This is a genomic window from Clostridium sp. DJ247, from assembly GCF_014231265.1.
In genome coordinates, this window is record NZ_JABAIW010000001.1 from 1 (window position 1) to 57,671 (window position 57,671).

The 57,671-nt window shown below is 31.6% G+C and carries 54 protein-coding genes, 1 other RNA gene and 3 pseudogenes (1 of these 58 running past the window's edge); 46 read left to right on the forward strand and 12 right to left on the reverse strand.

Annotation, left to right across the window (positions count from 1 at the left end):
• Positions 1-169 precede the first annotated feature (169 nt).
• The 3 genes from HGI79_RS00005 to nuoE are packed head-to-tail and all read right to left on the reverse strand — an operon-like array spanning position 170 to position 4,298.
• Positions 170-1,894, reverse strand: coding sequence for an NADH-dependent [FeFe] hydrogenase, group A6 (locus HGI79_RS00005; RefSeq protein ID WP_185648677.1), 1,725 nt, complete (start codon positions 1,892-1,894; stop codon positions 170-172).
• Between the two features lie 17 nt (positions 1,895-1,911).
• Positions 1,912-3,807 carry an NADH-quinone oxidoreductase subunit NuoF gene (locus HGI79_RS00010; RefSeq protein WP_185648678.1) on the reverse strand — a complete coding sequence of 632 codons (1,896 nt, stop codon included), beginning with the start codon at positions 3,805-3,807 and terminating at the stop codon, positions 1,912-1,914.
• Between the two features lie 11 nt (positions 3,808-3,818).
• Positions 3,819-4,298 (reverse strand): NADH-quinone oxidoreductase subunit NuoE, encoded by a 480-nt coding sequence (gene nuoE / locus HGI79_RS00015; RefSeq protein ID WP_185648679.1) that lies wholly within the window; start codon positions 4,296-4,298, stop codon positions 3,819-3,821.
• Between the two features lie 295 nt (positions 4,299-4,593).
• Between nuoE and HGI79_RS00020 the strand changes: the two genes are divergently transcribed.
• Positions 4,594-5,784 carry a hypothetical protein gene (locus HGI79_RS00020; protein WP_185648680.1) on the forward strand — a complete coding sequence of 397 codons (1,191 nt, stop codon included), beginning with the start codon at positions 4,594-4,596 and terminating at the stop codon, positions 5,782-5,784.
• Between the two features lie 96 nt (positions 5,785-5,880).
• On the opposite strand, the gene HGI79_RS00025 is transcribed toward HGI79_RS00020, so the two are convergent.
• A complete protein-coding gene (locus HGI79_RS00025) occupies positions 5,881-8,214 on the reverse strand; it encodes a YcdB/YcdC domain-containing protein (RefSeq protein WP_185648681.1) in 2,334 nt (777 codons plus the stop codon).
• Between the two features lie 329 nt (positions 8,215-8,543).
• On the opposite strand from HGI79_RS00025, the gene HGI79_RS00030 reads away from it, so the two are divergent.
• Positions 8,544-8,870 carry a HesB-like protein gene (locus tag HGI79_RS00030; RefSeq protein WP_185648682.1) on the forward strand — a complete coding sequence of 109 codons (327 nt, stop codon included), beginning with the start codon at positions 8,544-8,546 and terminating at the stop codon, positions 8,868-8,870.
• Positions 8,871-9,227: 357 nt separating this feature from the next.
• Here HGI79_RS00030 and HGI79_RS00035 read toward each other — a convergent pair whose 3' ends face one another.
• Positions 9,228-9,803 (reverse strand): TIGR00730 family Rossman fold protein, encoded by a 576-nt coding sequence (locus HGI79_RS00035; RefSeq protein WP_185648683.1) that lies wholly within the window; start codon positions 9,801-9,803, stop codon positions 9,228-9,230.
• 443 nt (positions 9,804-10,246) lie between these two features.
• On the opposite strand from HGI79_RS00035, the gene HGI79_RS00040 reads away from it, so the two are divergent.
• Entirely contained in the window at positions 10,247-10,660 is a 414-nt protein-coding gene (locus tag HGI79_RS00040) for a hypothetical protein (protein WP_185648684.1), read from the forward strand.
• 153 nt (positions 10,661-10,813) lie between these two features.
• Here HGI79_RS00040 and ssrS read toward each other — a convergent pair.
• Positions 10,814-11,005, reverse strand: a non-coding RNA gene (gene ssrS / locus HGI79_RS00045) — 6S RNA.
• A gap of 214 nt (positions 11,006-11,219) precedes the next feature.
• On the reverse strand, positions 11,220-12,191 hold the full coding sequence (locus HGI79_RS00050) for a 3D domain-containing protein (protein WP_185648685.1): 972 nt from the start codon (positions 12,189-12,191) through the stop codon (positions 11,220-11,222).
• Positions 12,192-12,570: 379 nt separating this feature from the next.
• Between HGI79_RS00050 and glgB the strand changes: the two genes are divergently transcribed.
• The 13 genes from glgB to nuoB all read left to right on the forward strand — a co-directional run bounded on the left by glgB (position 12,571) and on the right by nuoB (position 32,693).
• Positions 12,571-14,697: a 1,4-alpha-glucan branching protein GlgB gene (gene glgB, locus HGI79_RS00055; protein ID WP_241428091.1), complete on the forward strand. Its 2,127-nt coding sequence runs from the start codon at positions 12,571-12,573 to the stop codon at positions 14,695-14,697.
• Positions 14,697-16,124, forward strand: coding sequence for a glycogen synthase GlgA (gene glgA, locus HGI79_RS00060; protein ID WP_185648686.1), 1,428 nt, complete (start codon positions 14,697-14,699; stop codon positions 16,122-16,124). The genes glgB and glgA overlap by 1 nt, the downstream gene beginning before the upstream one ends.
• A gap of 35 nt (positions 16,125-16,159) precedes the next feature.
• A complete protein-coding gene (locus HGI79_RS00065; protein WP_185648687.1) occupies positions 16,160-18,595 on the forward strand; it encodes a glycogen/starch/alpha-glucan phosphorylase in 2,436 nt (811 codons plus the stop codon).
• Between the two features lie 203 nt (positions 18,596-18,798).
• Entirely contained in the window at positions 18,799-19,950 is a 1,152-nt protein-coding gene (locus tag HGI79_RS00070) for a glucose-1-phosphate adenylyltransferase (RefSeq protein ID WP_185648688.1), read from the forward strand.
• 30 nt (positions 19,951-19,980) lie between these two features.
• Positions 19,981-21,120, forward strand: coding sequence for a glucose-1-phosphate adenylyltransferase subunit GlgD (gene glgD, locus HGI79_RS00075; RefSeq protein WP_185648689.1), 1,140 nt, complete (start codon positions 19,981-19,983; stop codon positions 21,118-21,120).
• 223 nt (positions 21,121-21,343) lie between these two features.
• Positions 21,344-23,272, forward strand: coding sequence for a translation factor GTPase family protein (locus HGI79_RS00080; RefSeq protein WP_185648690.1), 1,929 nt, complete (start codon positions 21,344-21,346; stop codon positions 23,270-23,272).
• Positions 23,273-23,990: 718 nt separating this feature from the next.
• Positions 23,991-24,461: a ribose 5-phosphate isomerase B gene (rpiB, locus tag HGI79_RS00085; protein ID WP_185648691.1), complete on the forward strand. Its 471-nt coding sequence runs from the start codon at positions 23,991-23,993 to the stop codon at positions 24,459-24,461.
• Between the two features lie 462 nt (positions 24,462-24,923).
• Positions 24,924-26,696 carry a proton-conducting transporter membrane subunit gene (locus HGI79_RS00090; RefSeq protein WP_185648692.1) on the forward strand — a complete coding sequence of 591 codons (1,773 nt, stop codon included), beginning with the start codon at positions 24,924-24,926 and terminating at the stop codon, positions 26,694-26,696.
• 12 nt (positions 26,697-26,708) lie between these two features.
• Positions 26,709-27,629 carry a respiratory chain complex I subunit 1 family protein gene (locus tag HGI79_RS00095; protein ID WP_185648693.1) on the forward strand — a complete coding sequence of 307 codons (921 nt, stop codon included), beginning with the start codon at positions 26,709-26,711 and terminating at the stop codon, positions 27,627-27,629.
• A gap of 152 nt (positions 27,630-27,781) precedes the next feature.
• Entirely contained in the window at positions 27,782-28,393 is a 612-nt protein-coding gene (locus HGI79_RS00100; protein ID WP_185648694.1) for a hydrogenase, read from the forward strand.
• A gap of 11 nt (positions 28,394-28,404) precedes the next feature.
• Positions 28,405-29,868 (forward strand): proton-conducting transporter membrane subunit, encoded by a 1,464-nt coding sequence (locus HGI79_RS00105; protein ID WP_185648695.1) that lies wholly within the window; start codon positions 28,405-28,407, stop codon positions 29,866-29,868.
• 546 nt (positions 29,869-30,414) lie between these two features.
• Positions 30,415-31,980: an NADH-quinone oxidoreductase subunit C gene (locus HGI79_RS00110; protein ID WP_185648696.1), complete on the forward strand. Its 1,566-nt coding sequence runs from the start codon at positions 30,415-30,417 to the stop codon at positions 31,978-31,980.
• Between the two features lie 8 nt (positions 31,981-31,988).
• Positions 31,989-32,693, forward strand: a complete 705-nt coding sequence (gene nuoB, locus HGI79_RS00115; RefSeq protein ID WP_185648697.1) for an NADH-quinone oxidoreductase subunit NuoB — start codon at positions 31,989-31,991, stop codon at positions 32,691-32,693.
• A gap of 555 nt (positions 32,694-33,248) precedes the next feature.
• On the opposite strand, the gene HGI79_RS00120 is transcribed toward nuoB, so the two are convergent.
• On the reverse strand, positions 33,249-33,554 hold the full coding sequence (locus HGI79_RS00120; RefSeq protein ID WP_185648698.1) for a hypothetical protein: 306 nt from the start codon (positions 33,552-33,554) through the stop codon (positions 33,249-33,251).
• A 144-nt stretch (positions 33,555-33,698) separates the two neighbouring features.
• Here HGI79_RS00120 and HGI79_RS00125 point away from each other — a divergent pair, with 144 nt between their 5' ends.
• The 18 genes from HGI79_RS00125 (at position 33,699) to HGI79_RS00200 (ending at position 44,742) form a co-directional block, all read left to right on the forward strand.
• Positions 33,699-34,472, forward strand: coding sequence for a sugar phosphate isomerase/epimerase (locus tag HGI79_RS00125; protein ID WP_185648699.1), 774 nt, complete (start codon positions 33,699-33,701; stop codon positions 34,470-34,472).
• Between the two features lie 28 nt (positions 34,473-34,500).
• Positions 34,501-35,535, forward strand: coding sequence for an ABC transporter substrate-binding protein (locus tag HGI79_RS00130; RefSeq protein ID WP_185648700.1), 1,035 nt, complete (start codon positions 34,501-34,503; stop codon positions 35,533-35,535).
• 66 nt (positions 35,536-35,601) lie between these two features.
• On the forward strand, positions 35,602-37,269 hold the full coding sequence (locus tag HGI79_RS00135) for an iron ABC transporter permease (RefSeq protein WP_185648701.1): 1,668 nt from the start codon (positions 35,602-35,604) through the stop codon (positions 37,267-37,269).
• A complete protein-coding gene (locus tag HGI79_RS00140) occupies positions 37,266-38,318 on the forward strand; it encodes an ABC transporter ATP-binding protein (RefSeq protein ID WP_185648702.1) in 1,053 nt (350 codons plus the stop codon). Before HGI79_RS00135 ends, HGI79_RS00140 begins: the two co-directional genes overlap by 4 nt.
• Before the next feature lie 74 nt (positions 38,319-38,392).
• Positions 38,393-38,557, forward strand: coding sequence for a hypothetical protein (locus HGI79_RS00145; protein WP_241428093.1), 165 nt, complete (start codon positions 38,393-38,395; stop codon positions 38,555-38,557).
• A gap of 232 nt (positions 38,558-38,789) precedes the next feature.
• A complete protein-coding gene (locus HGI79_RS00150) occupies positions 38,790-39,200 on the forward strand; it encodes a hypothetical protein (RefSeq protein WP_185648703.1) in 411 nt (136 codons plus the stop codon).
• Positions 39,201-39,371: 171 nt separating this feature from the next.
• Positions 39,372-39,944 carry a hypothetical protein gene (locus tag HGI79_RS00155; protein WP_185648704.1) on the forward strand — a complete coding sequence of 191 codons (573 nt, stop codon included), beginning with the start codon at positions 39,372-39,374 and terminating at the stop codon, positions 39,942-39,944.
• A 93-nt stretch (positions 39,945-40,037) separates the two neighbouring features.
• Positions 40,038-40,169, forward strand: coding sequence for a hypothetical protein (locus tag HGI79_RS23070; RefSeq protein WP_278046667.1), 132 nt, complete (start codon positions 40,038-40,040; stop codon positions 40,167-40,169).
• A 158-nt stretch (positions 40,170-40,327) separates the two neighbouring features.
• Positions 40,328-40,552, forward strand: a complete 225-nt coding sequence (locus tag HGI79_RS00160) for a hypothetical protein (protein WP_241428095.1) — start codon at positions 40,328-40,330, stop codon at positions 40,550-40,552.
• A 437-nt stretch (positions 40,553-40,989) separates the two neighbouring features.
• Positions 40,990-41,121 carry a hypothetical protein gene (locus HGI79_RS23075; RefSeq protein WP_278046668.1) on the forward strand — a complete coding sequence of 44 codons (132 nt, stop codon included), beginning with the start codon at positions 40,990-40,992 and terminating at the stop codon, positions 41,119-41,121.
• A 16-nt stretch (positions 41,122-41,137) separates the two neighbouring features.
• The gene (locus tag HGI79_RS00165; RefSeq protein ID WP_185648705.1) at positions 41,138-41,356 is read left to right on the forward strand and encodes a hypothetical protein; all 219 of its coding nucleotides are present in this window, start codon (positions 41,138-41,140) and stop codon (positions 41,354-41,356) included.
• 23 nt (positions 41,357-41,379) lie between these two features.
• Positions 41,380-41,565: a hypothetical protein gene (locus HGI79_RS00170; RefSeq protein ID WP_185648706.1), complete on the forward strand. Its 186-nt coding sequence runs from the start codon at positions 41,380-41,382 to the stop codon at positions 41,563-41,565.
• A gap of 3 nt (positions 41,566-41,568) precedes the next feature.
• On the forward strand, positions 41,569-42,252 hold the full coding sequence (locus tag HGI79_RS00175) for a distal tail protein Dit (RefSeq protein WP_185648707.1): 684 nt from the start codon (positions 41,569-41,571) through the stop codon (positions 42,250-42,252).
• 97 nt (positions 42,253-42,349) lie between these two features.
• Entirely contained in the window at positions 42,350-42,595 is a 246-nt protein-coding gene (locus HGI79_RS00180) for a hypothetical protein (RefSeq protein ID WP_207725658.1), read from the forward strand.
• Positions 42,596-42,846: 251 nt separating this feature from the next.
• Positions 42,847-43,590 (forward strand): GNAT family N-acetyltransferase, encoded by a 744-nt coding sequence (locus HGI79_RS22585; protein ID WP_395939486.1) that lies wholly within the window; start codon positions 42,847-42,849, stop codon positions 43,588-43,590.
• Positions 43,591-43,794: 204 nt separating this feature from the next.
• A complete protein-coding gene (locus HGI79_RS00190) occupies positions 43,795-44,082 on the forward strand; it encodes a transposase (protein ID WP_185648708.1) in 288 nt (95 codons plus the stop codon).
• A 134-nt stretch (positions 44,083-44,216) separates the two neighbouring features.
• Positions 44,217-44,483: an IS3 family transposase gene (locus tag HGI79_RS23595; RefSeq protein ID WP_395939487.1), complete on the forward strand. Its 267-nt coding sequence runs from the start codon at positions 44,217-44,219 to the stop codon at positions 44,481-44,483.
• A gap of 40 nt (positions 44,484-44,523) precedes the next feature.
• A complete protein-coding gene (locus HGI79_RS00200; protein ID WP_313885163.1) occupies positions 44,524-44,742 on the forward strand; it encodes an integrase core domain-containing protein in 219 nt (72 codons plus the stop codon).
• A 112-nt stretch (positions 44,743-44,854) separates the two neighbouring features.
• Here HGI79_RS00200 and HGI79_RS00205 read toward each other — a convergent pair whose 3' ends face one another.
• Complete coding sequence (locus tag HGI79_RS00205; RefSeq protein ID WP_185648710.1) at positions 44,855-46,261, reverse strand: DUF2252 family protein; 1,407 nt, start codon at positions 46,259-46,261, stop codon at positions 44,855-44,857.
• 319 nt (positions 46,262-46,580) lie between these two features.
• On the opposite strand from HGI79_RS00205, the gene HGI79_RS00210 reads away from it, so the two are divergent.
• From HGI79_RS00210 to HGI79_RS00235, 6 genes and pseudogenes are all read left to right on the forward strand, one after another.
• A complete protein-coding gene (locus HGI79_RS00210; protein WP_185648711.1) occupies positions 46,581-47,615 on the forward strand; it encodes a DUF362 domain-containing protein in 1,035 nt (344 codons plus the stop codon).
• A 184-nt stretch (positions 47,616-47,799) separates the two neighbouring features.
• Positions 47,800-47,943 (forward strand): annotated as a pseudogene (locus HGI79_RS00215) (DUF255 domain-containing protein); the annotation flags it as partial.
• 233 nt (positions 47,944-48,176) lie between these two features.
• Positions 48,177-48,998, forward strand: a complete 822-nt coding sequence (locus HGI79_RS00220) for a nucleotide disphospho-sugar-binding domain-containing protein (protein ID WP_207725659.1) — start codon at positions 48,177-48,179, stop codon at positions 48,996-48,998.
• Between the two features lie 46 nt (positions 48,999-49,044).
• On the forward strand, positions 49,045-49,248 hold the full coding sequence (locus HGI79_RS00225) for an MATE family efflux transporter (RefSeq protein ID WP_185648713.1): 204 nt from the start codon (positions 49,045-49,047) through the stop codon (positions 49,246-49,248).
• 247 nt (positions 49,249-49,495) lie between these two features.
• Entirely contained in the window at positions 49,496-49,789 is a 294-nt protein-coding gene (locus tag HGI79_RS00230; RefSeq protein ID WP_185648714.1) for a hypothetical protein, read from the forward strand.
• Positions 49,790-50,027: 238 nt separating this feature from the next.
• Entirely contained in the window at positions 50,028-50,291 is a 264-nt protein-coding gene (locus tag HGI79_RS00235) for a GNAT family N-acetyltransferase (RefSeq protein WP_185648715.1), read from the forward strand.
• Positions 50,292-50,467: 176 nt separating this feature from the next.
• Here HGI79_RS00235 and HGI79_RS00240 read toward each other — a convergent pair.
• Together HGI79_RS00240 and HGI79_RS00245 are read right to left on the reverse strand one after the other, a co-directional pair.
• A pseudogene (locus HGI79_RS00240) lies at positions 50,468-50,981 on the reverse strand (glyceraldehyde 3-phosphate dehydrogenase NAD-binding domain-containing protein).
• 40 nt (positions 50,982-51,021) lie between these two features.
• Entirely contained in the window at positions 51,022-52,083 is a 1,062-nt protein-coding gene (locus HGI79_RS00245; protein WP_185648716.1) for an AbrB family transcriptional regulator, read from the reverse strand.
• Between the two features lie 191 nt (positions 52,084-52,274).
• Here HGI79_RS00245 and HGI79_RS00250 point away from each other — a divergent pair, with 191 nt between their 5' ends.
• Entirely contained in the window at positions 52,275-53,216 is a 942-nt protein-coding gene (locus HGI79_RS00250) for a helix-turn-helix transcriptional regulator (RefSeq protein WP_185648717.1), read from the forward strand.
• 320 nt (positions 53,217-53,536) lie between these two features.
• Positions 53,537-53,656, forward strand: a pseudogene (locus tag HGI79_RS22590) (L,D-transpeptidase family protein); the annotation flags it as partial.
• A gap of 15 nt (positions 53,657-53,671) precedes the next feature.
• Here the strand turns inward: HGI79_RS22590 and cwlD are convergent.
• A complete protein-coding gene (gene cwlD, locus HGI79_RS00260) occupies positions 53,672-54,412 on the reverse strand; it encodes an N-acetylmuramoyl-L-alanine amidase CwlD (protein WP_185648719.1) in 741 nt (246 codons plus the stop codon).
• Between the two features lie 532 nt (positions 54,413-54,944).
• Here cwlD and HGI79_RS00265 point away from each other — a divergent pair.
• The 4 genes from HGI79_RS00265 to HGI79_RS22595 all read left to right on the forward strand — a co-directional run.
• The gene (locus tag HGI79_RS00265; protein ID WP_185648720.1) at positions 54,945-55,820 is read left to right on the forward strand and encodes a hydrogenase small subunit; all 876 of its coding nucleotides are present in this window, start codon (positions 54,945-54,947) and stop codon (positions 55,818-55,820) included.
• 18 nt (positions 55,821-55,838) lie between these two features.
• The gene (locus HGI79_RS00270) at positions 55,839-57,245 is read left to right on the forward strand and encodes a nickel-dependent hydrogenase large subunit (protein WP_185648721.1); all 1,407 of its coding nucleotides are present in this window, start codon (positions 55,839-55,841) and stop codon (positions 57,243-57,245) included.
• Positions 57,246-57,367: 122 nt separating this feature from the next.
• Positions 57,368-57,553, forward strand: coding sequence for a hypothetical protein (locus tag HGI79_RS00275; protein WP_207725670.1), 186 nt, complete (start codon positions 57,368-57,370; stop codon positions 57,551-57,553).
• Positions 57,554-57,626: 73 nt separating this feature from the next.
• Positions 57,627-57,671 carry the 5' portion of an Rpn family recombination-promoting nuclease/putative transposase gene (locus HGI79_RS22595; RefSeq protein ID WP_241428097.1) on the forward strand. It continues 207 nt past the right edge of the window, so 45 of the gene's 252 nt are visible here — the first part of the coding sequence; the start codon lies at positions 57,627-57,629; its stop codon lies beyond the right edge, outside the window.

A 57,671-nucleotide genomic window follows, 5' to 3' on the forward strand; every position in this document is an offset into this window, starting at 1 on the left:
TTGAGAAAAAATCTTAGAACTTTAGATATGTTTGAGGTACGAGTTTATCAAAGTTCTTAGATTTTTCTCAAATTTAAACTTTAGACTAATTAAAAATATTTAACGTGACGAAACATGGTAATATGTCCCGGAGTATAAGTTAAATTTCGGGCATGTTTATCTATAATATTTACAATTCACGTTTAAAATATTTAGTATGAAGCAGCTCATGGGCTTTTTCACTGTTAGGTTCCCCTAAAAATTCATTATAAAGCTTAATTATTTCTGGATTTTTATGAGATTTTCTTAAAGGTTTGTTTCTATCTTCTTCATATAATGCATTAGCTCTTTTACTTAATATATCATAGTTTCCGTGGACATATGGCTGACCACCACCATGGATGCATCCACCAGGACAGGCCATAATTTCTATAATCTGATAGTCTGCTTTTCCTTCTCTTATTTTATTTAATAATTTACGAGCATTTCCAAGTCCACTGGCAATAGCAGCTTTTACTTCCATGTCTTCAATCTTTATTGTAGCTTCTCTTATTCCATCAAAGCCCCGCACTACACTGAACTCAACCTGATTTAATTCTTTACCAGTTATCCACTCATATGCTGTACGAAGTGCTGCTTCCATAACTCCGCCGGTTACACCAAATATAACTCCTGCACCAGTGGATTCTCCGAGTACGCTGTCGAATTCTTCATCTTTAAGAGATGTAAAATCAATACCAGCCTCTTTTATCATTTTTGCTAATTCTCTAGTACTTATAACTATATCTATGTCATTATTCATTTCTGGTCTTGCTGCCTCATATTTTTTGGCTAGGCAAGGCATAACTGAAACAACTACTATATCCTTTGGAGCTATATTCATTTTTTCAGCAAAATAGGTTTTAGCTATTGCTCCAAACATCTGCTGGGGAGACTTACAGCTAGAAGGAATATCGAGAAGGTCAGTAAACTCATGTTCAAAGAAGTTTATCCAACCTGGGCAACAGCTTGTAAGCATAGGAAGTCTGCCGCCATGATTAATTCTATGCATAAGCTCGCTAGCTTCCTCCATTATAGTTAAGTCAGCAGCAAAGTCTGTATCAAAGACCTTATGAAATCCTAAGGAACGAAGAGCAGCTGCCATCTTTCCTGTAACAGCTGTACCAACTTCCATACCAAATTCTTCTCCTAAAGCAGCTCTTACAGCAGGTGCTGTTTGCACTATAACAAATTTATCTTTATTATTTAGAGCATCCCAAACCTTTGAGGTATTGTTAACTTCCGTCAAAGCACCAGTAGGGCAAACAGATACACACTGACCACAGAAGGTACAATTTGTTTCAGTCATTGGCTCTCCAAAGGCTGGGGATATAACAGTATTAAAACCTCTATTCACAGCTGATAATACAGAAACCGTTTGGATTTCTGTACATACAGTTTCGCATCTTCTGCATAGTATACATTTATCTAAGTTTCTGACAATGGAGTAGCTGGATGTATCCTTTGGATAGGTAGACATTTCTCCTTTAAATTTAATCTCACATATTCCCATATCAGCTGCAAGTTTTTGAAGTTCACAGTTAGTGTTTTTTTCACATAGCAGACAGTCTTGTGGATGATCTGAAAGTAGAAGTTCTACCACTGTTCTACGAGCTTTAATTGCTCTAATAGAATTTGTTTTTATTACCATCCCTTCAGCTACTGGTGTAGTACAAGAGGGTGCAAGATTTCTTCTTCCCTGAATCTCTACCATACAAACTCTGCAAGAGCCAGGCTTATTTTCTACTTCATTGTGAAGTTTTAAATGACATAATGTGGGTATATTTATATTCAGCAGTTTTGCAGCTTCTAAAATGGTAGTTCCGCTTTCTACTTGTACTTGTCTATTATTTATAGTAAGAGTAATCAAACTCAAAACCTCCACCTCTTTCTTTAAATTTTAACTATTGCGTCAATTGGACATCCACTAAGGCATGCTCCGCACTTAATACATTTATTTTGATCTATGGAATGCAGTTCTTTAACCTTACCACTTATACAAGATACAGGGCAATTTCTTGCACATTTAGTACATCCTATACATTTACTTGAAATTTCATAACGAACTAGATTTTTGCACATACCAGCAGGACATCTTTTTTCCTTTACGTGGGCTTCGTACTCCTGCCAAAAATATTTCATTGTACTTAATACAGGATTAGGAGCAGTTTGTCCAAGACCACAAAGTGAGGTGTCTTTAATTGTTTCAGATAGTTCCTTTAACTTATCTAAATCCTGTTCAGTGCCTTGGCCATTTGAGATTTTTGTTAAAATCTCAAGTAAGCGTTTGTTGCCCACTCTGCATGGAGTACATTTTCCACAGGATTCATCTACAGTAAATTCAAGATAGAATTTAGCTATATCAACCATACAGTTATCTTCATCCATAACTATCATTCCACCTGAACCCATCATGGAACCTATGCCTGTTAAGGATTCATAATCAATTTGAATATCTAAGTTATCAGCGGGTATGCATCCACCAGAAGGGCCGCCAGTTTGAACTGCCTTAAATTTACGTCCATTTTTAATACCGCCGCCTACATCAAATATTATTTCTCTTAAAGTAGTACCCATAGGAACTTCTACAAGGCCAACATTATTAATTTTTCCTGCCAGAGCAAAGACCTTTGTTCCTTTGGAGGTTTCAGTACCAATTGAGCTGTACCAATTAGCTCCGTTGTTTATTATAGCTGGTATATTAGCTAAGGTTTCCACATTATTTACACAGGTTGGCTTATTCCAAAGTCCGCTTTCTGCTGGAAAAGGTGGTTTGTTAGTAGGTTCTCCACGACAGCCTTCAACGGAATGTATTAAAGCTGTTTCTTCTCCACAGACAAAGGCACCAGCACCGTATTTTATATCTATATCAAAACTAAATTCTGTTCCAAGAATGTTATCTCCAAGCAGTCCAAGTTCTCTGGCTTGTTCTATAGCTATTCTAAGCCTGTTAACCGCAAGGGGATACTCAGCTCTTATATAAATAACACCTTTGGACGCTCCAATAGCGTAACCAGCAATAGCCATAGCCTCTAGAACACTGCTTGGGTCTCCTTCAAGTATAGAACGATCCATGAAAGCACCTGGATCTCCTTCGTCAGCATTACAAATAATATATTTTTGGTCAGCAGCATAAGCTTTAGCAAAACTCCATTTTTTCCCTGTAGGGAAACCACCGCCGCCTCTGCCTCTTAAGCCAGAATCTATAATTAATTTGATTACCTCATCAGGAGTCATTTCAGAAAGAACTTTTCCCAAGGCTAAGTAGCCCTGAGCAGCTATACTTTCAGTTATATCCTCTGGATTTATTAGACCACAATTTCTAAGAGCAATTCTATTTTGCTTTTTGTAAAAGCACATTTCATCCTGTCTTTTAACTTTTTCTTTTAAAGAAGGCTCCTCATATAAGAGCCTATGGACTATTTTGCCCTCTAACAAATGCTCTCTTACTATTTCTTCAGTATCTTCAGGGGTAACATGAACATAAAACGCATTATCAGGGCTTATTTTAACAATAGGACCTTTTTCGCAAAAACCGAAGCAGCCCGTTATAGCCACTGTAACTTCATCTGAAAGTCCAGCTTTTTCTATGTTGGCTTTTAATTCTTCAACTATTTTATCACTTTCCGAAGACTTGCAGCCTGTTCCTCCACAAACCGATACGTAACGTTTGCATCTCTTGTTTTCAACTGCTAATTCATCTTCATGACTACTTTTTCTCATTTTTAGTGTTTGTGAATATTGTTTAAATACCTTTTGAAGTTCTGTATAAGAATTTATTTTATTCAAGCTGATCCCTCCTATTCTTTGTATTCATCTAAGACTCTATCTACTGAATGCTTATTAAAATGACCATAAACCTTGTCATTTACAGTGACCACAGGAGCAAGACCACAAGCACCTACACATCTTAAAACTTGTAAAGTAAATTTTCCATCTGGAGTAGTTTGACCAACTTTTATATTTAGCTTCTTTTCAAACTCCGCTAGTACATCGCCTGAGCCTTTAACAAAGCAGGCTGTGCCCATACATACATTAATAACATGTTTGCCTGTTGGTTCTTCAGTAAAATAAGAATAGAAGGTAACTACACCATTTACTTTAGATACGGGTATATTTAACTTTTTAGCAATAAATTTTTGAACATCTTCTGGTAGATATCCAAATATGTTTTGTGCTTTATGAAGAACAGAAATTAAGGATCCATTTTTATCTGGAATGCCATCTATAAAGTCACTAAGTTCTTTGTAGAATTGTTCCTTTAAATTATTTGAACACACTTTAGTATACCCCCTACAAATTTTCATATTATTTTCTTGTGAATTGGTTCAGCTATACAATTATATGAAATTTATTCAAATGTAATACTATTGTTTTATTATTAAGAAAATATTTTTATAATAAAATTAAAGAACTTTAACTATATGTTTCAGTTAAAGTAATTTTCATCGAATATATAATTAAAGTAGTAGTATAGTTGAATTATGGCATGAAATTATTACGTTGAAGAATTGTTTATCTCTTAATGTTATTTTTAAGGCTATGCTAAAAATTTAGTTAAAACGAGGTGGTTTTGTGAAAAAAATTAAAATTTTAACTCTAGCAATTGTAACAGTATTTGCATTGTCTTCAGGTAATGTATTTGCAGCTTCTACGAAAAGTAAAGCTGATACCGGAAAAAGCACAATTTCTACTAAAGCCAATTCTCATGGTAAAGCTGAAGCAAATGATAAAGCTAAAGCAAATGATAAAGCTGAAGCAAATGATAAAGCTAAAGCAAATGATAAAGCTGAAGCAAATGATAAAGCTAAAACAAATGATAAAGCTAAAACAAGTAGTAATGATATAACCAAGGGTATTAAAGACAAAAAAACAGCAAAACAAGTTTCTATACTATCAAACAGACTTGGTAGTATAGAAGTCTCTTTAAATAAAATAGAGAAATCAATGAATAACTACTTTAGTGAAACTTCGAGTACTACAACGCCATCAAGTATTTCAGGAGACTTAACTGAGGATAATGAAAGTAACTCAAATGAAGCATCTAGTACTTCTGATACGGAGGATAAGGACTTAAATCAAACTACAGAAAATAACGACAGTAATTCAAGTAATAACACTAATACAGGAGAGAATATAGATAACAACAATACAGGGATTAGTGTAGATGATAGCAATTCAGATGGAGATTTAGATGAAGTGCAGGACCAATTAAGCGATGAATTTGAAAAAGAATATGATTCTGAGGATAACAGCAGATATAATAGCTTTTACGGAAAATTAAATGCAATAACTAACAGATTAAATACAGTAGAGAGACAAATTTCAAAAGTTAATGGTGTGGACAGCGAAAAAACCAATGAATTAAGCATTAAGATAACAGAACTTAGAAGTAAAGTGCAAAGCCTTTTAGATAAGTTATCTACTGAACAAGGACAAATTGTAAATAAGATAAAAAGTAATCCTAGAAAAAAAATGTTTCAGCAACAAAGTATAAATGAATCAAAAAAAGTTTGGAAAGTTCATTTTAATAGTCTAGTAAATCCTGAAACAGTGAATTCAAAAAATATCATGATTGTAGATAAGGTCGGTAATGTATTAGATAGTGACGTATCTTTTGATTCTTCAACTAATGATGCTATTATCAATACTAAAGATGGATTTTTAAAGGGAGAAGAATATTCAATTATAATCAGTGAAAATCTGGAGTCATCAAAGGGTGAAAAGCTAGACAAGCCTGTAGAAAAAAAATTTACTGTAAACTAACCGAAAATAAGCTGCATAGTATGATTAACTATGCAGCTATTATATTTAACTATTGTTTTAAAGGGCTATCTTATAAAAGTATGGGAGTCAAATATATTAATATCCGTTACTTCTTAAAGTAGTTAAAGCCTTATATATTGTAACTGCCAAATCTGACATAGTTACGTTGTCTTTTGGTTTAAATTTATTATCAGTGTCATTTGTAAGCCCTAGACCCTTAGATATGGCAACATATCCTATATTACCAGGGGTTATATCACCCGCGTCACTATATGAAAGTACAAAAATCCCTTGTGCCTTAGCAAGTTTATCATAGCCTAAAAGCTTTACTATGTCCTTAATGGTTTCTTCCTTTGTAACTTTTTCATCTCCTTTAAAATCACCTGAGTTATCAAGTATTCCATAGGCAACTGCCATTTGTAGATACTTATAGATATCATCATTTTTTGTTCCACTGTAACTTATTTTAAGATTTGGTGCATTCTCTAACATATAAGGTCTATAACCTTTTATGTTCACCAGTATTTTTATTAAATCATCTCTGGTAATTTGTTTATTTAAATCAAAATCTTTAGTATTAATTATTCCTTGTGAAGCTAAAATGCTTAATTCCTTTTCTACGGGGCTTCCTTTAATCTTCTCTTTAAATATCTGAATATTATTGTCAATTTCTTGGCCGTTGAAATCTATAAAGTTTCCTTTAAATGCTTCTACACCATTAAGTTGTCTGTATTGTAACCCATTCAATATACTATATACTAATTTAACTGACATGTCAGAGTTTTTTGGATCTTTACTTGTGTTAAAAAGTGTATATTGAAGTTCAGGTTTATAAGTATTAAAGAAAATATTTTGTGCCTTATCCTTACTTATAATTCCACTAGATGAAGGTACATTTAAGCCTTGAGTCCACCTACTGTCTATGTTGGTTATTTCACCTGTAATTGAATTAATATTTATGTTAATAGCATCATTCTGATAGGATATTCCATTTATTAATCTATTAAAATTAAATCCATAGAAACTATCTACCTGTGGTACATTATTATAATATAAAGTACGCTTAATATATGTTTGTTTAGTATTTATATCCCTAACCTTATCTGGAAAATACTTTTTAATTGTTTCTATAGCTTTACCATATGCCTGTTCAAAGGTAAGCTTTGGTTTAGTATTATTGTCAGTTGTGTTAAATTTGTCAATAGGATTAAATTTGCTTATTGATACAAGCTGACCTGTTGAAGAATCTATGGTTATCTGTCCTTCCTCTCTAAGGCTATTATTTGAATCTTTTTTTACAAAATGTCCTGACCAGCAAGAGATTCCAACTCCAAATTCATTATTGCTGTCTTGATAGTTTGTTGAGTCAATAGTATATCTATCTCCGTATATTTCTTTAACTAGTGTTTTCATTATTGCTTCTGCAGAGTCGCTGGTTAACTCTTTGTTTAATTTTTGTGCTGGCTTATAGCTGCCTATAAAGGATTTCTTCTGACTTTCATCTAAATCAGTTATCTTCTTGTCCAGTGCGCTAGTGTTATCATAGTCCGACATGTTACCTTCTCTTGCATCAACAGTGACCCCATTTGACATATCAGGCATGTATCCAATCTTTATATCTTTTGTTTTGTTATCGTATCTATATTCATCTCTATATGGTACATATTTAAGTTCAAGATCTAAGTTATCCTTAAATATTTCAGCTGCTTTTTCTTGTGATATAATACCATCTTTTGAAGGAAGTTTAGTATCACTCCACCTAAAACCATAAGAGCGTATTTTTCCAGTGATGCTGTCAACGGCTATGTTTAAATAGTTTCCTAAGAAAGGGATACCATTTACCATTCTGACGTAGTTAAAATTATATGCTGTTGGATCTCCATAGGATTTATAATTAATTTTATCATTATTTGCTAATTTACACTGTGAAAATTCTTGTGGATTTATTTTATTTAAGAACTTTGTTGCTGCTTCTTTTGCTTCATCTTCTGTTAAATTCGCAATTCCAGGAACCTGTCCAGGTAAATATGTCATTACATCTGCATTAACAACTTTACCAGTAGAAGCATCTACCGAAACATTAATATTTACATCTTTCTTTTCTTCATGAGAATTCCAGTTTATCTGCCAAAGGTAGCTTTGGTTATTAGGTACTATAGACTGATAATCAGGTGTAAAACTAACATTAGTTTGATATTTTCCTTCATCAATGTTAACTTGAAAATAATCTCTTAAGGTTTTTTTAGCAATATTTTTTGCTTCATCTTTTGAAATCTTAGAACTTGCTTCACTTATGGCATTAACTGTAGTAGTGTTGTAATTAGACACACCACTTACTGGTTTTATTAGTTCTTTTGAGTAAGTTGGTGATGTTACACTAAGCGAAATCACTGTAGTTAAAATAATAGAAAATGTCTTTTTACTTATCATAGTTATCCCCCTTTTTAATCACATCTTTATATAGAATTAGGAACCTCTTTACACTATATTAGACGGTATATAATTACTAATTGCTCCAAAATTAAGAAAAAGTTTTTCATTATTTTACCAAGTTGCTTTTTAGAAGAAAAGTAAAACAAACAGGCTTTCATATTGAAGAAAACTTTTTGAATTTTTCAGAAAAATATATTTGCTAAACAGTTAAAATAATGTTATAATAACTGATATATTATTAAAAAAGTATAATATATTTAATAATATATCAATTAAACACAAGATGTATTCAAAACACACTAAATTTATATGTAGGAGGTAATATTATGAGTTATATTCAAATGAGCGACGAAGCATACGAGGAGTTTAAAGCTTTTTTAGATAGTACTAATATCGATAATTATGACTTAAAAGTAATATACATGGGAAGAAACTGTAGTGGAGCAACATTTAACCTTGATACTTCAGGATATGAACCAAATGATATTGTAGAACAGGTTAAGGATATTAAATTCTTTATGTCAGAAGAGTTATTAGAAGAATATGGTGGATTCATAATTCTATCTAATAATGAAAATAAGGGACAAGGTCTTGAGTTTAAGCCTGTTAATCTGATAAACAATTGTAGTGCTTGTCCTCAGTTAGGATGCTAATTTAATTAACATTAAAGCCTAAGATCTGTAGCTACTATATATAGTAATAATTAATACTTTAAAAAAGACATCTAAATCAAGGATGTCTTTTTTATTTTAAGGTATAAAGATGTTGTGATATAACATAGGAGAAGCTATATATGATAACTATATCTCACCAATGTTATTTTAAATAGCAACAGTAATATACTTCCGCTATACTCTTGCATATATTTGAAATATATGCTTTATAATAAAATATAAGAGCTAATGATGAATTATAAGTAAAAAGTTTAAGTTTCATATAAGCGGAAATTAGCATGATCATATAGGCAGTGTTATGGAAAATTAGGAAAATGCTAAATGGTGAAGAGGTAATTATGACTCACGCCATCTAGCTTCCATTACAGGTGGAGTATAGATTTTCATTTTTTTAATTAACTCTGAAGGGTTGTCTGAAACTAACATAAGCTTCATATGTAATTCATTCATAAAACCTTCAGCACAAGTATTTTGTAACAGCTGTAAAAGAGGATCAAAAAAGTTTGATATGTTTAATATGCCAATAGGTTTTTTATGAATACCTATTCGAGCCCAGCTAAGTACTTCAAACAATTCCTCAAAAGTTCCAAGACCGCCAGGAAGAGCTATAAATCCATCTGAAAGATCTGCCATTGTTTGTTTTCTCTCATGCATATTTTTAACTTCAATAAGTTTAGTTAAACCATTATGAACGGTTTCCGCAGAAAGAAGCCCGCTGGGCATGACCCCAGTAACTTTTCCATTATTTTTCAAAACCTCATTGGATACTTCACCCATAAGTCCTACTTGTGAACCACCATATACTAGTTCAATTTCATTGTCAGCTAACTCTTTTCCAAGTAATCTGGCGATTTCTTTATATTCTTTACGTGAACCAAGACCAGATCCACAGTATACACATATTCTTTTCATATGTAGTACCTCCCTCTATAATCTTTAAATTTCTTTAATATATTTACTTATTCTTAATATTAAAGATTATAATATACTACTATATTATAACATAACAGTTGGTATATATTTTTTTAAAAGTAGTTATTAATAAAATTACAAAAGCTAAATTAAATGGTTCTGAAAAAGACGTATTCAATAGTCTTTAAGCTATGTTTACTGTAGCTGAGAAAAATAGTGGAGAAGTAAATATGATATAATATAATTATAAATATTACAAATTATTGGATAGTATTTAATGAAAAAATTTTAACATAGATAACACAGATGAATTAAAAGAAGAAATAAGTACCAATTTATTAGAATATGATATAATCTATATAAAGGAAACTTGAATTAGATATAAGTATTAGAGAGGGTAGTGGTGGGATAAATTAAAATAATTAACTTTAGGAGTTGAAGAAATGTATATAGTATTTGGTAATACAATTGTAGATAGCAAAGAAATGAAAGAAACAATTGAAAATAATTCAGAGTTTAAAGTAGTTAAAGATATGAGCAAAGGTTCAAAACGAGAAGATATATTAGCTTTTAATTTAAGTGTAGATATAAACACTTTAAACGATCTAATGGAAGAAGAGTATAATGTAAATGAGTTAACTGAAGATGAACTGTTTGAAGAATATCTTACATTATCAGAAGAATTTGCAACTGATATTGAAGAATATATTCCAGAAGAAGCTATTTTAGATATTAGAGCTTATAAGTGGGATCAATCAGATAATGACATAAAATTAGTAATGGCTATAGCTCATAAAGATGTGGGTGAACCAAAATTAAGAGATGTTATGAAGAGACTTATAACACAAGTAGAATAGTTAACTCCATAGATCTGGAACTTTTAAATTTAAAAGTTTGGTACTTATACTTATAGGGATAACAAAAGCATTTATATAAAATAGCAAAGAATAAAGGGAAATAACCCAAAAAAGCCAATGCTTAAAATTAAGCATTGGCTTCAAACTTACAAAACCATATCCGAAATACCGGTACTCTAATTTTGACACCTATCTCTCGATAGGGGGGTGTCTTCAAAGATAAATCTATCGCCCTCAATGCCGTAAAAGGACTCACAGGAAGGTACATATCATCATCTAAATATTAGACTCCCAAAGCTTAAATGTAGGTTCAAAATAAGAGCTTAACGAGTATTTCAGAAATTATACTCTATGTATAGATTGAACTTTTACTAGGAATAGCTGTTCACAAAAGTTGTTCTTAGCATTTCCTGAAACTATAATAACATATTTAGTTTAACAGTACAAGTACTCGGCATGTGGTAAGTTTTTCCTAATATAGATAGAGTAATTAGAAGATTTTATTCTAATATACTATTAATCTATGTTAATTATGGTAAAATAATGAATTGTAATTTTTTTAATTAAGTATGTAAACTTTAACGGATCTTCTTCCCCAGCTCTGTGCCTCAGATTCTGATTGGAAAAACACATCTATTATGTTTCCTTGAATAGCTCCACCAATATCTTCTGCAATAGCATATCCATATCCATCTACATAAACTCTAGACCCTAGTGGTATAACCCTAGGATCTACAGCTATAGTACTATAGCCACCCACATCTCTCTTTGTTTCAGCACCTGATGCCGTAATACCATTACCTGAATATGCAGTTGCTTCCATGTTCATTACCTGTGAGTATGAAAGGGATTTTGACATACCACGAGATAAGCTGCCACCTTTAAGACTTTTATTATTAGAAGCATCCGCAGCTTCCATGGCTATTAACTGTTTTTCTTTTTCAGTTGCTTTAGCAAGCAGATTCTTTTGTTCTTTTATATCTTTACTCAACTTCAACAATGTACTTTCATTACTGGTCTTTAAAGCCGCCAATTTATTATTCTCATAATTTAAAGCTTCCTTCTGCCTTGCAATGGCTTGCTTTTCTTCTTTTAGCTTATTTATAATCTGGTTATCAAAGCCTATTACTTTTGTAACCAAGTCTAATCTTGAAACAAAATCACTTAAACTATTTGAGGCTAAAAGCACTTGAAGGTAGCTATCAGTACCGCTTATATACATAGCTCGTACTCTTTTTCCAAACAAATCTTCCTGAGCTTTTGATTTGTTTTCAGCAGCTTCTAATTTTAGTTGTGTGTTTTTAATATCTTGAGCAATCTTATTCATGTCTTTTTTATTATTATCAACTTTCTTTATTACCTCATTAATTTGCTTGTCTAATTCTTGAACCTTTGCTTGTAAATCTTTTTTGTTATCCTGAGTTTGTTTTAATGCATCTGATGTACTAGTGCTTGGTGCAGCAAAAACATTAATACTTATAGCTGCAGTTAACACTAAAGTCATAATAACGGATAACGTTCTAGTATTCAATTTGTCATCCTCCTCTTTATATCAAGTTATTTTTATATTATAAGCTTGTTAATATTCCTTATTATATCATTAAATGAAGTTTCCATCAAACCCAGGAATTCCCTTATGGTATTACATAGGGGGGGGATGTGTTAGACTTTGGGTTGAATACCTATATAGACTTGTAGTTAAAAATTAAATTTTTACAGTACTTTGAATAATTTGGAAGCGGTGAAAAGACTTACATCCATTGTTTTAAAGCAATAATTCTTAATATAGAATTAAATAAGTACACATTAATTATAAATATTAATGAAATTTTAAAGAAGGAAAAAAAAAAGTTTTGTAGAATTATTAAAACATGTAAATATTATGAATTTTTTTAAAAGGGGTGAGTGTTATGAGGGGAGAAATTAAAGTTCATGAAAAAAATATGAGTAACAAAAATAAGAGTATGAAAGATTATAAAATTAAATCTTTACAAGACAAACTCTTTATATCGGATTATGATATTCACCTTTTTCATGAAGGAACCCATTATAAGTGCTATAAGTTCATGGGAGCGCATCATGTAAAAGAAGATGAAAGGTGGGGCGTAAGATTTACTACCTGGGCTCCAAGGGCTTTAGAGGTAAGGGTAGTAGGAGAGTTTAGTGACTGGGAATCTAAAAAAGAATACTCTTTTGTAAAATTGACTGATGAGGGTTTATGGAGTTTATTTATTCCAGGGCTAGAAGAAGAATTTATCTATAAATATGAAATAACTCAAAAGGATGGTAAGAAGGTTTTGAAGGCTGATCCTTACGGAGTTTATAGTGAAAAGAGACCTAACACTGCTTCTTATTGTATAAAAGAAAAAAGCTTTCAATGGGAAGATAAAAAGTGGTTAGATCATAGAAATTCTCAAAATGTATACGAAAGCCCAATAAATATTTATGAGATACACCTAGGGTCTTGGAGAAGAGATGAAGGGGGAGAATTTTCAAATTACAGGAAAATATCGGAAGAATTGGTGGATTATGTGAAGGATATGGGCTATACTCATGTGGAAATAATGCCTATAATGGAGCATCCTTTAGATGACTCATGGGGCTATCAGCTCACTGGATATTATGCTGTTACTAGTAGATATGGTAACATAGATGATTTTAAATACTTGGTAAATACTCTTCACAAAGCAGGTATAGGAGTTATACTTGACTGGGTTCCAGGCCATTTTTGTAAAGATGAACATGGACTTTATAGGTTTGATGGTACACCTACCTATGAGTATGAGGATATAAATAAATCAGAAAATAAGGGTTGGGGAGCAGCAAATTTTGATTTAGGAAGACCAGAAGTGAAAAACTTCCTTATAGCAAATGCACTATTTTGGTTTAGAGAATATCATATTGATGGACTAAGAATAGACGCAGTATCAAACATGCTTTATCTAGATTATGATAGAAGACACGGAGAATGGACTCCAAATAAAAACGGAGGTCATGAAAATCTCGAAGCTATAGAATTTTTTAAAGAATTAAATGAGGCCTTATTTGAGGAATTTCCAAAGATATTAATGATTGCAGAAGAGTCTACTTCATGGCCTATGATAAGTAGACCTACAAACATAGGAGGGCTAGGCTTCAATTTTAAATGGAATATGGGCTGGATGAACGATATATTGGATTATATAAGTTTAGATCCTATATATAGAAAATATCATCATAATCGCGTAACTTTTTCTATTATGTATAATTACTCAGAAAATTTTATATTACCCCTTTCACATGATGAAGTAGTACATGGAAAAAAATCCCTAATAAACAAAATGTGGGGTGATAACTGGAATAAGCTTGCAGGTGTAAGGTTATTTATGACTTATATGTTCACTCATCCAGGGAAAAAGAGTACTTTTATGGGAACAGAATTTGCTCAATTTATAGAATGGAGGCATTATGAAGAACTAGAGTGGAATCTTATTGAAGATTTTGAAATACACAAAATCACTCAAGGATTTTTTAGAGACTTAAATAATTTTTATAGAAAAGAAAGAGCCCTGTGGTTTTATGATTATGAATTTAAAGGTTTTCAGTGGATTGACGCAAATAACTATAGCCAAAGTATTCTTGCTTTTATGAGAAAAACAGATAAACCAAAGGAAACTTTAATTGTTATATGTAATTTTACACCTATGGTTTATTATGACTATAAAATTGGAGTTCCATACTTAGGAGAATATGAGGAACTTTTAAATACAGATAATAAAAAGTATGGGGGATCAGGACAAATAATGGACACCATACTTTATGCAGAAGATGAGCCTTGGCATAGCGAGCCTTATCACATAAAAATTAAGGTTCCACCTATGGCAGCAGTAATACTTAAGATAAATAAGATTGATGATAAAAAAGGTAAGAACAATATAAAAGTTGTAGAAGGTGTGAAAGGTGAGAATCATACAAAGGAAACAAAGCATATAAAAGCAGCAGGTGAAAAATCTGATATAAAAGATATAAGTCGCATAAGTGAAAGGGGACTTGAATAATGAAGGTTTTATTTGTAGCATCAGAATCAGATCCTTTTATTAAAACAGGAGGGCTAGGAGATGTAGCTTATGCTCTTCCAAAATACCTTAAAACTTTAGGTATAGATGCAAGAATTGTAATACCAAAATATAAAAACATAAAATTAAGTGATAAATGGAATATTAGTTTTAAGAAAAGTTTTACAGTGCCTGTAGGTTGGAGAAACCAATATTGCGGCATATTTCAGAGTGAAGTAGATGGAGTTCAATATTACTTAGTAGATAATGAATACTATTTTTTTAGAGATACCCTTTATGGACATTATGATGATGGAGAGAGGTTTGCATTTTTTGATAGAGCAGTGCTTATGATGTTGAAGGAGGTAGGCTGGAAACCAGATGTTATACACTGCAATGATTGGCATTCAGGTATGATACCAGTATTATATAAGCTTCAATATTCAAAAGATGCTTTTTATAAGGACATAAAAATATTATATAGTATACATAATATTTTGTTCCAGGGGAATTATGATCCGAAGATATTGGGAGAACTCTTTGGTTATAGTGATGAAATATTCAAGAATAAAAGTGTAGAGCTATATGGAGCAGTGAGCTTTATGAAGGGTGGAATAAACTATAGTGATAAGGTATCCACTGTAAGTAGCACTTATGCTGAAGAAATTCAAACCCCTCAGTATGGAGAAAGGCTGGATGGACTTCTACGAAGTAGATCCAGAGATCTTTCAGGTATAGTAAATGGCATAGATTATGATATCTATGACCCGGATAAGGATAGAGCTATATATAAAAACTATAACAAAAATAGATTAAATGATAAGGTTACTAATAAAACCATACTTCAAAAACAATTAGGTCTTAAAGTTAATGAAGAAATTCCAATGCTGGGTATTGTTTCAAGACTTACCTCTCAAAAAGGAATGGATTTAATAAGGCACATAGGTGAAGAACTTCTAAAGAGGGATATACAGTTAGTAGTATTAGGTACTGGAGATACTGAGTATCAAGAATACTTTAAATACCTTCATGGAAAGTATCCAGAAAAGGTATCAGCAAATATATATTTTGATAATACTTTAGCTCATAGAATATATGCGGCTTCAGATATATTCTTGATGCCATCTCTATTTGAGCCTTGTGGCTTAGGTCAACTTATAGCTTTAAGATATGGATCTATACCTATAGTAAGAGAAACAGGCGGACTTAAAGATACTATAAAATCATATAACAAATTTACTGGAGAAGGTAATGGTTTTAGCTTTACTTACTACAATGCATATGACCTACTTTATGTTATAGACCTAGCCCTTCAATATTATAAAGATAAAAAGCTTTGGAAAGGTATAATGCTTCAAGCTTTGGACAGTGATAACAGCTGGAATAAATCCTCTAAGACGTATAAAGAACTTTACGAAAGTATGTTTTAACCTGGAGTAACATTTTCATAGTAGGAGGAATCTATATGTTAAAGACAGATAAAGAAACCTTTAAAAAAGCCTATGAAGAAAAATTTATAGAGATTCACGGGAAGGATCTATCAGAGGGAACAGACTATAATAAATATGAGGCTTTGGCAAGCCTTGTGAGAGACTATGTAGTTAAAACCTGGATTAATACTAATAAAAGTTATAACTCTACAGGGGAAAAACAGGTTTATTATTTTTCTATGGAGTTCTTGCTTGGAAGATTACTAGGGAATACCTTGATTAACTTAGGTATAAGAGACATATGTAAAGAAGCCCTTAATGACTTTAACATAGACCTTGATAGTTTAGAGGCTTTAGAAGAAGATCAGGGACTGGGCAATGGTGGTTTAGGCAGATTAGCAGCTTGCTTTTTAGATTCCATGGCCTCCTTGAATATACCAGGACATGGCTGCGGTATAAGATATAAATATGGATTTTTTGATCAAAAAATAATAAATGGAGCCCAAGTAGAGGCTCCAGATGATTGGTTAAAGAATGTTAATGTATGGGAGATAAAAAAGCCAGATAAGGCTCAAGTAGTTAAATTTGGTGGTGAAGTAAATGTGAGCAATGTGGATGGAAATATAAAGTTTACTCATACCAAATATGAACCAGTTTTAGCAGTTCCTTATGATATTCCTATAATAGGCTATAAAAATCATGTGGTTAACACTTTAAGGCTTTGGAGTGCAGAACCTCTACATGATGAATTTGACTTTTCCTCCTTTAGTAGAGGGGAATACTTAAAGGCCATAGAATACAAGAATTCTATAGAGGCTATATCACAGATTTTATATCCTGATGATAGTTTCTATGAAGGGAAAATGCTTAGGTTAAAGCAGCAATATTTTTTTGTATCCTCAGGGGTTCAAAGTATCATAAAACATTTTAAGACTCATGGAAAAAATTTAAGGGAATTAGATGAAAAGATAGCTATACACATAAACGATACCCATCCTACTTTAGCCATCCCTGAGCTTATGAGAATTCTCATGGATGAAGAGGGGTTTGGCTGGGATGAAGCTTGGAGAATGACTACAAATATAATATCCTATACAAATCATACTATATTATCAGAAGCTTTAGAAAAATGGCCTATAGAACTGTTTAAAAATTTATTACCTAGAATTTATATGATAGTTGAAGAAATAAACAAGAGATTTTGTGAAGAGCTGTGGAATAAATATACTGGACAATGGGATAAAATTAGCAAAATGGCCATAATAGGCCATGGATATGTAAGAATGGCTCATTTAGCTATAGTAGGAAGTCACAGCGTAAATGGTGTAGCTAAGCTTCATACAGAGATACTTAAAAAACAAGAAATGGCTGATTTTTATTATTTCTATCCCAAAAAGTTCAACAATAAAACTAACGGCATAACTCATAGAAGATGGCTTATGAAGGCAAATCCACAACTTACAGATTTTCTTAGAGAAACTATAGGAGATAGTTTTATAAAACACCCTACGGATATGGAGACATTTAAAGCTTATGCCAATGACAACACAGTTCAAGAGAGATTACAAGGTATAAAGCTTTATAATAAAAATAAACTTGCAGAATATTTAAGAATTCACCAAGGTATTTCTGTAAACCCAAATTCTTTATTTGATGTTCATGTGAAAAGAATACATGCTTACAAAAGGCAACTTTTGAATTGCTTAAGAATAATGGAACTTTATAGAAGACTTACAGAAAATCCTAATTTAGATATAGTTCCTAGAACCTTTATTTTTGCAGGTAAGGCAGCACCAGGCTACTATCTTGCTAAAAGGACCATCGAACTTATAAGTGCAGTAGCTAATAAAATAAATAATGACCCAAAAGTAAATGAAAAAATAAAGGTATTGTTCCTAGAAAATTATAGGGTTTCCTTAGCTGAAGCTATAATTCCAGCCGCAGATTTAAGTGAGCAAATATCTACCACCACTAAGGAAGCTTCAGGCACAAGTAATATGAAATTCATGATGAATGGAGCTGTTACTATAGCTACATTAGATGGGGCTAATGTAGAAATAAGAGATGAAGTTGGAGATGAAAATATAATTATTTTCGGTTTAACAAAAAGAGAAGTTCTAGATTTTTATCAAAAGGGAGGCTACTCTGCCTTAGACATGATTAATAAGGACTATAGAATAAAGCAGGTTACAGAAGATATAATAAATGGATTTTATTGTGATGATAAAGAAAGGTTTAGAGTAGTTTATGAACATCTAGTTAACTATAATGATGAATTTTTTGTATTGAAGGATTTTGATTCCTACCTAAAAGCACAGAATAAGGTAGATGACTTGTATAGAGATTTTTCAAAGTGGCAATCTATGTGTGCTGTTAACATAGCACATTCAGGTATATTCTCCAGCGATAGAACTATACAAGAATATGCTGCAGGGATATGGGGATCAGGATATTTATATAAAAATCTTTAATTGAATTCTAAATTATTCTTGGAAAAAAAAGATTAAAAAGTCATTTGAAGTAATAATCTTAAGAAAGAATGTATATATATATATAGTAGAAAAATTTCATAAAGTTAAAACAGTTCTTTCATATTCTGATGGAACTAAAGAAAATATATAAAGTAAAACTGAATTAGAAATCAACAAAGGTTTACGAGGAGAGGGTGTGCTGTATGTTAAAAAAAGAAATGGTGGCAATGATATTGGCTGGAGGCCAGGGTTCAAGATTGGGGATACTTACAAAAAGGCTTGCAAAGCCTGCGGTTCCTTTTGGGGGAAGATATAGAATAATTGATTTTACTTTAAGTAATTGTTCTAACTCAGGTATTGATACTGTAGGAGTGTTAACACAGTACAAACCTTTAGTGCTTAACTCTCATATAGGCATAGGAAGTCCTTGGGATCTTGATAGAAGAAATGGAGGAGTATATGTTTTACCACCTTACCAAGAAGAAAGCGGTGGAAGCTGGTATAAAGGCACTGCAGATGCTATATTCCAAAACATTTCTTTTATAGATAACTACAATCCAGAATATGTGTTAATACTGTCCGGAGATCACATTTATAAAATGGATTATGAAAATATGCTAAGTTACCACAAAGAAAAGAATGCAGATGCAACTATAGCAGTTATAGATGTATCTTTAGAAGAAGCCAGCAGATTTGGAATTATGAATACTAATGAAGATGGATCTATATATGAATTTGAAGAAAAACCTAAAAAACCTAAGAGCACAAAGGCATCTATGGGAATTTATATATTTAACTGGAAGCTTTTAAGGAGATTTTTAAAAGAAGATCAAGGTGATAAAGAATCTAGTAACGACTTTGGAAAAAATATAATACCTAAAATGCTGGAGGAAGGTATTAGCATGTATGCCTATGCTTTTCAAGGTTATTGGAAAGATGTAGGTACTGTAGAAAGTCTATGGGAAGCAAACATGGACTTGCTTAGAGAGGATAACGAACTAAATATACAAGATAGAAATTGGAGAATATATTCCCAAAATCACGTTAGACCTGCACAATATATAGGACCTAATGCAAAAATTAAAAATAGTCTTTCTGTAGATGGTTGCGAAATTTATGGAGAAGTAGATAACTCTGTATTATTTCAAGGGGTTACCATAGGTAAAAATTCTAAAGTAATGAACTCTATAATAATGCCAGATACCAAGATTGAAGATAATGTAATAATAAATAAGGCGATTATAGGAAGTAATGCAGTTATAGGCAGTGGTGCAATTGTTGGAGATGGTAAAAAAATTACAGTAATAGGCAGCAGTGAAGATATAAAAGTAGAATCAATAGTTGTAAATGAATAAACTTTATGGGGTTATTATAGGAGGATTAATATGTTAAAAAGTTGCTTAGGTATAATTAATTTAGATGAAAATGAAGATAAAATAAGAGAGCTTACAAGAAATAGACCCTTGGCGTCTATTCCTATAGCAGGAAGATATAGAGTCATAGATTTTATGTTATCAAATCTAGCTAATGCAGGTATTCAGAATATAGGTATATTTTGCAAAATGCAATCTAGATCTTTAATGGAACATTTGAACAATGGGCGTCCTTGGGGGTTAAATAGAAAAACCAATGCACTTAGATTTTTTAATTTTACTATTACAGATCCTTATATAGATGATATAACTAATTTTGCAAATAATATAGAATATTTATATAGAGCTACACAAAAATATGTTATATTTGCTCCTTCCTATATGATATGTAACATAGATTTTAGAGAGATTTTAAAGAAGCACATAGAATCAGGCAGCAATATAACTATGGTGTATAAAAAAGTTGACAATGCGGAAGAGAATTTTTACGGCTGCGATGCTTTAAACATAGATGAAAATGGAACTGTACTAGGTGTTGGTAAAAATGTAGGTAATAAGAAAAATGCTAATATTGGCATGGGCATATATATAATGAAAAAAGAGCTTTTAATTCATATAATTAATGAGTGTGTAAGTACAGGCTGCTATAAAAAAGTAAAATCCTATATATATAATTCTTTAGATAAGTTAAAGGTGAGAAGTCATGAATTCAATGGATACTTAGCTTGCTTAAATTCTTTGAAGTCCTATTATAAAGCAAGTATGGATCTTTTGGATAACAATATAAATAAGGAGCTTTTCTCTCAAGAAAGACCTTTATATACAAGAAATAATGATGAAGCTCCAGCAAAATATAGTAACGATTGTGTTGTTAAGAACTCTATTGTAGCTAATGGCTGCTCAATTGAAGGAACTGTAGAAAATAGTATAATTTTTAGAAAAGTTAAGGTTTCTAAAGGAGCTGTACTTAAAAATTGTGTAATTCTTCAAAATTGCATAATAGGAGAAAATGCAAAGCTCTATAACATAATAACTGATAAGTATGTAAATATAGGTTACAATAAAGAACTTAGAGGTGATATAACTACGCCTCTAGTAGTAGAGAAGAATATTAATATGAATGGTTCTTTATCTTTAGTACAGAATCTATAAAGGAATAGATTTAGTTTTTGGACATAAAGTGAAACTTGAATTAGAATGTATTAAGAAACTATTTATTATAAAAAGGACAGGCATTAAGTATGGCTGTCCTAATATTATTTTTTACCTGAAAACTATTCAAATATCACTTCCTAATTGTAGTATATCCCTCCATTGAGTTAAAGCCATACTTAATTTATAATAATCTATATAATTATTTATTGAGGTGCAACAAATGAATAAAACAATTGGAATACTAGCCCATGTAGATGCTGGAAAGACTACCTTTGCTGAGCAAATCCTGTATCATACAAAAAGTATTAAAAATAGAGGTAGAGTTGATCATAAGAATTCTTTTTTAGATAATCATAATATAGAGAAGGAAAGAGGAATTACAGTATTTTCAGAGCAAGGTATTTTTGAGTATAATTCTTCAACCTATTATTTAATAGATACTCCTGGACATGTAGATTTTTCACCAGAAATGGAGAGAGCTATTCAAGTAATGGATTATGCTATTGTTATAATAAGTGGAGTTGAAGGGGTTCAAGGACAAACAGAACTGGTATGGCAGTTGCTTAGAAAACATCAGGTGCCAACATTTTTCTTTATTAATAAAACGGATAGAACTGGTGCGGATGTACAAGCTGTTCTTGAAGAAATTCGATGGAATTTAACTAAAGATGTTTGTTTTATTACAGAGTCCTTTAATGTAGGAGAAATAGTTGGTGAGCTTATAGAGTTTATTGCAGAACGTGATGATGTGCTTTTTGAAAAATACTTAGAACAAGGCTATGAAAAAGATTTATGGCTGAATTCTATGAAAAAAATGATTAAAGAAAATAAAATCTTTCCATGTGTAAGTGGTTCAGCACTGCAGGATGTTGGTATAGAAAGCTTTTTAGAAAAATTAGATATGTTAACTTTTACGGAATATTGTGATGACGAAGAATTTAGCGGGCTAATATACAAAATACGTCATAATGAACAAGGAAACAGATTAACTTATATAAAGGCACTGAGTGGTACTTTAAAAGTTAGAGAAGAGCTTCCTGAGAAAGTTAGTCAAATAAGAATTTACAATGGAAGTAAATTTAATACAGTAGATAAGGTTTCAGCGGGGCAGCTTTTCGCAGTGACAGGGTTATCAAGTTCAACTATAGGACATGGAATTGGAGCATTAAAAGAAAACATTGATTATGAAATGGTTCCAACATTAAAATCAAAAGTCATATTTGATAACAACTTAAATGTAAAAGATGTGTTGAGCTATTTTAAGATTTTAGAAGCAGAAGATCCTGCTCTAAATATAGTTTGGGATGAAAGACTACATGAAATACAGGTTCATATTATGGGAACTATTCAACTAGAAGTTTTAAAGCAGTTAGTGGAAGAAAGGTTTAACTTATGGGTAGACTTTGGTCCCTGTGAAATTCTTTATAAAGAGACTATTTTATCAGAAGCAAATGGGTGCGGGCATTTTGAACCCTTAGGACATTATGCTGAGGTACATATTAAATTAGAACCAGCGGAAAGGAATAGTGGAATTATATTTCATAATATATGTCACACTGATGATCTAACCGTTGGAAATCAGAATTTAATTCGTACGCACATTTATGAAAGAGAGCATCATGGTATATTAACAGGCTCACCTATAACAGATTTAAATATAACTTTGTTAACTGGAAGAGCACACAATAAACATACCAGTGGAGGGGATTTTAGAGAAGCCACCTTTAGAGCCTTAAGGCAAGGATTAGAAAATGCAAAAAATGTGTTATTAGAACCATATTATCGCTTTAAAATGGAAGTAGATATAGATTGTATGGGAAGAGTTTTAAGTGATATACAAAAATTAAATGGTTCTTTTGACCCTCCACAGACATGGCATAATAAAGCTATTATAACTGGAAGAGGACCTGTGGATACATTCATGAACTATAGTATGGAATTTACATCCATAACAAAAGGCAAAGGAAAAATTAATTTTATTTTTGAAGGATATGATATTTGCCATAATGAAGAAGAAGTAATTAAAAGAATAGGCTATGATAAAAATGCTGACATTGAGTATACATCTACCTCGATTTTTTGTTCAAAAGGGCAAGCATTTTTAGTAAATGGAACTGAGGCTAAAGCTTATATGCATTGTTTAAAGTAATTTTGAATAATGCTAAGAGTTTGTAACCCGATATAGATAAACATGCCCGAAATTTAACTTATACTCCAGAATATGATGCCAAACTTCGGCACGTTAAAAACTTTTAATTAGTCTAAAGTTCGTGTTTATGAAAATCTAAGAACCTTTGATAAACTCGTACCTCAAACATATCAAAGTTCCCAAGATTTTCAAAAACACTTCACTAAGACTAATAAAAAGTTTTTAAAAGTGCCATCAGTCTTGGCATCATATTCCTACGTATAAGTTAAATTTAATATGTGGGTATCTATATAAATCAGTAATGGATTTTTGAAAATTGCTGGGTGCATTTAATTTAAGTGAAGAAAAATATGGAAAGCTACATTGCGTAGAAGCCTTAGAAGCTCTTAACGCAGTGAAGATAGGGCAAATCATTGTTTGAGTGCAGCGAGTTTGATTTGACCCTGAGCAAGTTTTAGAGCTTCTTAGGATTTGAAGCACGTAGCTGGAATATATTTCTTCACTTAAATTAAATGCACCTAAAATTGTTAAGGTAGCTTGACGTTTTAAAATATATAGATTAAAATATAAGTATTTGTATTCCTACAGCTGCTAAAATAAGAAAAAGCTGTGAGAATACTGAAACCACTAGTATAAAGAGAAAAATTTGCTACATAGAAAAGTTGGAATATTAAGTTTAATTTCCAAAAATACAATTAAAATGGAGGTATATAAGAAAATGAAAATTGCTGTTGCAAGTGATCATGCTGGATTTTCTTTGAAAGAAGAGGTAAAGGCATTATTAGAAAAAGAAGGACATGAGGTTTTAGATTTTGGAACTAACAGTGAAGAGGCTTGTGATTTGCCAGATTTTATTTATCCTGCATCATTAGCTGTTGCAGAAGGCAAAGCTGATCGTGGAATTTTTATTGACGGAGTAGGATATGGTAGTGCTTTAATTGCAAACAAGATACATGGTTTATATGCGGCAGTTTGCCAAGATCCATTCTGTGCACAATTAGCACGTTCACACTCTAATACTAACGTTCTTTGTATTGGGGCGAAAATAATTGGTTCAGCAATAGCTGTTGAAATTATAAAGGTGTGGTTAACTACGGAGTTCCTTGGTGATATTGAAAAATATAAGAAACGTGTTGACAAGGTAGTTGAAATCTCTGAAAAGCATTTGAAAAAGCTATCTGAAATTTAAGATATATTATAGGGTGACGCAGTGGAAATTTAACTTATACTCCGAGATATATTACCATACTTCGTCACGTTAAATATTTTAAATTAGTCTAAAGCTCCAATTTGAGAAAAACCTAAGAACTTTGATAAACTCGCTATGCTCAAACAATCTAAAGTTCTAAGGTTTTTCTCAAATTCTCGCTAAGACTAATTAAAAAATATTTAAATGTGACTTCAGTATTGGTAATATATCTCTACGTATAAGTTAAATTTCTATTGTGCGACCCTATAAGTAATTGTATTTACGAACTAAATACAAGATAAATGATAGCTAAAAGAAAGTGTGGTGTTACCACGCTTTTTTGCTATTGAATAAAAAATACTATTTTGTTATAATTTAAGTATGTTTTTCTAATGTTCGAATCCTAAGTATTGTGTTAATATTCGAATACTAATTATTTTGATAATGGAGATGAATTGTTTTATGTTTTCTGAATTGTTTAATTATGTTATGGAGGACTTCTTATCAGCTTTTTTTATATTTTTAATAGTTCTCATAGTTATTCCAGTATTCATTTATTCTCTAGGATATATGAAGGAATATAAAAAGAGTTACTCAATAAAGTACTTTTGGCTATTGTTTGTTCTGTTTATTGTTTCCATGGTAGGTGTTGTACTTGCCAGGGATAGTATGGTATTCATGGTGTTTTGGGAGGCTATGTCCATATCCTCATTTTTTCTTGTTATATATGAACATGAAAATAGGGAAAATTTAAAGTCAGGAATAAATTACTTTGTAATGACACATATAAGCGGATTGTTTTTAATGCTTATGTTTGCATACATATATAAATTTACAGGAAGTACGGATTTTATAGAGATCATCAACTCACAAAATTCAATTCAAAGCAAAGGTCTTATCTTTATGCTTGCACTTATAGGTTTTGGTGCAAAGGCAGGGCTTTTGCCTCTTCATGCATGGCTTCCAAAGGCACATCCATGTGCACCATCAAATGTTTCTGCTCTAATGTCTGGAGTTATGCTTAAGGTTGCAGTATACGGCTTTATTAGAGTAGTTTTCATTCTTTTAGGTGAAGTTTCTTATAAGTATGGTTTTGTAGTTTTAGTTTTAGGAACCATTACAGCAATATACACCATAGTAAATTCTCTTCTTCAAAGTGATATAAAAAAACTTCTTGCTTATTCAAGCAGTGAAAATATAGGAGTAATATTTGCTGTAATTGGACTAGCCTTGATTTTAAATAATTTAAAACTGTATGAGTTATCAATACTAGCGTTAACTGCAGGGATTTTTCATGTACTAAATCATGGGATCTTCAAAAGTCTATTATTTACTGGAGCAGGAAGTATTCTGTATGCTGCAGGAGCAAAGAACATGAACGAGCTAGGTGGGCTTTATAGAAAAATGAAGTTTACAACAATTTGTGTATTTATTGGAACTGCAGCAATATCTGCTGTGCCGCCACTAAATGGTTTTGCTAGTGAAAGCTTAATATTAATATCCTTTATTAAGGCATCATACGTATTAAATAGCAAGAAATTGTTATTATCTATTATTTTATGTGGTATTATACTTGCCTTAGTTGCAGGAACAGCAATGTTTTCTTCTGTTAAAGCCTTTGGAATAACATATCTTGGTGAGCCAAGAAGTGAAAAGGCAGTACGTATTCATGAAATACCACTATCAATGAAAATAGGTATGGGAGTTTTATCATTATATTCAATTGTTTTTGGTGTGTTTTCACCCTTTGTTATAAGCAGAATGTCTCAGGGACTATCCAATACTTTAATAAAAAAACAATACATAGTAGAGGCTTTTGGATATGAAGTTACTATTGTTGCACTTTTATTAACTTTAATAATAGTTTTAATATTATTGGTTTCAAAGATATTAGATAAAGATAAAAATATGAAGGTTTATGAAACCTGGGGTTGTGGCTTTAATAGGTTTAAACCTAATATGCAGTACTCTGGAGATGGCTATAGTCAGCCTGCAACAAGATACTTTGGAACTTTTGCAGCATACAAAAAGGAAGTTAGTGTTAGAAATGCAATCCTACTAAAGCAGAAAACCCAGGATATTATAGAAAAGTTATTGTATACACCAATAATTAATTTATTTACACTTCTTTCTGATAAGATTGTGAAAATACATTACGGAAAAATACAACTTTATATAACTTATATATTAATAGCACTAGTTGTTTCTATAACACTAGTAATTCAATTTGTTTAGGGAGGTGAACCTATGGTAATGAATTTTATTCAAAGTTTACTTTTAATAGCTGCTGCTCCACTTTTTATTGGAATTCTTAAAAGAATGAAAGCAATAATAAGGGGATATGAAGGAGCACCAATTTGCCAGCCTTACTACAATATAAAAAGACTTTTATCAAAGGAAAGGGTAATATCAAAAACTAGCTCTTTTATAACTACTATAGGACCAACAATTATACTTGCTGCAGCAGTGCTTTCAGCTTTTCTTGTTCCTATTATATGGACACGACCTAAAGCTTTAGTAGGGAATATATTTATTGTAATTTTTATCATGAATATAATTAAATTTATTACTGCACTAATAGGCCTTGACTGTGCAAGTACTTTTGGCGGAATGGGAAGCAGTCGAGAGCTTTTTATATCAATGTTTGCTGAACCCATTGGATTTTTAATGGCTGCATTTTTGTATTTCGAAACAAGGACTTTTAATATATATGAAATTGCATCAATTAACAGCTTAAGTAAAAATTTATCTACACCTCACATTATTGCAGCAGCTGCATTTTTAATATGGGTTGCTGTAGAAAATGCTAGAATGCCTGTGGATAACCCAGAAACCCACTTAGAACTTACAATGATACACGAAGCTATGATACTTGATATATCCGGAAGAGACTTGGCTTATATTGAACTGGCATCTTACATAAAGCTTATTGTGTTTTTAACCATATTTACAAATGCCTTTATTCCTTTTGGTATTGCAACCTCGCTAACTTTCATAGCAATAGTTAAGGCAGCAGCTTTATACGTAATAAAAGTAATAGCAATCTTATTTATTATTGCTATAGTTGAAACTACTATGGCTAAGTTCAGATTATTTAAAGTACCGGAATTACTTGCAGTTTCCTTTTGTTTTGCCTTAACTGCAATATCTATTATTTATTTAAACTAATAAATTATGTTGTTAGTTTAAGTTGTATAAGGAAACTACATTTAAATAGTGATTAATTAAATTATTTAGCAACATATATGACAGGTTTCATCAAGTTTTTGATCTAGACATATAAGATTAGTGGAAGTTTAAATTGAGTAGGAGGCGTTAACATGCTTGAAATACTAGCTGCTGTTATATTAATTTCAGCAATTATAATGGCAGATTTAAGAAGAATAATTCTTTTAATTAAAGGGTTTTTAGTTCAATCTCTAGCAATAGCACTTGTGTGCTTTACACTTGGGTTTTTAACACATGAAAGTCACTACTATTTAATAGGAGTATTGACTTTAGTAGCAAAGGTTATTATGATTCCTTACATTGTTAACAGGTCAGCTAAGGATTTAACTATAAATAGAGAAATGGATCCAATTATAAATGGATATTGGTCAAGCGTTTTAGTTGGAATATTTATTGTCATAACTTATGTTATTTTAGAAAATTTCCATAATGACTTTATTAAAGCTGGATTTGTTCTAATGGTTGTTGGAGCATTGATACTTATTGCGAGGAAAAAAGCAATTATTCAAATGATAGGTTTTTTAACTATGGAAAACGGTCTGGTACTGTTCGAAATATCTATGATTAAAATGACTTTAATTATTGAGATACTTATTGGATTAGAAGTTTTAATTCTTTCCTTAATTATGGCAGTTATGATCTTTTATATAAATAAAACCTTTAACACCGTTAATACTGATTACCTCTCAAATCTAAAGGGATAGGTGGTGATACCATGGAGTTTGTGCTGATATTTTCTATTTTTATTATAATCATGGCTTTATCGATAATGGTAAAAAATATTAAAATAATTTCATATATAAATATTATTGGCTCGGTTATAAACTTTATAATTGTTATTTATTTTATAAATTTATTTAAGCATAAAGATTCAGTTTCTTATTTTAATAATTTAGTATATTTAGATTCATTAAGTATTATTCAGTTGTTTGTTATAGCAACTGTTACATTACTTTCCTCATTATATTCCTATAAGTATATATTAAATGAACTCAATGAGAGACACATATCCGAGAGAAGAGCGAGAATGTATTATTTCCTATTTAATGCCTTTGTAATGTCTATGGTGTTGGTAGGCATAAGTAATAATGTTATGGCAATGTGGATAGGCCTTGAAGGTACAACCATTGCAACTGCTTTTCTAATAGGTTTTAACAAAGATAAGTTAGCTTTAGAGGCTGCATGGAAATATATAGTTATATGTTCAATAGGTTTAGGTATAGGACTTATTGGCATAATACTTTTTATATACTCAGCAGGATTTGGAACATTAGAGGTAAATCTAAATTGGACAAGTCTTCTATATTCCTATGAATCTCTAAATATTTTATACACCAAGATAGCTTTTACTTTAATATTTGTGGGTATTGGGACAAAAGTAGGGTTTGCTCCAATGCATACATGGTTTTCAGATGGGCACAGCGAAGCCCCTTCACCTGTAAGTGCAATGGTGTCAGGCACACTTTTAAATCTAGCATTTTATGTTATTGTTAGATTCTACATAATTGTAAAGAATGTTTCAGGCATAGAGAATTTAAAGTTTTTATTTATAGTCTTTGCTCTTATTTCTTTAATAGTAGCATCCTTTAGTATTCTTAAACAGACAAACTACAAAAGATTTCTTGCCTTTTCATCTATAGAAAATATGGGAATTATAGCTCTTGGCATAGGTTTTGGAGGATATTTGGGTGTGTTTGGAGCAATTTTACATTCAATAATACATTCCTTTGGAAAGACACTTTTATTTTTGACTGCAGGTAACATTCTTTCAGCGCTAAAAACTAAAAGAATAAATAAGGTACATAAATTAATCAAAACAATGCCTAAGAATGCAGTATTCTTAGTTATAGGAATGCTCATTATAACCGGAAGTCCACCTTTTGCATCCTTTTTTAGTGAGTTTAATATTTTGATTGCAGGTGTGCAAAAGGGAAGATATATTTCAATTATAGTTTATTCACTATGTTTAATCTTAGTTTTAGTAGGATTTTTAAATATCTTTATAAAAATGGTTCTTAGAAGTGGAGAAGAAAGTCAATGTGAAAAGATAGTAAAGGATAATGAGAACATATTACCCTTAGCATTATCATTAGTATTTGTGGTTTTTGTTACATTAACATTTAATAACTATCTTTATACCATATTAAATAAGGCAGTATCAATTATAGGTGTTTCATAATATAGATACCCATGCCCGAAATTTAACTTATACTCCGGAATATGCTACCAAACTTCGGCACGTTAAAAACTTTTAATTAGTCTAAAGTTCGTGTTTATGAAAATCTAAGAACCTTTGATAAACTCGTACCTCAAACATATCAAAGCTTCTAAGATTTTCAAAAACACTTCACTAAGACTAATAAAAAAGTTTTTAAAAGTGCCATCAGTTTTGGCATCATATTCCTACGTATAAGTTAAGTTTCAAGCTGTGGGTATCTATAATATAAAAGAAACTTGGTAAACTCGCTTCACTCCTTCGGACCAACTTATCAATTACCATTGATAAGTCGCTGGTAAAAAGCCATTTAGGCTTTTTACCATATCAAGGTTCTAGGATTTTTCTCAAATCCTCGCTAAGACTCATTAAAAAAGTATTTAAATGTACCTTCATAACTGGTAATATACCCCTAAGTTTAAATGGAGTTAAGGAATTGGAAACCTATATGACGAAGTCAAAAGTATGTAAAGTAAAAATAAGTCAGTTGTATTTAAAGGAAGTGAAATAATGAGAATCTATGAGGTTAACAAAGATGTATTAAGCTTAGGCTTTAATGTGAATACTGAAATAAAAAATGAAAATGAGCTGTACATTTATATAAAGAAAGAGGATGTAAAGCATATAGTAGGTATAATGTTTACTAAGTATAAGCTGTATTTTGCAGGGCAATTCTGTATGCATAGGGATAACTTTTTGATAAGCATTATACTTACAAATAGAAAGAAGGGATACTTTGTTGTATTAAGATATGACACGGAAAATGAAATAATTTCCCTTCAGGGACTTGCAAATCAAAGTCATTTATTTGAAAGAGAAATAAAAGATTTATTTGGCCTTGAAATAGTTCAAGGTGAGGACAAAAGACCTTTAGTAAAACATGAAATATGGGAAAAAGATGTATATCCTTTAAGAAAAGACTTTAAATATGGAAGAAAAATTAGGGATTTAAATGAAACTGAAGAGTATAACTTCAAAAAAGTGATTACAGGGGCAGGTTATCAAATAGCTGTGGGACCAGTTCATGCAGGTATTATTGAACCTGGGCATTTTAGGTTTAGTGTTATGGGAGAGCCAATAGAAAATTTAGAGATAAGACTTATGTATAAGCACAGGGGAATTGAAAAAATATGCGAAAATATAGATATAAATAAGTTAAATTTGATATTTGAAAGAGTTGCAGGTGAATCGTCAGCAGCCTATGGAGATGCTTATGCACAGCTTATTGAAAAGATTATGGATTATAGTGTTTCTAGAGAGATAAAAGCTTTGAGAGTTGTACTGTTAGAACTTGAGAGAATATACAATTTTATTAACGATATAGGTGGTATATGTGTGGATATTGGTTTTAGTTATCCGGCAAAGAAATTTGGTTATTTATCAGAAATAATACATCAGCTTTGCCAAAGAATTACAGGAAGTAGATTTTTAAGAAATACAATTATTCCATGCGGTATTAATATAAATTTCACTGAGGAGAATAAAGTTGATATTTTAGAAACACTTAAAACTGTAGAGAAGAGATTTAAGGAAATAGTTGATATAACACTTAACTCAGTATCCTTTTTAGATAGAGTTGAAAACACTGGTATAGTAGAAAATAAAATAGCAAAAAATTTGAATCTCACTGGAGTAGTGGGAAGAGCATGTGGAGTTCACTATGATGTCAGAAGAAGCTTTTCCTATGAAATATATAAGGAATTAAAAAAAGATATAAACTGTAAAGAACTTGGGGGAGTATTTGAAAGATATAACCTTAAGCTTGCAGAAATAAGAGATGCCTTTAAATTTATAAGGCAGGCCTTGGATATTATAAAAGATCACATACACAAAAGTAGGGAAAACATTAGTATTGAAGAAGGAAAAGAAGGCTTTGCAGTACTTGAAACAGTAAAGGGAGAGTTAATAGTATATGGAAAAGTTGGAAAGAACAATAGATTTGAGAGAATTTACTTTAAAACCCCTTCCTTTACTAATTGGAATGGATTAACCTATGCAGTTTTAGGTGAGGTTGTACCTGATTTTCCTCTGTGTAACAAGAGTTTTAATATGTCATATTCTGAAAATGATAGGTAGGTGTGAATATGAAAATTTTAATGGATAGATTTAAATACGGAAATGAAACTATTAAAAATCCTCTTTGTGATAATAGTTATTCTTATGGAAGCATTACTGTTGATGAGAATAAGTGTACAGGCTGTAAGGCGTGTATAAAAGAATGTATAGCAGATGCTATTAAATTTACAGATAAAATAAGTATAGATAACAAAAAGTGTATATATTGCAGGGAATGTGTTGACAGTTGTGATTCAAAGGCGTTAACTATGGGCAATGATTATAAACTTGCCCAAATAGAGACTGAGGGAGATGAACTTAAGAAAAAGATTTATAAAAGGTTTAATAGATCACTTATGTTAAGATCCGTTGATACAGGTTCTTGTAATGCATGTATGCTTGAGCTTTCAGGATCACAGAATAATTACTATTCCTTATCAAGATATGGTGTTAATTTTGCAGCATCTCCAAGACACTGTGATGGAATCGTGGTTACGGGGCCTGTTTCCATTAATATGAAGGAAGCGTTACTTAAAACATATCATGCCATGGCTGAGCCAAGGCTTGTTATTACAGTAGGAAGTTGTGCCTATGATGGCGGAGTATTTAAAGAAGGGTATGGAAATTATGAGAGTCTAAATAAAATAATTCCTGTTGATCTTGTAATTCCGGGATGCCCACCATCACCTCAGGGCATTATTTATGGGATGTTGAAGTTGATGGATAGGATATAGGGATGGAGTTGTAAGGTTTAATATGTAGATATCTATAGATGTTAACAAATTTAAAAGTATAAATGATACCTAGAGTTGTGAAATAGATGGTAAGATAGAAGTTTGAGGGATTTTTTGTTAAGGGGGTTGCACCTTTTCGCAGAAATATATTTTTGCGCGTAAATGATGAGAATTTTGCGTATTTGTAAAAAGTGATTGAAGGAAACAGAGGTATTTTTGTCTAATTACATGGAATTTTGAATTTATGCTAATAATAGTATAACAAATACTTCATGTACAGTTATTTACTATATGAAAAATCAACAATTAATAACTGCTACTAAATTTTTTGATTTTTTAGCTGATATGGGTAATATTTCATATAGCATTTTTTCTAATTCTGAGGTAATATATCTTGATTATTCATAGCTAATTCTCCTTTTTATAAGTTTTGTTTGGGTAACCTAACTTATAAAAAGGAGAATTAGCCTTCCTAAAATAATGGTTTCATCTCATACTTTAGGGCTAATTATATCTTACATAGATATGATAAAAGCTGTTGATGAAGTTGTGGTTTTATCTTTTTATATAATCTGAATATTGTTTTCTTATATCTGATAAGTCTTCCAACTTTTTCAAAGCTGTATTCTCCATTTTTAATGCCACACCTACTATAAGGCAATCTAGCAATGCTAAAGGACTAACCATAGAATGAAATTCCCATAAATCACCTCGATAAGTGTATAGTGATATATCAGCCATTTTCAACATTTCTGACACCATTAAATCTGTAAACAATATGGTTTTATAACCTGCTTTTTTTGAATAATCAAGTACTACCTGAGTTTTCATAAGCATTTTTGAAAATCCAAATACAATCATTATATCATCAGAGGTTATGCTTATAAGGGATTCAAATATACTTGAACTACTTTTTTCAATTTACGCTACAATAACTTTATCGTAACAAAGCTTTAACATTATCTATTTAATATTGAGAATATAACAACAAATGGAGGAAATACAATGCGGAATATATATTTTTCTTCAATACTTCTTTGGAATAAATCTTTGGAAGAAGTAATGGAAATAGCCCATAGTTATGAATATGAAGGAGTTGAAATCTGGGCACAACATTTTTGGTTCAAGAATTCTTCTATAAACAGTATTCTTAATTTGAAAGAAAAATACGGTTTGAAGATTTTATGTCACGGAGCAAGCAATGATATAAACATATGCTCCATAAATGAAGGTATTAGAAAGCAATCCATCAAAGAAATAAAAAAATCAATATTACTTTCAAAACGACTTGAAGCAGAGCATATAACTATACATCCTGGAAGAAAAAGTTTTGCAAGCAGTCATTTTGGGTGGTATAAGGAAGTGCTTTTAAATAGCTTAAATGAAATAACGGAATTTTCATTTAAGAATTCTGTTGAACTTTCTATAGAGCTTATGGAGGTGATTCCTAAAGAGTTTGTAACTACACCTGAAATCATGAATGACATAATTATGAGGCTAAAACATCCCATAAAAACTACATTAGATATAGCACATTTGGAAAAAGAATACCTTTTTGAGCTTTACTTAAAACAGCTTAAAAATATAAATAAAATACATATAAGCGATAGACAAGGAAGTAAATATCATGTCACTTTGGGAAAAGGAGACCTTAATTGTAAAGCTATGATAAAAGAAGTTATAAAGCTTGATTTACCTCTTGTAATAGAGGGATATGATAACAGTGATAACATGCAAAAATTTAAAGAAAATACAGATTTTATTAAAAGCTTACTTTAAAATAATTACTAAAAAAGGAGATGTTTTTATGTCAAAGATATTAAAGAAATTAGTTACAGTTACATCTGCATTAATTATGGTAGCAGGATTAAGTGCTTGTTCAACAAGTCAAAGCTCAAATAGCACATCAGAGGTTTCTTCAGAAAAAATTCAAGGGGCAATAACATTATACACTTCTCAGCCAGATAAAGATGCTCAATCTCTCGTGGAAGCTTTTCAAAAGAAATATCCGAAAGCTAAGGTTAACATATTTCGTTCAGGAACTGAGGAGGTTATAAGTAAATTATTAGCAGAAAATGAAGCAGGGGCTGTTAAGGCTGATGTGCTGCTGGTAGCAGATTCTGTGACTTTTGAATCTTTAAAAGAAAAAAAACTGCTTATGCAATATAAATCATCAGAACTAAAAGGAATACCAGAACAATTTGTGGACAAGGATGGAATGTATACAGGAACTAAGATAATTTCAACAGGTATAGTGGTTAATACAAAAAACGTAAAAGATTTACCAGATTCATGGAATACTATACTAAGTGAAAATGCTAAGAATAAAGCTATAATGCCAAGTCCTCTTTATTCAGGAGCAGCAGCTTACAATGTTGGAGTATTAACCAGAACTCAAGGTATTGGGTGGGAATTTTATGAAAAAATTAAAAGCAACAATATAAAGGTTGACAAAGGCAACGGTGGAGTTTTAAAGGCTGTGGCTTCCGGTGAAAAAGACTATGGAATAATTATTGACTATATGGCTGTTAGAGCCCAAAAAGAAGGATCCCCTGTAAAATTTATATATCCAAAAGAAGGGCTACCAGCTATTACTGAACCTATTGGAATAATTGAATCTACTAAAAATGCTGGGGTTGCAAAGGCTTTTGTGGATTTTGTATTATCTGAAGAAGGACAAAAGCTTGCAGCAGATTTAGGTTATGCCCCAATAAAAGATGGAGTTAAAGCTCCAGAAGGACTAAAAGCTTACAAAGATTTGAAGGTATTGAATGCAGATACAAAAGAATTATTAAAAAATAGAGAAGATGATAAGAAAAAATTTTCAAATATATTTAAGTAGCAGCTATGTTAATTTCTTCGCTGTTGTATACAGCGAAGAAATTCATATTTAGTGTAGGAGATAAATATGGAAAAGAAAAACCCTCTAAGGTACTTAATTTATATAATTATTTTATTCATATTTTTTATGCCTCTTTTTAGGCTTCTGATATTAAGTTTCAAAATAGGAACAACCTATGGTTTGGGAAATTATATAGAAATTTTTAAGGACATAAAAACTTATGAATCAATAAGTAACACTATTTACATATCAGTGTTTTCTACAGTTATTTCTCTTTGCTTAGGACTTATTATGGCATGGCTTATAGCTTATACTGATGTTAGACAAAAAAATCTTATGGAGTTTTTTGTACTTTTACCTTTTGTTATTCCCTCATATATCATTACGTTATCATGGACGCAGTTTATGGGGAAAAATGGTATAGTAGAAAAAATACTTTCTTTTTTACCAGGGAATCTAAAACCTTTAGACATGTATAGTTTAACAGGAATTATTTTAGTTATGGGAATTTGTAATAGTTCTTTAGTATATCTTCTTACGGTTAATGTCTTTAGAAGAATTCCAAGAGATCTTGAATGGTCAGCAAGAACTTGTGGATTAAGTGCTTTAAAAACCTTTTTTAAGATAAATCTCCCACTTGCTATGCCAGGAATAATAAGTGGGGGAATTCTTTCGTTTTTAGCTAGTATAGATAATTTTGGTATACCAGCTTTTTTAGGTATACCTGCAGGTATAAGTGTTTTAAGTACATATATATATGAAAGTATTATTGGTTTTGGTCCAAAGGCTTTTTCAAAAGGAGCTGCTATCTCTGTAATTTTAGCTGTAATAGCGATACTGGGAACAGCTTTTCAGGGATTGCTTCTTAAAAAAAGTAATGGCGGTGACACTGTTAAAGAAGATTATAATATAAGATTTTCATTAGGCAAAGGCAGAAAAATAATTGAATTTATAACGTGGATATTTTTAATAATCATAAATATTATACCAATAATATCTATGGTTTTATCTTCTTTAATTAATGCATATGGTATGAGTTTAAATTTCAGCAATCTGACATTAAAACATTACAGTTTTATTTTACATAGTCCAAATGTAAAAAATGCTTTAATAAATAGTTTTATTTTGGCGCTAACATGTACAATTATATGCATTTTCATTGGAACTTTAATTGCTTATATCAAAATAAGGAAAAGTTCTAAAGCTGTAAGATTTATAGAATTAAATATGAGTTTAGCCTATGCAGTACCTGGAATTGTACTTGCTTTAGCAATGATTTTTCACTGGATACAACCAATTCCTGGATGGAAACCTGACATTTACGGTACTATAAAAATAATGGTAATAGCTTATATAACAAGATATTTAATTCTTCAGGTAAAAGGAAGTAGTACAGCTATTTCTCAGGTTGATGAATCTATGGAGGAGGCAGCAATTGTTTGTGGGGCTAATTCTTACTTTAAGTGGATAAAAATATTAGTTCCTATGATACTAACTGAGGTTATAAGTGGTTCCTTCCTTATTTTCATGTCTTCCTTAACGGAGCTTACACTTTCGTCCCTTTTATCCTCTGTGGGTACTGAAACAATAGGACTGACCATTTTAAATTTTCAGCAAGGAGGAGATTTAAATTCTTCAACTGCGTTATCTTCCTTAGTAATATTTATAATTTCTTTATTATATTTTTCCCTTAAAATTGTTCCAAAATTTAAATTTAAAGGTGGTAGAATATGAGTACAGAAATAGTTAATGTTAGCAAATATTTTGATGATTTTAAGGCTTTAGATAATATCAATCTTACAATTGATCAGGGGGAATTCATTGCAATATTAGGGCCTTCTGGATGTGGAAAGACCACATTATTAAGACTTATAGCTGGCTTTGACTTTCCAAGTCAAGGAGAAATAAAAATAAATGGGGAATTAGTTAGCAGTTCAAAAAAATTTCTGTCTCCTGATAAGAGAAATATAGGTATGGTTTTTCAATCTTTTGCTTTATGGCCGCATATGACAGTTAAAGAGCACCTTTATTTTCCTTTAAAGTACCATGGTTTTGTATCCAAAAAGCTAAAAAATGAAAGAGAAAAACTGGTTAATGAAACATTAAACATTATAGGTCTTAACTACTTTTCAGACAGATTACCTGGACAATTATCAGGAGGGCAGAAACAAAGAGTAGCATTGGCTCGTGCAATTATAGCAAGACCTTCTCTTTTATTAATGGATGAACCCTTAAGTGCATTAGATGCAGAGCTTAAAATTGAAATGAGAAGAGAGATACAAAATATTCATAGATTAACTAAAACAGCTATTGTGTATGTTACTCATGATCAGAGTGAGGCGTTAGCAATGGCAGATAGAATTGTAATAATGAAAAATGGTAAGATAGAGCAGATAGGAAGTCCAAAAGATATATATCTAAATCCAAGAACAGAATTTGTTGCAACTTTTGTTTCAAAAGCTAATTTAATAAAAGGGGAATGGAAAGATAATATTTTTTGTATAAATGTTGGAACAAAGCTTATACAGTGGAATGATGATGGAGTTTCACAAGAGATAAAAAATAAAAATTTATATAATGTAAGACCAGAACAGCTTAAGTTATCCAGAGAAGAAGAGGGAATACCAGGAGTTATAAGAAATGTTCAGTATCAGGGAAAAGAAACTCATTATAATGTAGAAGTGTTAAATCAATTAATAACTGTATATGATACTGGTTTTAACAATTATATACTGGGAGAAAAAATAAATATACTAAAAAACAAAGCAGAATTTCAAAATTGAATAATATAGCTTCTTAATCTTAGCAACAAAATAAATTTACATCCTTTTAAATATGTTTACTGAAGCCTGACCCTTTGGAATTATGTTTGAATAGAGGCTCCTGTGATACAGGATCTTGCAATGGCTGTATGCTTGAGCTTTCAGCTGCACAGAATAACTATTATCCCTTATCAAGATATGGTATTAATTTTGCAGCATCCCCAAGACTTTGTGATGGAATTGTAAAGTTTGATCTATAGCTTGAAAGTTAAAGTTTGTAGTCATGAAGATAGGATGGGGTAACTTTACTAAAGGATATGTTTCCTGTGACAGGGCATGTGGAGTGCTATGTACTGCTATATAAGAAGGAGTATTATGATAAGGAAGTTAAGGATAAGATTAAGGTTGAAGTGGTAACGGAAGTATAAAATAGAATAAATAAAGGGTTAGGTATAATAAAAACATTCAATTTGTGAATTGAATGTTTTTATTATGGCTAAATTAAGGGTAATTATATCAGTCTTTGTTAAAAAAGAATGTGCTTGTTATTTTACAGAACAAGGCTCTATCAGTCATTATTGCTGTAATGTTGATAGAGTCTGTTTATTTTTTGAAAAAGAAGAAAAGGAGAGATGTAAGTATTTTGAGGATTGTGTTCTTAACTTGAATGCTGATTTAGAAAGAGGATATAATGCAGAAATTGATATTATATCTATTAAAGCAGAAGAAGAAAAGCCTAAACCAAGAATTAAGTGTAAAAGATGTGGTAAAAACATTGAAGCCAATTCTAATAGACAGGAGTATTGCGAAAGTTGTAGGAAATATATAAAAAGGGAACAGGCAAGATGTAGGCAACGGAAAAGGCAGGAAAAAGGTAATGTGTCACGCTTTAGAGAGGGCTGAAAGCTAGTAATATCAAGGGTTGTAAAATTCAAAAATGAGAGTTACATACAAATATACCTTAACCATATTTTTGAATTTTCTAATGTGTGACATTGGTGGGTTATGGTATAATTGTTATTGTTTAAGAAATTATTAAGTCATAGTTGTAAAATATGATGAATTAATAAGGGGGTGGAACGAGTAAAGAATAATAACAAAAATAAGATTTATACTGTAATATATAGTTTAATATTTTTATCTATTATTGCTTTATTTACTTTTAATAAAAGTAATCTTGTATGGCACTCTAATGCTAGCAGATACATTGATAAAATATATAATCAAACTATCAGTGTAAAAAGTGATACTAAATCTTCATATAAAGGTAAGAACTATAGAATTATATTTGGTACTTCAAGAGATAAGAAAGATGACCTCTATTTACAATGTTTTGAAGAAAAATTAAATGGGCTTTTTTATGAACCAACTTATGGAGCATATCAAGGAAAAAGTAAATCACTATATGGAATGACAAACCACTATATATATGGTGAAAATGACAGTTTTTTTGTTGTGTATGGTTATAATAAGGAATTCAAGGCGAATAATTTTAGTTTAAGAAAAACAAGTGACGGTGAATGGATAACTCAGGATATATCCAAGCAAGAATATTTTTTATACACCTATACTAATATTGAATATACCAAAATAGTTTTTAAAGATATACACAATAATGACATAAGTGGGATGTTTAATGGTTGGTAAATTGAGTTCCATGAAAAAAGATTTGAAAATAAGCATAAGTTTGTAGAAGCTATATATGAATTAATTAACGTGTTAAAAAGTAATGGGGTAAAAATGGATTCAATAGTTTTTTGGTATAATGATGATAAAAATGTTTATGAAGTTAAATTAGAAGGTGAAGATATTAATAGGAATATTGATAAGATATATGAAAATGTTGAAGCAATTAAACAAATAAATAACTAAAATGACTACGCAAATTTCTTAATAATGTAAACTAACAAAAAATAATAAGCAAAATCAGGCATCCACTTGGATGTCTTTTTATATTTCCGAGGGATTGTAATTGCAGCATAAAGGAGCAATATCAATAACTCAAAACAAAATTAAAGGAGGAATTTTTTATGGAAGAAAACAAAGAAATTAAAACAAATGAGGGGACAGAAAATCTGGACACTCAAAGTAGTAAGGAGTTTAATATTGAAGGGATATTAAATCATCCTGAATTTAAAAAGTATATGGAATCTTATGTTGATAAAAGAGTAAGCGAAGCAGTTAAAACTAATGAAAAAAAGCTTAGACAGAAATTTGATGAGGAAAAGAAAAAGTCAGAAATGACACAAGAGTAATTATTGCAGCAAAAGGAAAATGAATTAAAAGACAGAGAATTAAAATTAGAAAAGATCCAGTATTTCAAGGATAAAAATTCTATGCAGATCTTCAGATAACTACTGGTATTGAATTTGATACAGTAACAGCTAAAGCAGATATTGACGATACAGATTATATAGATAATGTAGCTTTTGTTGGAAAATCAAAATTAGGAAAAGCAATAATAATTATAATCAAAAATGCACTTGGGCTTGAAGATATTGAAATGGCACTTAAAGATGATGATGAAGTTGTAAGTGATGTTAAATTTTATGGTACATATGATACAGCAAATGATGAAGAACCTTGGGAGATAAGATAGGGAAAGTAGGGATATGAAATATAAGTAAATTAGTGTATAATTTGTATATATGTTTTGTGATGGAATATATAAAATAGATTGGAGGATTAAGGAGTGTTTAAAAAATTTATAACCTTCGGTGAAATGAAAGCAAAAAATATAGTTGAATATATTTTTGGGACAGGACTTATTATTTCAATATATTCATCATACTTTCAGAAATCAAGTAAGCAAGGAGTTTCCTGAGATAAAAGCTTTTATTATGGAAATGTATAATACAGTAAAACCTTATTTTGATACTCTTACAAGTACAATTCAAACATATCTTGTACCGGTCTTTAACAGCCTATGGAGTTTAATTCAGCAGTGTATGCCTGCTATTAAAGAAATAATTAAAGTGGCATTTGAAGCAGTGGTCATTTCTATAAATATTGCTATAGATATTATTAATACTGCTATAAAAGTTATAGCTGGCATCTAGTTGGAGAAGAAGGAGTAGAGCTTATGAATTCTAAAGGTGGAGAACAGGTTTTAAATCATAAGGATACTAAAGATATACTTAAAGGTTCAAGTGGACTAACAATAAATATAGAAAAATTCGTTAACAACAGAAAAGAAGATATTCAGGCTCTAGCAGAAGAACTTGAATTTTATAGACAACAGAGAAGTCTTGCAAAAGGAGGTGTATAATTTATGCTTCCTTATTTTATTTTTAACGGTGAAAACAGTAGTGACAATAATATCATAGTAAATAAGCTCCCAGATATAGAAAGACCAAAAGCTAGAGTTGAAAAGTTAACTGTAAGCGGCAGAAACGGTTATTTAACTCAAAGCGATGGAACTTATGAAGGGGTTATAAAGACAGTAGAATGTACTTTGAATAATGGAAACATAGAACACATATGCAGCTGGCTTAATGGTACTGGAGAAGCAATATTTTCAAATGAACCAGATAAGAAGTATAAAGCAGTAATTATAAATGCAATACCTTTTAATGAGATACTTTCAAAGTTACATAAATTTGTTGTAGTGTTTGATTGCCAACCATTTAAATACAAAGTAGATGAGCCTTTAATAACAGTAATTTCAAGCAATACTACAGTTATTAATGAAGGAACTTTTCAAAGTGAACTTGTAATCAAAATTTATGGTAGTGGAGATTTAAGTATAACTATAAATAGTGAAACTGTTAGCATTAAAAATGTTAATGAGTATGTAACAGTAGATTCAGTCTTAAAGGACTGCTATAAGGATGATGTTTTAAAGAATTTTGATATGACTGGAGACTTTCCTGTGTTTAATTGTGGAGATAACGTAATAAGTTTTTCTGGAAGTGTGATGAAAATTGAGATACAGGTTAATGCTGTGTGGATATAAATAACTTTATAGTAATTATGATGAATAATTGTTATAATTATTACATTACAATGGAAGATCATTTTAAATTACTCGTAAAATATAAAGGGGGATAACTTTGAAAAGCAAAAATTCAATAATTAGGTTTATACTTGGAGTATTAATAATTATATTAGCCATAAGTGTATTAATGGGTAATGCTGATAGTAAAGTGATAATGCCTTATATGCTTACTTGTTTAGGTATTTTTCAAATTTTTAATGGTTTATACTTTTACAAGAAAGAGAAAAAATCAGATGGAATACTATTAATTTTATCAAGTATATTTATTTTTGGTGTTGTAATTAAAATTGTAGCATTATAACATTATTATATTATGGGCTTTTCTTATTCAGTGACACACTTGTTAGATATCACAAAGAAAATATTATTTATATTTGACACAGGGGGAGCATTCACATGGAATATATAAACATCAACGGGAAAGAGTATCAATTTGTTATTGGATACGGGAAAAACAATGAACTCAGAAAGAGTTTAAATGATTTAACTCAAAAAATATTTTGATTTAATTTTGAACAGTGGTATCAAGATGGATATTGGAAAAATCAGTATATACCATATTCGTTGATAGATGGAGATAAGATTGTTTCTAATGTGTCTGTCAATGTAATGGATTTTAAAGTTTTTGGAGAAGAAAAAAGGTATATTCAATTGGGAACCGTGATGACCAAGCCCGATTACAGAAAGCAAGGCTTATTGCGTGTGCTGATAAAAAAAGCGATTACAGATTATCGGGGCAAATGTGATTTAATCTATTTGTTTGCGAATAACTCCGTACTTGATTTTTATCCTAAGTTTGGATTTAATGAATTAAATCAATATCAATGTGTAAAAAAGGCGGATGCAATTCATACAGATGTTTCTGTCAAAAAGCTGAATATGTCTGATGCAAACAGTAGAAGCTTCGTAATTGACAAGGTGATGCAGGCCGTTCCTGTTTCTAAAGTTTCTATGTGTACTAATGCAGAATTAATTATGTTTTATTGCACCTTATTTATGAAAAACAACGTTTACTATTTGGAAGATTATGATGCTGTTATAATTGCAGATTTTACGGAAGACACAATGAAAGTTATGGATATTTTTTGTACTAAAAATGTTCCATTAGATAGAATACTGAGCTCATTGACAAACGAGAACGTAAAAAGAATAGTTCTTTTCTTTACCCCTGAAGATACTTCCTCTTCTTACGAAACAATATTGCTTAAGGGTGAGGACACTCTGTTTGCAATGGGAAAAGACCTGAAATTGCTTAAAAGCAATCAATTCATGTTTCCAAAATTGTCTCATACATAATTGAACGGAGATTATGAGCATAATTAAGTAGCATTTAATATGTCGTTCAATTCTTAAAGGTTTCATAAATCATAATATCCATGATATTTGAATATTAGTAATTTAAGATGAAGGTAGGGGGTTAAGATTGACGTGATATACTAAAGTTGTAACACTAATGTCTAATAATCTATTATAATAAGATTTAAGAAAGTGGTGTTACAAATGGCAAATAAGAAATATGATAAAGTATTTAAACAAAAGATAGTTAAATTACATTTAGAGGAAGATAGAACCTTAGCGAGCCTTGCAAAAGAATACAATATTGCAAAATCTACACTTACTGGCTGGATTAAGAGTTTTAGTGAAGAATGTATGGAGTCTGAAGATAAAGTTTCTCCTAATATATATGAAGAAATTAAGCTGTTAAAAAAGCGTGCAGCTGAACTTGAAAAGGAGAATGCTTTCCTAGAAAAGGCGGCAGCCTTCTTCGCCAAAGAGATAGACAATTAGTTTATCAGTTCATTGAGTTAAACCAAGTAGAATTTGGCGTTAGATGGCTTCTGAGACATTTTGACATATCTCCCAATGCATATTATAACTACCTAAAACGTAGAAAATCAGCTTACAATCAACATAAACAATTAATACAACAGCAAATTAAAGAAATTTTCCACAGTAAAGATGGAAAAATGGGATATAGAATGATAAAACTCTCGTTAGAAAAACAAGGAACTAATGTGAGTCTGTTAACTGTACACAAATATATGAAGGCATTAAATCTTAAGTCGATCTCTTTCAGAAAAAAGCCCAATTATGTAAAGGGTACTCCTCATAAAGTATTTAAAAACCTATTAAATAGGGATTTTACAGCATCCAAGAAGAATTTAAAGTGGTGCACAGATTTTACATAATACTTCAAAGGCTTTTACTGTATTCTGTGAAACTAATAAGATACAGCAATCTATGAGTAAAGCAGGATGTCCATATGATAATGCTCCTATGGAATCTTTCTATGGAAAACTTAAGAGTGAACATCTAAGTCATTACAATATTAAAAATATTGCACATTTAGATGAGTTAACAAATGACTACATTTTTAGGTATTACCATCACAAAAGACCACATAGTTCTTTAGGCGGGCTAACGCCTTTTCAGAGAAGGTATCTATAAAAATTAAACGAACTTAGTGTTACAATTTTACTTGACTAGGTCAATAACAAGAACAAATAAAACGACCCAATATTGGTCGTTTTATTTGTAAACTCTAAAGTTTGGTGCAGCATTATTCCATTTGACCTGTGTTGACTAGGTAAGTGAACATCGAGTAATCAGCTAATACTTGATTGTAGTAGTTTTCAGATAACGTTGATACTGTTGTTTTAAATTGAGGCCAAATTGCAATTGCATTTAGCGCTCCTGCTTCAAAATTATAATTAACATAAGTTGTATTATAATCTTTGTCTGATCTAGCGTGTGCATAAGCTAATGCTTTTGCTGAATATTTGAGAAAATCTTCAATATCGGAACGTGATTTGAAATCAGTGGAATCAAAACTGTTTTTGAACGGTGAGATTCGCGTAACTCTGTACGATTTACCGCCGAAGGTTTCAACACCAAGATGATCATCTACACGGATACCGTCTGCTTTTTGAGCGGTTTTGGAACGCTGGGCATCATTAATAAACCAGGAATTATATTGTGATTGAGAGATGCTGCCTTCCAAGAACATGCTTGGTTTTTTTTGTTCTTTAACCTCAAGAATCTGATCATCACTGTTAGAACTTGTACTTCCTTCAATCAATATATAAAATTTGTCAACGCCTAAACTTCCTAAACCTGAATTTAAGCGTCGGACAACATCCTTAATGGTAAAATAGCTGCTGCCTTTTGAAGTATAAAAACTTCCAATATCATTTAGATAAGTATAATAATTCGAAGTGATGTTAGTTCGCTCTGTGGATGTGACTCCGGTTAAATCAGTGTTTGCCATATTGAATACACGTTTGCTGTTCGAAATGGTAGTCCATTTATTCAATAAATCGGACAAACTTTTTGAGCTTTTTAAATTTCTCATTCTATCTTGAACGAAGCCGCTGGTCAAATAGCTTTCATCTAATTGAGTTGTAGTTTCGTTGTTATTTCCATTGACTTCGTTTAAGGTGTCTTGATATTTCTGTAGGAAATAAGTGGTTAAATCACGTTTATCCTGCATTGACAAGTTTACGTTGGATTCGCCGGTCATAAGAAAAATACTTGTACAAAAACGGATTAAGTCCCAGTAAAATGGTGCAACGTACGATTCATCTGAATCATTTAAGTCAAAAATGACTTCTCCGTTCTTATTTTCGAAAAATCCTATATTCTGTGTATGGAAATCGCCTTGAATCCAGGTATTAATATTAGATGTGGTTTTCCATTGGCTTGGTACGTTAATTACGCCTGAGCCAAGGTCGCTGTAATAAAGATGGTTGGTTGCCCGGAAGAAATTAAACGCTGAGGTTGACATTTGAGTGTATTTGTTTTGTTTGACATTTGAGTCTGTAATAAATGCATTGGCACCCGTTATTTGTTGTTTAATATAGTTTTGTCTGGTTAAAGAACTGTCGGCAGAATAAACTGTAGTAATCTGTAAAGTGATAATTATGGTGGAGACCAATAAAGCTAAGAATTTACTCCATGTTCTTTTCATTTCAGATCCTCCTCTAATATTATAGAAATATAGTAAATTTAGCATTATATTATAATCTAGCAATTAACCATATGTTAAATGTGTATTAAATTATAATGGGCCCAAGAAATTAGACAAAAAACTTCGCATTCTTAGTTAACGGATTATTTGTAAAATTAGTATTTGATGGTATAATATTCCTAAGAGTTGTGTCAACTTCGTAGATAATTATGAATTTTTATGGTTGTTATATATACATTTAACATATAGTTTGGTAATGAATGAAATTTATGAAAACATTAGAGTTTCTGCAGAGTTGATTAAAAAGGGAGGATATATTATGAAAAAGGTATATTTTAAAGCTATTGATTCATATTTAAAAACAGAAGAAATTAGTATAGCGGCTGCCGAAATTTTAAATGAAATAGTTAAAAATGAAAATTTAAATCTTGAAAAATTCATACCGCTTAAAGTACACTTTGGAGAAAAGGGAAATAAAACTTTTATAGAGCCTAAAAATTATATTGGAATTATAGATTACTTAAAGGGGAGGGATATAGAAAGTGCATTTATCGAGACAAATGTTATATATAAAGGAGAAAGACTTACTAGAGAAAAACATATAAACATTGCCAAGGAACATGGCTTTATTCAGCTTCCAATAATAATTGCAGATGGTGCACATGGAGAAGATTTTGAAAATGTAGAAATAAATAAAAAGAATTTTGATAAGTGTAAAATAGGTAAAGAGATAGTAAAACAAAAACAAATTATTATTTTAAGTCATTTTAAAGGACATGCATTAGCTGGTTTTGGAGGAGCCATAAAGCAGCTTGCCATGGGCTGTGCTTCAAGAGGGGGAAAGCTTGCACAGCATTCAAGTTCAGTTCCTAAAATAAACTACTTTAAGTGTAAAGCTTGTAGTGCCTGTGCAGTAAAATGTCCTGAAAATGCAATAATTATTAATAAAAAAGCAAAAATTAATAAGAAAAAATGTGTAGGCTGTGCATCTTGTATGGCAATATGTCCTCATGGCGCAATTTATAATAGCTGGTTTGGTTCCATAACAAAGTCATTTAATGAAAAACTTGCGGAATATGCCTATGCAGCTGCAAAAGATAAGAATTTTATTTATATAACTTTTGCTTTTAATATTACAAGACAATGTGATTGTGAAGGTCATAGTATGAAACCAATAGTAGAAGATATTGGATTATTTGCATCAACAGATCCAGTAGGCATTGATCAGGCTTGTCTTGATATGCTAGATAAAACACAGGGTAAAACTGTATTCAGAAGAGGAAGATATACTCTTGAATATGCAGAAAAGATAGGCTTAGGTAGCAGAAAATATGAACTTGTTGAAGTAAAATAAAGCTCTTTTCGTGGGAACATCCATAGATTTGTGTAAATCAAATCTATGGATGTTCTTTTTATGATTGTATAGCTGGTAATTATGAAAACAATAACTATAAAATGTTTTGGTAGTGTCAAAAGTTTATGAAAAACTATAGGATAGTAAATTTTTAGGTAATCCATAAATAAAGAGGAGGTGTGCTATGAAACTAAATAGAAAACCCAATAGATTAATAAATGAGAAATCTCCATATTTACTACAACATGTTCATAATCCTGTTGATTGGTATGCATGGAGCAAAGAGGCTTTTGAAAAAGCTAAATCAGAAGATAAGCCTATATTTTTATATCATAAAACATCTAGTGCTAACATGAATCTGCTATATTAGGTATAGATAGGCCAGCTAAAAATTCAAGTTTATCTTTATGGTTAACAATGATTTCAACTATTTGCTCATTATTAGGATAAACCACGTGCTTTGATTCTTTTGAGTTTTTTCAATCATAATAGCCTTCTTATTAAAAGATATTCGTTCCAGCTCATGGACATGTTAATCCTACATTAGGATTAACAAAGGAATTGGTAGATCAAGGACATGATGTTACCTATTTAGTTTCAGAAGAATTTAGAGCAAAGATAGAGGCTACTGGTGCAAAATTTGAAAGTTATGAATTTGATTTAACAAAACCATTTACAATAAAGAATACAAAAAGTATATATGATGCTGCACTTAAGCTTGCGAAAGATTGTGATTGTATAGTATATGAAATGATGTTCTTCTTAGGTAAAGAACTTGGAGATAGATTAAATAAACCAACCGTACGTTTATATTCATGTTTTGCTTGGAATAGGGAGATATCGCAAGCTGTATTTAATAACTCTGGTTTTAAGCTTAGATTACTGGGAAATAGGCGTTTTAGGAAAGTTGCATTCTCAAGAGCACTTAAACAGTGGAATACAAAAACAAATGACGTGATAGATGAAATAACAGATAACCCAGCTGATCTTAATATAGTCTATACTACACGTGAATTTCAAGTACAAAATAAAAAATTTGATGATAAGCTATATAAATTAGAAGTACTTAAACGTGCAAATTTATTTATTACACACGGGGGAATGAATAGTACAAGCGAAGCAATGTTTTATGGAGTCCCATTAGTAGTTGTACCACAAGCTGCTGATCAACCTATAGTAGGAAACCGTATTTTAGATTTAGAATTAGGAAAAGTAATTAATAAAAATGAAGTTTCAAGTGAAAAACTTAGAAAGAGTGCAATTGAAATACTAAGTAATTCAAAGTATAAAGAAAATATGGATAAAATGAGAGATAAGATGATAGAAGCGGGTGGAGAAAAAGCAGCTGTTAAAGCAATAGAAGAATTAATAAATAAAAAATAATAACTTTAACAGTATATGTTAAGATAACGAAATAATATGCTAATCAATGTTATTTATTGCTATTGCAATGGGAGCTGCAAGTGGGTGCTCTGTTATTATCTCTCAAATGTTTGGAGCAAAAAAACTAAGAGATATGAAAACTGCAATATCTACATCTATTTTTTCTATAACTGTACTTAGTATTTTACTATCACTTTTAGGATTAATTTTTTGTAATCAAATTATGGACATTATGCGAAAGATGTGGTAAAAACATTGAAGCTAATTCTAATAGACAGGAGTATTACGAAAGTTGTAGGAAATATATAAAAAGGGAACAGGCAAGATATAGGCAACAGAAAAGGAGGGATTAATACAAATATAACTTAACCGTATTTTTGAATTTTCTAATGCGTATCACTGGGGTTTTATGGTATAATTGTTATTGATTTTAAGAAGTTATTAAGGCACAGTTGTAGGAAATGGCGAATTAGAATGATAATTTAAGGGGGATTAGTATGGTTATAGAAAAATACCCGCTACAAGTGTTAATTATAGAAAGTTTATGCTTTTTATTAATTTCTCTATACATTATTCACATTGGTGCGACTCCATTTTACATATTACTTATGGGGCTTTATGCCTCAATTGCTAAAAAACCTATTGAATATTGCAGAGCAATGAAAAGTAGCAATAAACTACAATTATTTGGTTGCTATGTAATTGTATTGTTCTTCGCAATGAGTGTTATATGGTATATAGAATACCTTGGCGAATTAGAAATTCAAAGATATATTAACAGTCATAAGTAGCGATTTATATTATCTAACTGGGATTTTGCTGAATGAGTTAATTTACACCTTTCTTATATCGTGAACAATCGTAAGATAGGACTAAACCGCTGTGCCAGCGGTGGCGGCAGCCCGTCTATATCAAACTGTAGCTAAAAAATAAAGCGGTACTATTTTTCAATAAAGTACCACTTCACTTATATATAACACTTCTTTATCATTTAACTTGCGACAGAAAAAAGTATAAAGGAGTGTTTATATGTCTGAATTAGAAAATAAAATGAAATTTGAAATGGAGCTTAGAGGTAAGGGGATTGGAACAAAGGTATTAAAAGAAGCATTAAGAATTGGATTTGAAGATTTCCGGTTTGAAAAGATAACACTTGGAGTATATGATTTTAATGATAGTGCTATTAAATGTTATGAAAACGCAGGATTTACGAAAGAAAAATTTATAGAGAATGTAAGTAAATCATCAACAGGTCATTGGAATTTATATGAAATGGCTAATTCAAAAAAATAAATGACTAATAAAAATAGGTAGGTTAGGTCACATTCTTCTTTTATGGTTTATTAATCATAAGTCTACGAGATTTGGATATTAGTAATTTAGTGTGAAGTAAAGATTATTTATATAACAAGAAGCAACGGATAAAATGAGATTCCGTTGCTTTTGCATTTTTAGCAATAATTATAAGTTTAATTAGCTGAACTTAGAGTAACTGCATACTTAAGTGTTCTTACCATCTGGCTTACAAAAGAGTTTTCATTATCAAACCAGGCAGATACCCTTACCTGATATTCATCTGGATGAATCTGGCTTACCAAAGTCTGCGTGGCATCAAATATGGAGGCATAAGTATTGCCAATAATATCAGAGGATACATATTCTTCTTCCGTATAGCCGAAGGATTCTGATGATGCATCTTTCATGGCCTTATTAATAGTTTCTGCCGAAATATCTCTTCCGTATATAACTGCAGTAAAGGTGATGTAACAGCCTGTAGGGATAGGTACTCTTACTGCAGGCTTTAATGCAGTCTGCATAACGATATGTACCTTGTGTGGTATCATACTTTAACAGATAAGCCAGCATATCCGGTTCGGATATATCATTGACTGCAGTTACTTCGAATTCCGGTGAATCAAATATTTGTCTGAACACAAGACGTCCGATACGCCCAAATCCGTTGATTGCTATTTTAGTTGCCATAAATAATTCCTCCTAAGTCTGTTGATATTATGATTAATCATCATGCTCCAATCAGATATACGATAAGATTGATAATCTGTGGAAAAAAAGTCATTACAATAACTGCACGTAGTACCTGCATGATTATAACATCCGTATTTTCCACACCCATGTCAGCGGAAATTAGTGCCATGTCGGAAGCTCCTGCCGGAGTTGTTATGAGCATGGATTCTTTTCTTGTAAATCCACAGGTTTTTTTGATTATCATGCCTGTAAAAAAGCAGTTTGCCATATAGCCAAGCACAATGATTATTAGCGGAATCAGAAGGTACCTAAGTTCCAGCACGTCATCCAATACGATAGTGCTGCCAAGATAACAGCCGCTTAGAACTTGGGCACATTTTTTTGCCCAGCGTGGTATGTAAGCAAAATCAAACACTAATTTTAGGATAAGTACTGCAATAATAGGGAATACAAAGGAACCTGATGGAATGCCAGTCATTTTGCCTAATATGCCTGCGATGGCAGCAATGATGAGGGTACATACAAAGGACTGCCAGGATTTTGTTTTGGACTTTTTACGCTTCTCAGTATAGGCTTCCCTTTCACCGTCTTTTTTGATAGCCTTTTTTCTGTTATCATAAGCAAGTATCAAGGCGGGAAATACACCTATGCCTAATATCTGCCTGACCGTCTGCATGACGGCTATCTTTGGTGCATCCGCTCCCATGTCTGCTGCTATGATAGGTGTATCGCTGATACCTCCCGGAACAACAGACATAAGTGAAGTCACAAGATCCAATGGGCTTACCACGTATATAAGGAAACCTGCTGACAGATTCAGCACAAGAAGGCCCAACAGCATGATGATGGCAGGCTGAACTATTTTGGGAAGCCTTTTTACATCACTTTTTTCCATGACGCATCCGATAAATGCTCCAGCGATTATTTGTACAAACAGTTTGGTCTGTTTCGGTATGTATGTGGTTCCAAAGAAAATGTTAAGTGCAGCAACGCCTACAATGGCACCAACCATCAGACCGCCGGGGATTTTCATTTTGGCTGCGGCAAGTCCGAAAACACTTCCGATAGCTAATGTTAAAAATAAATAAAAAAGATTCATTGTATGTTCCTCCGATTTCAGATTTTATATCTCAATTCATATCGATTCATACTTGCAACATACAAAAATGTGTGATACAATACGAAATGAGATATAAATGTATAAAAATAAGTTTTTAAGTATAATAATATATCAATTCACACAGAAAATCAATATAGATTTTATGATATAAGGTAAATTGGAGGATGTCCATGGACGAAAAAAATGCTTTATCTACACAGGAAGTTGCAGATATGCTTCATGTCAGCAAGAGCACAATATACGATTTAATTAAAAGAGGAGAAATACGTTCTTATAAGGTTGGAAGGAAAGTGCGCTTTACGGAAGATGATGTGAAGGAGTATATTTCCCGTTCAAGGGACAGTCAGTCCGTTATGAGCACATCTGCTTCTGATAGGCCAGGTTTCAGCCTTACGGGAGGCGATAAGAAAACTGATGGGTTTATCATATGCGGACAGGATTTGATCCTGGATGTGCTTTCTAACTATATGAGACTTCATGGCGTTCCTGCACTCAGGGCTTATATAGGAAGCTATGACAGTCTGGTATCCCTCTATAGGAATAAGATTAATGTGGCATCAGCGCATTTGTGGGACAGTGATACTGGCACATATAATATTCCTTATGTCAGAAGGCTTCTTCCTGGAATTCCAACAGTTGTCATTCATTTGACCTGCCGCATGCAGGGTCTATATGTCCAGAAGGGTAATCCAAAAGGAATTACCACATGGGCAGATTTTGGACGGGATGACATTACCATGATTAACAGGGAACAGGGAGCTGGTTCAAGGGTGCTGCTTGATGAAAATTTAAGACTTCTCGGAATATATGCAAGCTCCGTCAAGGGATACGAGAATGAAACCCAGTCACACCTGGCAGTTGCCAGTGCAGTCAGCAGTGGTAAGGCTGATGTGGCAGTAGGTAACGAAAAGATAGCAAGGCAGGTGGATAACATAGAATTCATCCCACTTCAGAAAGAAAGATATGATCTGGTTATCAAAAAAGAAGACCTGCACACGACAGAAATTGAAACCTTGCTGAAAATCATCCGCTCAGATGCATTTAAGAATGAGTTTGGACATATAGGCGGGTATGATACAAGTGAGATGGGTAAAATTGTTGCAGAGATATAATTTAACTTTATGCAATAATAGGCGAATAATGAGCATAATCTTTAGTATACAGTTAGGTCACATTCTTCTAATTTGTCGTACTTATGTAAAATATTAAATAAATATATGTATATTGAAGGCTAAAATGTAGTTAAAAAATCTACATTTTAGCTTTTTTATTTTAAATCATAAATTTTAGATGGGAGGCGGTGGAGATAGTGATAGCTCTAATGCTCAAAGTCCTAAAATAAATGATATGTATTCTGTGGATTTGATTTTGCAAAGTTTTATGGGGCCGAATTTGAAGGGAAAATACATGTTTATCATGCACGTTAGTACACATGGCACTTCCTAACAAATGGTTTAATGAAATCAGGTGGGGAAAGTATGGAATACACGGAACCAATCGACCACACACTATTGGCTCGGAAGCTTCCCCTGGCTGCATCAGAATGTTAAACCCAATTCTAATTGGTTTAATAATTGGGTCTAGTTTTATCATCCTGCTGCGTTTCTAGTTCGAAGAATTCCCTTACTGATTTTGCTATGGATTCTGCAATCTTTTGCTGATAGCTTTCATTCTGCAGTTGAATTTCTTCATTATAATTTGATAAGAATCCGCATTCTACGATTACAGAGGGAATTTCGCAGTAACACCTCAATATTTTATATAGGTTTCCTGCAGGTTGTTCCTCTCTTTTATTATTATTATCTAAATCATTCCTTAAATTTTTTTGTATTATTTGTGCTAATAATTTACTTTCATCAGGCTTGCAGTACCAGACCTGTGCACCATAATATTTACTTTGCGGAAAGAAATTTTGGTGGATGCTTATAAATAGATCACAATTTGAGTCTCTCTTCAAGTTACAACGGTTATTTAAGTCCTCGCGCTTCATTTTTTCTGCTGAATTTTTTGAAGTATAAAGCCCTTTATCTTCATCTCTGGTCATTACTACTATATATTCGTTTTCTGTTAATTTATCCCTTAATTTAAGGCTTATACTTAGGTTAATATCTTTCTCCAGTGTACCTCTCTTAGAAACAGCACCTCCATCCATTCCACCGTGTCCCGGGTCAATTAGTATAACCTTTTTCAAATTATCGGGAGGAGTTGCAGTGGAAGAAACAGAAGTTTCCTTTGATTTAGCAATGTAAGTGCTCGTTAAAGAGAGTAATGTTAAAGAAAGTATTATTAAAATTCTTCTAAAGTTCAATGTAAACACCTTCTTTATTTAAAGCTATTACATTAATTTTGTGTAATATTTTAATTTTTAGTAATAACATATTTATCATGTTTATACAGAATAAAACACTTTATGAAAGAATATTTATATTTATTTAAAAGCAATATATAGTAATAAGAAAGCATAGAATGTCTTAAACATACTATGCTTTCTTTTAATTTAAGGCTTTATAAATGTTTAACAACAGAGCTTCAATGCAAGTTCACTTAAAGTAAATTCTCTTGTTCGTCTGTAGAATCCACGTATTGCTGACCAATAGGCTTTTGCTTCTTCTTTATTATATTTAGAAACTAACATTGTGATACTGTAAATAACTCCATTCATAACTTAATGATGTGTAAATTGTGTTTTTTCTATTGAGGAATAAGTTCTAGAAAAGAAGCATAAGTATATATGAAAAGGAGCATAAGTATATATGAATTTTGATACTAGAGAATTTAAAATCTATCCATGGAGAATTGGTAGACTATAATAATAAGATTTAAGTCGGAGGTATAAAAATTTGAAAGGTAATGACTACTGTTCTATACTGCAGGATAAAGAAAGCACTGCACTAACCCTAGTTAAAGAGGCAATTAACGTTATTAGCAGTAGGCAGCGCCAAAAGATTAATGCCATTTGGTTGGAAGCTACAGGTTGCTCAGGTAATATAATTTCTCTTCTAGATGCCACAGACCCTGATGTAGTCTATTTTTTAAAAGAGATGGTTAATCTAACCTATAATAACAGCATAATGGCAGAAGATGGAGAGAGAGCTTTTGAGGAATTTCTAAGAACCTTAGAGACTGAATTCATTTTACTGGTGGATGGAGCAGTTTCGTTAAAAAAGAATGGCTACTATAATATTATAGCTAAATATCAGGGCAAAGAAATTACAGCTTTAGAGGCAGTCAAAATGGCAGGGGCAAGAGCTAAATATGTCCTGGCAGTTGGCACTTGTGCTTCTCATGGTGGAATTTCTGCTGCCAGTCCTAATCCATCAGAAAGTGTAAGTATAAGTAAGGTGCTTCAAAGAGAAGTTATTAATCTGCCGGGGTGTTCATGCAATCCCGCCTGGGTCATCGGAACCTTAGGACATATCATCGCCAGAGGAAAGCCGGAGCTCGACAGCCTTAAAAGGCCAATTTTGTTTTATGGAGTGACAATTCATGACCGTTGTCAAAGAAGATCCTTCTTTGACAACGGAATTTTTGCAAGAAAGCTTGGAGAAGAGACTTGCATGTTCAAGCTAGGCTGTAGAGGCCCGGTGACAAGGACGGATTGTCCAATAAGGCAGTGGAATGGTCATGTAAATTGGCCCATTGGCAACGATACCCCCTGCATCGGCTGTGCAAACTTTAGTTTTCCGGACGGTATGGAGCCTTTTGTAAGATATTAATTGTATAGGAGTAAAGAAATGAGTACTAAAATATCAATTAATCCAATAACTCGAATAAGCGGCTTTATGGAGATACAAGTAAAGATAGAAAATAATAAAGTGGTAGAGGCTAAAAGCAGTGGGCTGCTGTTTAGAGGCTTTGAAAAGATGCTTATAGGAAGATCACCTTTTGATGCTATATATTTTACGGAAAGAATATGCGGAATTTGCTCTACTGCTCATTCCATTACTTCTACACTAGCACTGGAAGATGCTTTAAAGATTTATCCAAATCAAAATGACAAAATGCTTAGAGATATCATTCACGGCTGGGAGTTTATTCAAAACCATCTACGTCATTTCTATCTTTATACTCTTCCGGATTTTGTTGTAACTCCAGAGGTTCAACCTGTATATTCAAATGGAAATTACGATTTAAGGTTACCGGATAATTTAAACAAGAAGATATCTCAGGACTATTTGGAAGCTATGAAATACAGTAGTTTAGCTCATCAAGGTTTAGCTGTACTTGGGGGAAAGGCACCCCATAACCATGGAATTTTTGTTGGAGGGGTAACAGAAAGACTCGATGCTTCAAAATTCACTCACTTAAAGTCATTAGTTTACAAAATCAAAGATTTTATAGTCAATAAGATGGTTGAGGATGTTTATATTATAGCTGATTACTATAAGGACTACTTTGCAATGGGACGAGGTTATGGAAATTTGATGAGCTATGGTGCATATGATACCTATAAGGAAAAAGAACTGTCCTATGTCTATCCGGGTATTTTACTCAATGGTATGATTAAGTCCTTTGAACCATCAAAGATAACTGAAAGCATATATAATTCTTGGTATGCAAGACAAATGGTAGATTCTGATTTGTTTAACGAAGATACAGTACCTAACCTTGATAAACCACAGGCATACAGCTGGGTTAAGTCACCACGGTACGAAGGTAATGCAATGGAGGTTGGTCCTCTGGCCAGGATGATTCTAAGCGGTAATTATGAAAATAAAATATCAATGATGGATAGAACTATAGCCAGAGTTCTGGAAACAAAGAAGGTAATAGAGATAATTGAAGGTTTGCTGGAAAGAGTTAGTTTTGAAGAAGTTGGCCAAAGGGTATATGAGATACCGAATAGTGCAAGAGGAGTAGGGCTCGCAGATACCACCAGAGGTTCATTAGGACACTGGATATCTATTGAAAATAAGAAAATAAATCACTACAATATAATTACCCCTAGTGCTTGGAATTGTTCCCCGACAGATTTCAATGGAATAAGGGGAGTAATAGAACAATCACTTATAGGAACTGAAATTCAAAACCCTGCGCGGCCTGTTGAAATCGGAAGAATCGTTAGGTCTTATGACCCATGCATTTCCTGTGCTACACACGTAATAAGTGATAGATTTAATCCAGTCGAAATAATAGTATGAGTATGAAATTTATTGCCATAGGAAACAGATTAATAAGGGGAAGATTAAGGTTGAAGTGATAACGGAAGTTTAAAATAGAATAAATAAAGGGTTAGGTATAATAAAAACATTCAATTTGTGAATTGAATGTTTTTATTATACCTAAATTAAGTGAAATTATAGAAGCTATAAATGGTCAGCAGGAATTACTTATAGAATTTGATGATAAAATATTTAATGCATTGGTAGAGAAGATAGAGATTCTTGAACCAACGCATTTTGTTTTTGTGTTAAGAAATGGAATAAGGATGGAAGAAATATTGGAATAACAGAATATTTTATGAATGTAGTGAAAAAATTAGACTATTTAAGTTATAATATAAGTAAGGAAGGATTGATAATATGCAAAGATTAAAACCATTAAATGATTTTATTTTTAAGAAACTT

Bases quoted from the DNA above. Each gene is read 5' to 3' on its own strand.
- HGI79_RS00025 (WP_185648681.1), bottom strand. From the start codon at position 8,214: ATGATAAGTAAAAAGACATTTTCTATTATTTTAACTACAGTGATTTCG.
- HGI79_RS00030 (WP_185648682.1), top strand. From the start codon at position 8,544: ATGAGTTATATTCAAATGAGCGACGAAGCATACGAGGAGTTTAAAGCT.
- HGI79_RS00035 (WP_185648683.1), bottom strand. From the start codon at position 9,803: ATGAAAAGAATATGTGTATACTGTGGATCTGGTCTTGGTTCACGTAAA.
- HGI79_RS00040 (WP_185648684.1), top strand. From the start codon at position 10,247: ATGTATATAGTATTTGGTAATACAATTGTAGATAGCAAAGAAATGAAA.
- glgB (WP_241428091.1), top strand. From the start codon at position 12,571: ATGAGGGGAGAAATTAAAGTTCATGAAAAAAATATGAGTAACAAAAAT.
- glgA (WP_185648686.1), top strand. From the start codon at position 14,697: ATGAAGGTTTTATTTGTAGCATCAGAATCAGATCCTTTTATTAAAACA.
- HGI79_RS00065 (WP_185648687.1), top strand. From the start codon at position 16,160: ATGTTAAAGACAGATAAAGAAACCTTTAAAAAAGCCTATGAAGAAAAA.
- HGI79_RS00070 (WP_185648688.1), top strand. From the start codon at position 18,799: ATGTTAAAAAAAGAAATGGTGGCAATGATATTGGCTGGAGGCCAGGGT.
- glgD (WP_185648689.1), top strand. From the start codon at position 19,981: ATGTTAAAAAGTTGCTTAGGTATAATTAATTTAGATGAAAATGAAGAT.
- HGI79_RS00080 (WP_185648690.1), top strand. From the start codon at position 21,344: ATGAATAAAACAATTGGAATACTAGCCCATGTAGATGCTGGAAAGACT.
- rpiB (WP_185648691.1), top strand. From the start codon at position 23,991: ATGAAAATTGCTGTTGCAAGTGATCATGCTGGATTTTCTTTGAAAGAA.
- HGI79_RS00090 (WP_185648692.1), top strand. From the start codon at position 24,924: ATGTTTTCTGAATTGTTTAATTATGTTATGGAGGACTTCTTATCAGCT.
- HGI79_RS00095 (WP_185648693.1), top strand. From the start codon at position 26,709: ATGGTAATGAATTTTATTCAAAGTTTACTTTTAATAGCTGCTGCTCCA.
- HGI79_RS00100 (WP_185648694.1), top strand. From the start codon at position 27,782: ATGCTTGAAATACTAGCTGCTGTTATATTAATTTCAGCAATTATAATG.
- HGI79_RS00105 (WP_185648695.1), top strand. From the start codon at position 28,405: ATGGAGTTTGTGCTGATATTTTCTATTTTTATTATAATCATGGCTTTA.
- HGI79_RS00110 (WP_185648696.1), top strand. From the start codon at position 30,415: ATGAGAATCTATGAGGTTAACAAAGATGTATTAAGCTTAGGCTTTAAT.
- nuoB (WP_185648697.1), top strand. From the start codon at position 31,989: ATGAAAATTTTAATGGATAGATTTAAATACGGAAATGAAACTATTAAA.
- HGI79_RS00120 (WP_185648698.1), bottom strand. From the start codon at position 33,554: ATGATTGTATTTGGATTTTCAAAAATGCTTATGAAAACTCAGGTAGTA.
- HGI79_RS00125 (WP_185648699.1), top strand. From the start codon at position 33,699: ATGCGGAATATATATTTTTCTTCAATACTTCTTTGGAATAAATCTTTG.
- HGI79_RS00130 (WP_185648700.1), top strand. From the start codon at position 34,501: ATGTCAAAGATATTAAAGAAATTAGTTACAGTTACATCTGCATTAATT.
- HGI79_RS00135 (WP_185648701.1), top strand. From the start codon at position 35,602: ATGGAAAAGAAAAACCCTCTAAGGTACTTAATTTATATAATTATTTTA.
- HGI79_RS00140 (WP_185648702.1), top strand. From the start codon at position 37,266: ATGAGTACAGAAATAGTTAATGTTAGCAAATATTTTGATGATTTTAAG.
- HGI79_RS00150 (WP_185648703.1), top strand. From the start codon at position 38,790: ATGGCTAAATTAAGGGTAATTATATCAGTCTTTGTTAAAAAAGAATGT.
- HGI79_RS23070 (WP_278046667.1), top strand. From the start codon at position 40,038: ATGGATTCAATAGTTTTTTGGTATAATGATGATAAAAATGTTTATGAA.
- HGI79_RS00160 (WP_241428095.1), top strand. From the start codon at position 40,328: ATGGAAGAAAACAAAGAAATTAAAACAAATGAGGGGACAGAAAATCTG.
- HGI79_RS00165 (WP_185648705.1), top strand. From the start codon at position 41,138: ATGGAAATGTATAATACAGTAAAACCTTATTTTGATACTCTTACAAGT.
- HGI79_RS00170 (WP_185648706.1), top strand. From the start codon at position 41,380: ATGAATTCTAAAGGTGGAGAACAGGTTTTAAATCATAAGGATACTAAA.
- HGI79_RS00175 (WP_185648707.1), top strand. From the start codon at position 41,569: ATGCTTCCTTATTTTATTTTTAACGGTGAAAACAGTAGTGACAATAAT.
- HGI79_RS00190 (WP_185648708.1), top strand. From the start codon at position 43,795: ATGGCAAATAAGAAATATGATAAAGTATTTAAACAAAAGATAGTTAAA.
- HGI79_RS00205 (WP_185648710.1), bottom strand. From the start codon at position 46,261: ATGAAAAGAACATGGAGTAAATTCTTAGCTTTATTGGTCTCCACCATA.
- HGI79_RS00210 (WP_185648711.1), top strand. From the start codon at position 46,581: ATGAAAAAGGTATATTTTAAAGCTATTGATTCATATTTAAAAACAGAA.
- HGI79_RS00225 (WP_185648713.1), top strand. From the start codon at position 49,045: ATGTTATTTATTGCTATTGCAATGGGAGCTGCAAGTGGGTGCTCTGTT.
- HGI79_RS00230 (WP_185648714.1), top strand. From the start codon at position 49,496: ATGGTTATAGAAAAATACCCGCTACAAGTGTTAATTATAGAAAGTTTA.
- HGI79_RS00235 (WP_185648715.1), top strand. From the start codon at position 50,028: ATGTCTGAATTAGAAAATAAAATGAAATTTGAAATGGAGCTTAGAGGT.
- HGI79_RS00245 (WP_185648716.1), bottom strand. From the start codon at position 52,083: ATGAATCTTTTTTATTTATTTTTAACATTAGCTATCGGAAGTGTTTTC.
- HGI79_RS00250 (WP_185648717.1), top strand. From the start codon at position 52,275: ATGGACGAAAAAAATGCTTTATCTACACAGGAAGTTGCAGATATGCTT.
- HGI79_RS00270 (WP_185648721.1), top strand. From the start codon at position 55,839: ATGAGTACTAAAATATCAATTAATCCAATAACTCGAATAAGCGGCTTT.